Below are 57,671 nucleotides of genomic sequence, written 5' to 3'. Positions count from 1 at the left end.
TGGGTCCGCAGCTCGGACCGTTTGCATCAGCAATTCATCGAATCGGAAAAATACAAGCAATACATCGAAGAGCCTTTAGTGAAAAAGAACATCACGAACAAAGGATTGTTCCGGATGTTCGTGATGATGCTCTTTGTTTTTGCGATCCCTTTTGCGCTGACTGACCGCGCATTGTTACGCGTCGTGCTGATAAGCGTATACTTGGCCCACCTGATCGGATTGACCTGGCATTTGCGGTTCAGAAAATAACAATTTCACTCGTTTGACAAATAGGTGATCGCCTTGCGGTATTTTTCTGCCCGCTCCCTATCTTTTTGCGTGATCTTCACCAAGCGGCTCAAATCCGAATTGTGCTTCAGATCCGCCAACTTCACAGAAGTGGCCAATCCGTTCATTTTTACACCCGCCAAATAATCCGCATAGTCTTGGTCATGCTTTTTGGTCAATGCTTCCACAGCTTCGACAACCGCGACCGGTAGCCCTTTTGCCAACAACACACTGGCTGTCACATCCGTATCCTCGATTATGTCATGCAGAAGCGCGACAGCCTTCTCTTCATCCGTCGCCACCATCGCAGCCACTTGCAGCGGATGAAGGATATAATCAAGCCCGGCTTTATCCTTCTGTCCGGCATGCGCCTCTTTCGCAATTTCAAACGCCAATTCTTCCAACATGATTGCACCGCCTCTCACATCCATTATAATCGACTTTCCTGCAAAATAAACATTCGGATCAGCGTGAACTGATCCGAATGTTTATGTTTAGGCCTTTGATTCAATTTTTCGTCTGATGAGGATAACCAAGATACTCATTCCTGAGAATATAATAGCTCCCATCAGCGAATAGGCTGTACTAAAAGCGGTAATGAACATTCCACAAATGATTGGACCAAATGTCGTTCCAAGATTTGCGGCTGTTAAGAATAGACCATTTGAGAAATTCGGGGCTTCGGGACCAGCCTCAGAAATCACATATTGGTTAATATTCGCTATAATCCCAGCGATTATGCCTAAAATAGTTACAAGTAGTATTGTGACCATAGAAATGGAGCCTGTAAAAAACATCAAAACATAAGTAGCAATCAAGGCAAAAGGAATCGTAAAGATAGTTTTGTTTGCATTCGTAGTAAGCACTCTTCCCGCAATAATGTTACCTACAATATTCGTTAGTCCATAAATCAAGAGGACGAAACTGATCATGCGTGTTGATAAATGTGTTACGTTTTCTAAAAAATCCGATAAGTAACTGTAGAAACCGAATAGAGCTCCATTTAATAAGATTACTAACAAAATTGCGATTAACATCAGCGGTTTTTTCAAAACGCTGACTTGTTTACCATATGATAATACTTCTGTAACGGGCATTGAAGGGACAAATAACAATGTCGCAATAAGCATGATACCGTTAACCGCTGCGAAAAATAGCATAGCCATTGCAAAAGAGAACTCAGTCGCAATGAAGCTTGTTATTGGTACACCTAATACCATTCCTGCTGAGACGCCGATAAATACTTTTGCGACAGCTTTTGCTGATTCGTGTCGTTCAACGGATGTTCCAGCTACTGTTAATGCCATAGAAACATAGATGGGATGAAACGCAGCCGGGATGATTCTCGCTAAGAGTAAAGTAGTAAAGCTTGGAGCAAACATCGAAAAGATATTGCTTGCGGTAAAGATTCCTAACGCAAGAACCATAACTGTTTTTCGGTTTACCTTAGAAAACAACAACGGCATCGTCGGACCGGCAATCGCAACAACTAGAGCGAAACCACTCACAAGTAAGCTGGCAGTTGGGACCGTTACATCGAAATTTTGTGCAATTAAAGGAATAATCCCAATAATTCCCATCTCAGTATTCATGATACCAAATACACCAATGGTTAAGATTAATATTAATAAGTTTTTGTTGTTTTTCAAATATATCTCTCCCTTCGTTTGAATGAATATTACCTCTGAATCATAAGGTGAAGTCATGCCATTAGCAACTTTAATCAGTCTAGAGTAAATATGTAGAATGAATTTAATTTCTTCTCTATTCGTTTTTACAGTATATTTTTGTAGAGAAGATAATCCAGACAATCGATTGCCTTCTGATCCTCATGGATTTTATCCAACAAGCTGTTCCGGTGTTTCTTCAGCAAATCCATTTGCTTTGACTGATCGTTCGTTTGGCGGTACTGCAGAAAAGCAGCGATTGTTTTATCATCGCAGCCGGCATCCTTCAGATTTGTGATAAGCATTTCCTTAGTTATGTCCACTCGTCTCACTCCTCTTAAGAATAGAATACAGCGCATCAGCAGGAACATCAAATACCTATATCAGATAGCTTGATATACTTGCAAGGCATAGCAAGAAGCATTAAAATGATGTCAAAGGAGTTGGGATTATGGAATTCAGGGTACTGCAATATTTTTTGACGATTGCAAGGGAAGAAAGCATATCGGGTGCCGCGGAATTTCTGCATATCACCCAACCGACATTGTCGCGGCAGATGAAAGAACTGGAGGAAGAGCTCGGCAAGCAGCTTTTCATCAGAGGGAACCGCAAGATCACTTTGACGGATGACGGCATGCTGCTCAGAAAACGGGCTGAGGAAATCATTCAGCTCGTGGAGAAAACCGAGTCGGAAATGAACGCGGATGATACTGAATTCAGCGGGGACATCTATATCGGCGGTGGCGAATCCGAAGGCATGCGGATCATTGCGCGCGCAATCAGCAGAGCCCAATCGGAGCACCCGCTGCTCAAATTCCATCTGTTCAGCGGCAATGCCGAGGATGTCACGGATCGGTTGGACAAAGGCTTGCTCGATTTCGGCGTATTTGTGGAGCCGACGAACATGACTAAATATGATTTCATCAAGTTGCCGACAAAGGATATCTGGGGCATCCTGATGAGGAAAGACAGTCCACTGGCAGCATTGGAAAGGATCACACCGAAAGACCTGCGTGGCAAACCGGTCATTTGCTCGAATCAGCTGTTGGTCAAAAATGAACTCGCAGGTTGGCTCGGCGGAAATGAGCGCAGCCTGAACATCGTCACGACTTATAATCTGCTGTACAATGCTTCCCTGCTCGTCGAAGAAAACCAGCATTATGCGCTGTGTTTGGATGGCATCATCCATACCGGCGAGGGCAGCGATTTGTGCTTCCGTCCGTTGGAACCCCGGCTTGAGGTCGGACTTCATTTCGTATGGAAGAAATATCAGGTGTTTTCGAAAGCCGCTGACTATTTCCTGGGACTCGTGCAGGAAGAGGCAAAATCCCAAAGCAAGCACTGAAAAAAACAAATGAAATTTTCGAAATCCCTGTTAAACGGCTGCGCGATAGCGAAAAAGAAGCATTACACCCTCACTTTTGGACGTAATGCTTCTTTTATTTACAAACATTCATTTTGTAACCTTCGTATGCGAGCGGATATTTGCGATGATTTGGATGATGAACAAGCCCAACAGAATTGTGCCTTGCAACTTCGAATGTTTCCACGCCATTACGATGAAGCCGTAGTTCATTGACCAATACAGCATCAAATAAGGCGTCAATAACTTCCAATTTTCACGGAAAGGTACCTTCAGAACGAAGTCATAGATGCCTTCCAGCAAAAGGAACGCCAGGAAAATGCTCAGGAATATCGTGTATTGGATCGGCTTCTGCTGCTGTTGCGCCAGGACGATTCCGATGACTGCGGGAACCGCCAGTGCCAAATAAACTTTCCCAACGACCGCTACCTGCGCTGCTTTGGCATACCTTACAAGCAAAAAGATGGTGATCATAAGCAAACTGTTTACTATCCCGAGCAAAAAATAATAATTCTCGAACATGCGCATTCCTCCTCTCTGATTGTGCCGCACTGGAAGCCACTTTGCTTATTTGATGATTTTCTTAGTTTCCGGCTTCGCCTTTGCCTTATAAAAATAATACTTGGCGATTTCCGTGACAATTACGTACAAGGCTAAAATGACGAATAAAGCAAGCAGCAGCAAAGGTTTGATGGGCTCGATACCTAGATATTGATGGAACGGCAGATACGGAATCAGCAAGGTGAAGATACCGACCGCGATGGATGAGTACAGCAATATCGGGGCGGGTTTGCTCTTATAGAAACGTTTCTGTGTCCGCATGACCAACAACACCAACAATTCCGTCAAAACTGAAATAGTGAACCAGCTGCTCTGGAATATCCCGTGTTTTGCATTGAAGCCGAAGAACAGGACAGCAAAGGTAAGGTAATCGAAAATCGAACTGACCAAACCGAAAACAAACATAAAATCACGGATGAAATGGATATCCCATCTGAGCGGCCTTGCCACAGTATCCTTGTCCACGCTGTCGTTGGCAATGGTTATCGCAGGAAAATCGCTCAAAAAATTGATCAAGAGAATTTGTTTGGGGAGCAACGGCAGGAACGGCAGGAATAAGGACGCCCCCGCCATACTGAACATATTGCCGAAATTGGCGCTGGTAGTGACCTGGATGTATTTGAGCGTGTTGGCAAAGGTTGTCCTTCCCATCACAATACCGCGGCTCAGCACTTCCAGGTTTTTTTCCATCAATACGAAATCAGCGGATTCCTTTGCCACATCAACGGCGTTATCCACTGATAGGCTTACGTCTGCCGCGTGCAGCGCCGGAACATCGTTGATGCCATCGCCCATATAGCCCACGACATGGTTTTTCTTTTTCAGGGCGAGGATAATCCGCTCCTTCTGGTTGGGATCCACTTCTGCAAATACCGTAGTGGCTTCGATTTTAGCCCACAAGGCTTCATCGCTCAGCTTCATCAGTTCCGAGCCGGTAAGAACCCCAGTAACTTTCAGACCTACCGCTTCGGCTGTGTGCAAGGCAATCAACTTATTGTCCCCAGTGATGATACGCAGACTGACCCCTTTACGCGCCAAGTCTAAAATGGTCTGCGAAACGTCCTCTTTGGGATGGTCAAACAGCAGCAGAAAGCCCATCAGAACCATTTCCTTTTCATCTTCAACTGCATATTTCGCTTGCAAGTCCACTGTCTTTTTGGCGACCGCGATGATGCGTATGCCTTGGCCGCTCCATTCTTCATAGTGCTGTTGGATGTTGAAGAGGATCTGCTCATCCATGGCCTTTTCGGAACCAGCGATTTCAACCCGAGTGCAGATGGCGAGAACGCTGTTCAAAGCCCCCTTCACGATCATCGTGCACTCGCCATCCTCCTGAACAACGACACTGAGGCGTTCACGGTTGAAATCAAAAGGGATTTCTCCTTGCTTTTTGATGGCGCTGATATCCATATCTTTAGATGCACTGATTGCCTCGTCCAACGTATTTGCCATCCCGGTTTGAAGGCTTGCATTCAAATATGCCAGCCAGAACACTTCATCGGAGGGCTGTCCTGCAATATCGGCTGCCCCATCGAGACGGATTGCCCCCTCCGTCAAGGTTCCAGTTTTATCGGTGCAAAGGATGTCCATGCTGCCGAAGTTTTCGATTGCGGTCAGGCGGCGGACGATGACTCCTTCCTTCGCCATGATGCGGGATCCTTTCGAAAGAGTGATGCTGATGATTGCCGGCAGAAGTTGCGGCGTAATCCCAACAGCAAGCGCAACCGAAAAAAGCAAGGCTTCAATGGCTGGCCGGTTCATGATGACGTTGATCGCGAAAACGACTAGGGTAAGGATAAGCATAATTTCAGTCAATAAATAACCGAATCGCCGCACGCCGCGCTCAAATTCCGTTTCCGGAGGGCGCAAAGAAAGTTTATCGGCGATTTTCCCAAATTCTGTGCTTGCTCCGGTTTCCACCACCAGCATTGTTGCGTTTCCGCTTTGTACACTAGTGCCGGTGTAGACGCAATTGGTGCGTTCTTCCAGGCTGGCATCTTCACTGACTTTATCCGGTTTCTTTTCGGACGGCTGGGATTCCCCCGTGAGTATGGACTGGTTGACGAACAGATTTGTACTTTCCAGAATCACCCCGTCCGCAACAATGAGGCTGCCGGTTGATAGTTTGATGATATCGCCAGGCACTACCTCTTTTGATGCAATCTCAATCGGCTTGCCATCGCGAAGGACGGCGGATTTGGCCTGCACTTTCGCCCGGAGCTCCGCTATGACATTGCCCGCGGTATATTCCTGATAAAAACTGAGTGTCGCACTCGCCAAGATGATGGCCAGGATGATCATCGCATCGATCCATTCCCCTGTTGCAGCCGAAATTCCCGTCGCAACAATCAACATGAGGATAATCGGATTTTTGAACTGGTTGAGGAAGGCCTTAAGCTGCGTATTTTTTTTCTGTTCCTTTAGCGTATTTTGACCGTGCTGTTTCAATCTTACCGCCGCTTCCTCAGCAGACAGACCGTTTGCGTTGGAATGGACAGCTAGAAGCACCTCTTCTGGAGTCTCACTCCAATATTGTATGCCCTCTTTTTCTTGCATAAAAAGTCCTTCTTTCCCGAACCGGAACATCGCAATTACTATCCTCAGCCGCACCCAGACTCTAAGCAATAAACACTTTTCTTTAACCTTATTATAACGTAACACTTGCTGAATATTGAAAGATTATCCGCGCTTGCATCGTATGTCAAATTGAATTTGATGAAGGAATACGACTGACTAAGGTGACATGAATCTTATAGTCTGAGGGGCGGAGGTAAACACCTCTTAATATAAAAATTTGGCTGATGAGGGGCCGGTTCAACTCGGAGAACTCATCAGCCAATTAGCCATTTAATCAGAATATCGAACAAAAATCAGCTTTACCTATTTCCCCATCAACACTTCAATATCGTGCACTTTCCCATCGTTAACCAATTCCAAAAGGTTGCCTTCCCGTATTTCACTCCCTTCGCCTATCGTCTTCACTCCTTTGTTGAGGCCCTCAGGATTTTTGACTTTTATGTTATAGGTGGAATCAATATATTTGTACCTTATCGTGTATTCTGGCCATTTCTGAGGGATGCAAGGATCTATCAACAGCGTATTCCCGTGTTTTTGGAATCCCAATATAGACTCTAATCCAGCTTTATACATCCATCCTGCCGATCCGGTATACCACGTCCAACCGCCTCGCCCCGAATGAGGGGGAACAGCATAAACATCAGCAGCCATCACATATGGCTCAACTTTATACGTATAACACTCCCGCTGGTTCCTTGAATTATTTATGGGGTTAATGAGCTCAAATAGCTCATTAGCCTTGTCTCCATCGCCAAGTTCAGCAAATGCAATAATCACCCATGCAGCTGCGTGCGTATATTGCCCGCCGTTTTCACGGACTCCCGGACTGTATCCCTTAATATACCCGGGCTCCATTTCGCTAGTGTCAAAGGGTGGAGCAAGAAGTTTAATCACCCCATCTTCTCTGGTGACGAGATAATTTTCAACCGATTTCATTGCCTGCCTTACTCTTTCCGGATTCCCCGCTTCGGAAATGACCGCCCAGGTTTGAGCAATTGAATCAATCTTACATTCGCTGTTTTCTGACGAACCCAGAGGCATTCCGTTGTCAAAGTAGGCCCTGATATACCAGCTGCCATCCCAAGCGGACCTCTCGATAGATTCCGTAATCAGATTCATTATATTGACGTATTTTTCCGAAAGTTCAGATTCCCCCATTTCCATGCATGCTGGAATGATTTTTTTAAGCACTGCTACCAGAAACCATCCCAGCCACACACTTTCTCCCGACCCTTTATTACCGACTGTATTCATACTGTCGTTCCAATCGCCGGAGCCCATTAATGGCAGTCCATGATTTCCAAATTTCAAACTCTTCTCTATGGCTGCGATACAATGTCCATATAAAGTCGCAGACCTATTCGAAATGGAAGGAATCCCATATTTCTCCTGTTCTCCATTTTCAAGCAAGTCACCTTCCAAGTATGCCAATTCGGATTTTAATATTCCCTTATCACCCGTTATGTTCACATATTCCATGGTGACATAAGGAAGCCAAAGAAGATCATCACTGAATCGGGTACGAACACCTTTCCCGCTGGGTTCATGCCACCAGTGTTGTACGTCCCCTTCTACAAATTGATGCGCTGCATGAAGCAGCAGCTGTTTCCTCGCAATTTCAGGGCTGCTATGAACTACCGCCAAAGAATCTTGAAGCTGATCTCTGAATCCATACGCACCGCTGGACTGATAAAATGCTGAACGTGCCCAAAGACGGCAGGAGATGGTCTGGTACTGAAGCCACCCATTCAGCATAAGATTCATTGAAAGATCCGGGGTCGTAACCTGAATCCCTTCAAGTTTTTCTTCCCAAAACGCTTTTACAATAGTCAGTGCTTGGTACGCTTCCTGAACATTCCTATATTTATTCGTAAGTTGATCCACCTCATCAATTGTTTCAGCTGCACCAAAAGTGAACACGATATCCTTTTCTTCCATTGGATTCAGAGAAACAGTGACTTGCATACCCGCACACGGATCAAAACCAATTCCAACCGCTCCCGTAAGCTGTTCTTTTCTGAGGCATTCAGGATTAGCTAGACTCCCGGAGCCAACAAACTCTTTCCGGTTCCCTGTGACGCTCCTGTTTTCCAATGAACTGTCCATGAAACCAATTCCCGCTTTATATTCCTCATTATAAGGATTTTCCATCAACAGGACTCCGGTTGCGGCTAAGCTTGTTTTTATGTGCATCGCGGTAACCTGGTCTGTTATACCCATTACCGGTCTCACATAGTAGATTAAAGACAGGCTTCTCTGTTCGTTGGATGAATTGGAAAGTTTTAAAATGCTGATTTTAATGTTTTCATCTACAGGAACAAATTGGACCAATTTTTGCTTAATACCGTGGCTGACATGCCTAAATTCTGTATAACCAAACCCATGTCTAATTTCATAGGCTTCCTTTTCCCTGATAGGTGCCGATGTTGCTGTCCATGATTCACCCGTATCATCATCCCTGAGATACAAGGCTTCACTAGGATCATCACTGACCGGATCATTGGACCATGTGGATAGTTTATTTTCGCGGCTGTTTCTGTACCAGGTATACCCCGATCCTGCTTCAGAAACGGTAAAACCAAAATTAGGATTTGAAACCACATTAATCCATGGAGCAGGGGTAGATTTGTCTTTTTCAATTTGAATGACATACTCCCTGCCATCTTCAGTGAATCCGCCGAGTCCATTTGGATACAGGAGATCAGGTTTTTCAGAAGCATGACTTATATATTCGCTGCTTGATTTGGAATATGCGATTTCTCTTTGCTTTTCCGAGTCTCTTCCACTTGTTTCTTCTGTCTGTTCACTTAAGTTTCCGCCACCGCCTCTTATTATCATTCTCGCCACGGCATACAGAAGGTAGATTTCTTCCGGACTCGTTTTGCTTTTGTCGATTATGTATACTCCCCCTGATTTCCCTATCATTTGATGAATATGACTTGAATTTAAGGTCTCGATGATAGATGCATGCAGCGGGAGGGCATAACTGTTAACTTCCTCACACAGTATGATCAGATCTACTTTTAACTTTTTGTACATCCAATACTCGTGGGCTTCTAAAAGTTGATCGAGTAACCTAATTTCATCGCTCTTCTTTATAACCAGCAATACAACAGGATCGTCTCCGGAAATGCCGAAGCGCCATAGTGAAGACTGCCCCAATGTATTCTTTCCGATTAATTCCTGGAATTTCCTTCTGGAAGGACTATTGAACAAGATGCTAGAAGTCATATTTTGATAGAGTTCCAGTTGAGAAGGCTCTATGTCCAGGTATGCTGCTTCAAGGTGGCCACTTGTGTGCGCTAGAGTGAACGCCCGATCAATGAATCCATTCTGGGAATATTTCTCTATTAAGAGCAACAAATCTTCCCTACTTTCGCTGACCGCGGTGATATAAGCTATCTGCAATGACTTCCCGGGTAATATTCTTCCCTTCAGCCTCAGACTCATGATCGGATCGAGCACAGTTCCCTCTGTTCCTGAAAGAAGTTTGTCATCATCCATAGCTTCCGGGGATGATAAATCACGGTTTCGTCCAATAAACTGCATCCTATCGGTTTCGAATTGCTTATCCCCTATGGTTTCACCGTCAACCACTGCAAAATTGGCAGTCCATATTTTTTTGTTGGCGGAAGACCTTGGTCGATTGGTGGTAATTATGCCATTCAGGCCTTTAATAATCTCTGTTTTCTTGAAAAGTTTATGAAATGCAGGGTGCGCTAGATCTTCATTTTGTGTGGTCATCACGGCTTCAAAGTAGCTTGTCACTTCGATATCACACGTGCTGTCTCCGGCATTTCCCAAAGTCATTTTTCTGATTTCAACATTTTCCTTTGGAACAACGATGACTTCTGTTTGCGTATGGATATCTCCATCAGTTCTTTTGAAAACGGCTTTGTCGTTTGTATAAATCACTTCATAATTTTCAGGAATTTTGTTTAGCGGTGCATAAGCGGAAGACCACACTTTATTTGTGGCTACGTTTTTGATGTAGAAAAACATTCCGCACTTATCTGCTGCATTGTCCTCTCTCCATCTTGTTATCGCCGTATCGTTGCATTTGCTGTAACCAGTCCCTCTATCCGTGATCATAACAGAGTAATTACCGTTTGAGAGAAGATGAACTTTCGGCAAAACGGGATCAGCAGTCCTGCAGGTCCTTGTTAGCCTGCTTTCTTTATACACTTTACTTTTGTCAATTTTAATTTTCTTAGGTTGCGCTTTCAAATTAAAATTATAAACAGCAGATGGAATCGGCTCTTGAATTAAAAATCGAGAAGCATACATCGCCGGGTTTTCGAAAAAACGTTTTTGCATGATAAAATCATGCAAAAAATTGTTGATAGCCATGAAACCCATACCTTGGTGGTGAGCCATGAATTCTCGGATGATGCTTCGCTCATCGTCCATCAGCAGCCTGTCGGGTGTGTAGTCAGCTGCTTCATAAAAACCATAGGCTCCTTCCAGCCCCTCCGCCTTAAGATACGCGATGTTTTGGGTAGCACTTTCGGGGTCTATCTGGAGTGCCAGCAATGTTGAATAGGGTGATACCACCGTATCCTCCATCAAGCCTCTTTTCAAACCAAGCCAAGGTACTCCAAATGCTTTATACTGATAGCTTAAATTTACATCTGTGTCATTAAAGCCGGATTCGGATATTCCCCAAGGTATATCATTCTGTTTGCCGTATTTTTTCTGGCTCCGAATGACAAAATGATAGGTTTCGTCCAGCATCGTATTTTTGTAGCTCTTCATGATCAAAACCGGCATAAGATATTCAAACATTGTCCCGGACCAAGATGCAAGTCCTTTGTATCCATCATCCACTGTTAAAGACCGGCTCAATTTGAGCCAATGTTCAGGAGGAATTTCATCTCTTGCAATGCTTATATAGCTTGCCTGGCGTGCCTCCGAAGCAAGAAGGTCGTAATAGGAGTCTGTCAGTTCGCCTACTTCCAGGTCAAAGCCAATAGAAAATAATTGTTTTTTCTCATTATACAGTGGTAAAAATTTCGTGTTTTCTGAGAGAGAATCAACTCTGCGAATCAACTCTTCATAATCCGATAAAAAGCTGCTTACAGCCGTAGCGGATGCAGCAAAACTATGCCGTAATTCAGAAAGGAAAATCAGATCATCTGGGTATTCTATATCAAGCTGTTCCCTGCCACCCATCATTCCCCCGATGATGGCTTCCGCATGAGCATAAACATCCGGTAATCTTTCTAAACTCGGATTTTGTTTCAAAAGAGCCGTAATCTCGTCAAAGTCATCTTTGTAATGCGAGAAGCAATCAGCGGACAGGCTCTCCGGAAGTTTTTCGATCAAATCAATGACTGGCATAAATTGCAGCCGCTCATTATTGAATGTCATTAACATTTCTTTTATTTTAATTTCCCAGGATTCATTTGTAATGCCATCAAATGTATCGCTCGTTGAAAGATCCCTCACAATCCTGTTCCATGAGAACATGTCCATGGATTGAATTTGTTCAAAGTCAAGCGATTGATAAATAGCCACTCCCTCTTCCTCACCATTGTACAGGGTATCCCTGATTCCCTTTAGAAATTGCAGATCAGTAAGCGGCTTTTTGAGATATTCCCTTAACCCTTCAGACAAAGTGATCAAGTATCCTACTAAATTACCGCTGTCAGCAGTGGAAATATATATAGGCAGTAAGGGCCGCAGTGTTTTCGTATCGTACCAGTTGTAGAGATGTCCATTCCATTTTTCCATTTTTTCAATCGAGGTTATCGTTTTTGAAACTTTTTCCAGCATTTCTTTTGTTCCGATATATCCAAAATCCCGGGCTGTAAGGATAGCCATCAATCCCAGACTGATGTTTGTTGGTGAGGTTCTGTGAGCGATGCCGTTAGGGGAATCTTCTTGATAGTTGTCTGGAGCAAGATAGTTGTTCTCAGCATTGGCAAATCCCTCAAAATAGCGCCAGGTTTTTCTTGCGATCCTGCTGATTTCGGATAGTTCTTCACTGGTGAGCGTGCATGGCTTTTCTGCCCTTTTTTGACTGATCAAATAGGCAATATAAGGGGCACTCAATGACAGGACAAAAAACAGGAAACTTAAACCAACAGCTTCCGATTTAAAAGATAAAGCTAACAAAAAAACAGCCAGCCCTATCCAGATTGAAGATTGCATTTCCTGTATATAGCTTTTTAGTGAGTTGTTGTTTTTTCTTTCCTCAGCCGCCGAAGTAACCCATTCAAGCAAATCTTTTTTAGTTATGAACACGCGCCAAAGCGTAACCAGTACTGCCCGTACTATCAAATAGGACTGGTAAGGCAAAAAAATGAGTTTCAATGCCGCCTGATAAAAGGTTGCTTTGATTCCACCAATTGTGGGCAGGTACTTTTTTGTCCTTATGCGGTGGCTATGCCGGTTCGACTTCATGTATCTTGTTGTGCTTCCCATTACATTGGAAATAAGGTACACCGCCAAGGTCAGCACATAAAAACCTATCCAGTATATTTTGCTCCCTGGAAGTACGGTCAACGCTAGGATAAGCAACGCCATCAGGCTTGGTGCTAACAGGCTTCTTCTCAGATTGTCCATCATTTTCCATCTTGATAGTGCCGAAAGGTGGTTTTTGCCGAAGATAAAAGGAAGCAACTGCCAGTCGCCTCTGACCCAACGGTACTCCCGCTTAACAAAGGAATTGTACGTTGCGGGAAATGAATCCACTAGCCTCACGTCCGAGACAAGTGCCGCCCTCAAATAAGAACCTTCCAGAAGATCATGGCTCAAGATGGCATTCTCAGGGAAAGTGTCTTTCAAAAGGGTTTGAAACACCTTCAAATCATAGATTCCTTTCCCTGTAAAAATACCTTCACCAAAGATATCCTGGTAGATGTCAAATTCAGCTTCAGCATACGGATCTGCATATTTTTGCCCAGTAAATATTTTTGAGAAAAAAGTGGCGTTTGTGCTTTCCATTTCTATATCAACTTTAGGCTGCAGAATGCCGTATCCCTCTGTTACTATCCCCTTCGCTTTATCAATTGTAGGTCTGTTCAATGGATGTGCCATTATGCCGATCATTTTTTTGGCAGCATCCATGGGCAATATGGTATCACTGTCCAGCGTTATCACATATTTAATGTTTTTAGAGATCGGGAAAGCAGGCGAAGCATAGACAATCGACGTTTCATTTGAGCCAAGGATCATGTCGTTAAACTCCAACAATGCGCCTCTTTTTCTTTCCCAACCAATCCATTTATTATTCTCTTTACTGAAGTGCCGCTTTCTATGGAAAAAATAAAACCTTTCAGTAATGGAATCACTGTATTTTAGGTTCAGCTCTTTTATGCCATTTATTGTCTTTTCAATTATTTTCGAATCATCAGCTTCAACAGGTGCGTCCCCATCTCTAAAACACCCCAGCAACGCAAAATATAAATGATTTTCCTTGTTTAACAAATAATGTCTTTCCAAATTTCCCAGCAGTTCTTCAACCCTTTTTTCATCAGGAAGAATTGCCGGTACAACGACAATCGTCTCCATATCTTCAGGTATGCCATCTTTCAGTTCCAGTTTGGGGAAAAATGCAGGTCCTAGCCGGCTGCCGAAGATATGATTTGCTGTACATAACGCTATTTCTGCAGAAGGTATCAAAACGGCCAAGCCAGCAATGACTGCAGTCAGAACTGTATTTTGTGATGCGTTTGAAACTGCATATCGAACTGCTGCTGAAATAATTATTACCAACATTAAACTCATTGTGCTGAAGTACAGCAGCCCTAGATTTTTCTTGACCATTTTCCTTAATTTGGGAATTATTTTGCTGCTTCCACCAAGCTTTTCGCCTAAAATTTCTGTCCCCTTGCCGACCAGATAGTAGCCTACATGATTGGTTCTCTGAAATCCGCTGCCCTCAGCATCTGAATCACTCAATTCTGAATAAGTATTTTTAGTAAGTTCAATCGCTTCTTTCGCCACATATGTTTCTGAAACACCATAAATGGCAGCAAGTTCTTCAACTTTTCCTTTATAATAATTTCTTGTGGCTATATCCATCAGTGGATAAATTTCTGCAGGATCCTCTTTCAGTATATTCCCAACAAAACTGATTTCCTCAAAAATAGTTGACCATTCCAAAGTTGAAAAATATTTGAGACTGGTTATATAATTTCCCATCGAAACTGTATTTGATGATTGGAACTCATTTTCCTTACGGATGGATTTTTCTATGGTTGTTTCCTGATTTTCTAGGGTCTCCTCAATGACATTTAAAAAATCGGTGTAATTTTTACCCGACTTTCTCAGATGGTATAACAAATGTTCTATGAACAAAAAATTGGTTTCATCAAATTCTTTTATGCTTAATTTGACTGAATCCCGTATTCCCCCCATGTCATCGCCGGTGATCCATCTATCAAATATCACTTCAGCTCTGTGTCGCTGGTTCTGCGTTGCTTGGATATCCTCGCTTATATGTCTTATGTTCTCAATCAGGGCCATTTTCATCACTACAGGTATTGCCCATATCTCCCTGTCATAGAGAACATTTTCCTCCTGATATACCCTCATATATTTCAATAAGTTTTCTTCATTTATTTTACCGTCCGTATGGTTCACCAGTTCCATGATCAGCGCAAAGATTCTAGGATAGTTTTTGAAGTCGCCACCTCTCAAATCCGGCAGTTTGGAAAATGTTTTTTTTGATAAACTTCTTTGTAATTCTTTCACCAGTTCTTCAACAAAATAAAAATTGTCAAGCAGCCATTCCGAAACTGGAGAAAACTGTTCATTTAGCTGTATGTCTGAACTCAAATCATTATAAACGGAAAGAATAAAATTATAGTTTTCAGCTAATCTTGGCACAGGCCAATTGGGAATATTGTTCGTTATGAAATTCGAATGCTCATCAGCCAAATCCTTAACATGCATCTCAATTTCTTGCTCATTGAGAGGTACCTTCTTCATCCGAAAGCTGTAAATATTCCTTAATTTTTTCAGTTCAAGTCGGAATACAATAATTGTAATCATCGCAAGTATAAAGACGACTAAAATTATAACTGTAGCGTAAGCATTTAGATGTATCTCCATTTATTGGCACCTCCCCCAAAATAAAAAAAATGAAATAACCAGAAAAACAAGCTTATTGTCTTATCCAGTCATCATTTTTTCTGAATTTACATTGCCCTATATGTTTTGCTTTAACTGTTGAGAATGCGCCTTGCTTTTCAAGATAAAGTCGATTTATCTCATCGGAGTTTACTTTATCCACAAACACCCGCCATATCCAAAAAAACAGAGCGCACAGCCCTTCACAAATAAACTCTGATGTCTTATAATTTTTTGCCACTAACCAACTGCATTAATACCACAATGACCGCAATCACCAAAAGAATGTGTATCAGCCCACCAGCCGCTGGCAGCAAGATGAAACCAAGCAACCATAAAACCAATATTACAACTGCAATTGTCCATAACATCTGTCTCACTCCCTTTCGTAAATTTGCTTTGATTATGTCAATTCTCTGCCACGCCTTCATATACTTAATTTACGGCGAGCTGAGAAGTTGTCCTCTGTACCAATTCCTCACCGCATTATACGCAAGCGGTTACATTTACTTCTAAAGGAATTATCCCCAAACTTTTTTTGATTACATCCTTTTTATAGCCTATGGTCATTTTACCACCATTTATTAATTCTGCATAAATTTAGTGTTTTTTTGAATCCGTCTCCGAGGAACTTGATTCGGCTTTCGAAAATCTGAATAGTTTGCTGACAAGCGGGCATGGCAGACACTAGAATTCTGCATTATCACTTGGTCGATTTAAATAAATAGTGCCCGGACCGTTGCGTATTTTGCATCGATTGGGGCACTGTTTTGTTTAGTTTTTCAAATAATGGTGGTATCAAAGCTGATGCTGGCTGGATTGATCAAGGTGTCGCCGACTGGGCAATGCGATTCCACAAATTCCACGAAATGGCTGATCTCCGCTTCGGTATTATCGGCTTTGATGCGGTAGGTAGCATGAATGTCAGTGAAGCCGATTTTGACATTCTCGTCGCCCAAGAATCCGTCCGTGTTCAGGTTTCCACTCACTTCAACCTCGAGTTCATGGAGTTTGATGCCGAGCTTTTCGGCAAACATTCTTCCGGCGATGGCTTTGCAGCTACCCAATCCGGCAAGCAATGCCTCCACCGGACTCAATCCGATGTCCGTACCTCCGAATGCTTCCGGTTCATCCAGCACGATGGACTTGCCTCTGGCTTTGTTGATCACCTGGTAGTTTTCGTTCAGACTGGTCGATGTAACTCTGAATAGTTGATTTGGCATAGCCGATCCCTCATTTCATATATGTTGTAAGGAGAGAATACCATCTACCTGCGCGTTTGGATAACACCTAAAAACGAACAATCGTGATAGACAAAAGCGATTACGGAACAAATCGTTGGAAGTTTTTGTTTCTTTTTGCCACTGAATCGGATATGATAACAACGGTAGGAACAAACGTTCTCGCTTATTTTATTTTTGAAAGGATTCATCATGACTGGAAAAACACATGTAGCGATAGGTACTGCTGCCAGCTTGCTGGTTACGCAACCCTCCACGCTGAAAGAACTATTTATCTGTTTGGGCGTTGCGATCGTCGGGTCTGTCATCAGCGACATCGATGTCAGCACCTCGGAATCCCATCAGACACTGGACTGGATTCTTGGTTTGATACTGGCGGTATCGGTCCTGTTGGCATTCGCGGAATCCAGATGGTCGCTCGGGATCTTCTCCGCCATCCTGAACGACAGCTCCTACTCCCGGATCTTTTTCGGAACCGTCATTTTTTTGGGCATCTGCATCTTCGGAAAGGAACAACCGCATCGGTCGTTTCTTCATTCCATACTCGGACTGGCCTTGCTGAGCATGGCTGTATATATTCTGTCACCGCTGTTAGTTCCTTATTTTGCGGTCGCGATGGCGTCGCATATCGCGATTGACATGCTGAACCATAAGCGCGTGAAGCTTTTTTATCCGCTGCCCGGCGGCATCCGCCTCGGTTTGTGTAGCGCGAACGGCATCGTGAACGACTGGTTGTTCAAAATCGGCGGTCTGGTGGTCATCATAGAAATGGTCCTGCTGATCGGCAGAATGGGATTGGCCTTTTTTTCATAGCAAAAAGCGCAAGTATCCTGGCACAATGCCAGGATGTTTGTGCTTTTTTAGTCGTCCTGTCAGGAATGCGCCCCGTCAGGCTGTTCTCCGGTGAGCGTATTCTTGGCCGGAGATGAGTCTACATTTGATTCGCTCAACTCCGGGGAAGCGGCCTTAGCCGGAGTTGAGCCCCATCCGGCTGCTCTGATCTCCGATGAGAGCGGCCTTCACCGGAGCTGCGCTCCGAGAAACGGTGATTGCGCCATTATCCGGTAGGCTAAACGCCTCTTTCGTTCGGATCCCAGATGATTTTGTGGAGCTGCACCTGCATATTGACGCCGTTCAGCTGGTTGTCCTTCATGAAATCGACAATGGTTTCCAGCTCGATTTCCCCGAAAATCGGGCTGATGAAGACGGCTGTTTTTTCTGTCAGCTTGTACCGATCAATCAATTCCCGGGCTTTCTCCAAGTCCTGCAGGCTTCCCGATACAAATTTGACCGTATCCTTTTCCGTCAGCTGATCGAAATTATCCAACGCCATCATCCGCTCCATCCCGCTGGAAGGAAGTTTGTAGTCCATCGTGAAGCTCGGTGGGTTTTCCAGACCCGAAAATCGGCTCAACAACACGCTGCCGTTCGTTTCGATTTCGACATAGAGCTCCGGATCCTGCGACAGCAACTCCAGAAGTCCCCCGATGTCCTGCTGCAGCAGCGGCTCTCCCCCAGTCAGGGTGACGTTCGTGACTTGCGTATCTTTGATGTAGGCGTAGACTTCCTCGGCCGTCATCGGATCGAACGCGACTTTTCTGTCGTTGGCCCAGGCGGTGTCGCAATAGCCGCAGTTCAGATTGCATCCCGCGAACCGGATGAAGGTCGCCAATTGCCCGCACCTGCGGCCTTCGCCGTTGATGCTGACGAACTTTTCAACTACTTGTAATACCATTTATCTTACCTCGCTTTCTTCATAAGCGGCGCTGTTTGTCGGTGTTTCATAGACAGTCGCCCGCTTCACGTCATAGCCCAAGACCTGCATCGTTCTGTAGAAATGCTCTGCGAAATTCTCGGCTGTCGGCCGGGATGGGATTTCGATGACGTTAAATCCGTCCTCCTTGATGCACTGCAGCGTTTGCGCCCGCATGGTACCCTGCTCGATGATCAGCGCGTGGTCAAAGTGATCCACGGCGGCCTTCAGATCCTTTTTCAGATCCCCGAAATCCACTACCATTCCGTCCAGTTGGCCGGATGCGATCAACTCTTCCGCTTGCACTTCGATTTCGACCCGCCATCTGTGGCCATGGATGTTTGCGCATTTGCCTTCATAACCTGCAAGGAAATGCGCGCTGTCGAAGCTGTGTTCTGTTTTTAAAATATACATTTATTTCTCCCCCTAAAGTTGTCCAGCAGCAGACGTCGCTACTCTGCTGGCGTTCTGCCGATCCGTCACTCCAGAACTTTCCTTGTCTTCAATGGCTTCGAAATATGCATATCATTTATATTTTTTGGCACAAAAAAAGGGCACACTATGCCCATCAACAAACGACCGCGTCAAATAATCAGCAGTCTGGTCCTAGTTTTGATTAGAGACAGGATGGTTTCGAACTGTCTTATTCTGTTTTTTTGATACCCATACAGACTACTACAGGGAAAATGGATAGTCAAGTTGTCCCGGAACAAAAAAACGCAGTCAGATTAAATCCGTTCGAATTGTCTGAACCATTTTCTTTTGTACGTCAGCCGCCCGTAATCGCCGATGACATACTTGCGGTATACCCCTCTGCCGACACGGAAAGTGATGCGTTCGCCGCCGTCCGCTTCGAACGTCAACACGTAGGTTGTTGTCGTCACTAAAGAATCACCGTTCATGTGGCTCGCGTTCTCCGTATCTTTCCCGATCAATCTGGCTTTTTCGGTAACCTCAACGGCAGTCAGATTCAAGATCCAATTAAAGACAAGATACCCAAACGCGGCGATAATTCCGATGCTTGCCAACAACATAATCAACTCAAGATTGTCACCCATGCTCCCTCACACTCCTTATAAATAGGATAGCACTTTTTGGTGGAAAATAATAACAAATCACCGCCTAATGGAAGATGCGAAATTGTCGAATATCGGATGAACATTCGACAAGTTCATTCCAGTTTTGGGCGAAATTGTCGAATGCTGTCTTGCATTCGACAATTTGACTCCTCTGCAGCCCGACATTGTTGAATACAGCACGCCTATTCGACAATTCACTACACAAAATCCACCACCACCACCACGAAAAAGCTCTCCCACCAATTGAATTTGTGGAAGAGCTTTTTTGTATTTTTGAATTATAGCTCGCTGCCGTTGGACGCGATCACCGATTTGTACCAGTAGAAGGAATCTTTCTTGATCCGGTCAAAAGTTCCTTTGCCGGCGTCATCGAGATCGACGTAGACAAAGCCGTAGCGTTTCTTCATCTCGCCTGTGCCTGCCGAAACGAGGTCGATGCAGCCCCATGGCATGTAGCCGATCAGCTCGACACCATCAACCGTGACGGCATCGCGCATCGCCGAAATGTGGTCGCGCAGATAAGCGATCCGGTAATCGTCATGGATTTTGCCGTTCTCGATCGTGTCGACATTGCCCATTCCGTTTTCGACGCACATCAATGGTTTCTGGTAGCGGTCATACAATTCGTTCAGGACAAAACGGAAACCTTTCGCGTCAATCGGCCAGCCCCACGGCGTTTTTTCAAGATACGGATTCGCTTGCCCTTGCTGGCCTCCGGTAGTTGTCTTGATGTCGGAATTTCTGTCGTATACCGTTGTGCGGTAGTAACTGAACGCAAGGTAGTCGGAGGGGTGATTTTTCAGGATTTCCTCGTCGCCTTCCTCCATCTTCAATTCAAAATCGTATTCATCAAAAATGCTCTTCGCATAGGCCGGATAATAGCCGCGCATCATCACATCCGAAAACAACAACGCTCTCCGTCTGAACAGATAGGCTCCGAAAACATCGTCCGGGTGGCACGTATTCGGGTAAATGCCGGACAGGGCCAGCATAGTTCCGATTTTGACGTCAGGGATCATCTCATGGGCCAGTTTGTTCGCATAACTGCTTGCCACCATCAGATGGTGCAAAGCCTGGTATTTGCCCGCAGCTTCATCCGGCAAATACTTGGCCGGAAGGATTGGCCCCTTCGTCTCCGTTTTCGCGTTATCTTTTTTATAGGTTCCCAACGTCCAGAACCCGCCCAAAACATTGATTTCGTTGACTGTGATCCAATATTTCACTTTGGCCTTGTATCGGGTGAAGAGCACTTCACTGTAACGGAGATAGAAATCGATCATTTTCCGGTTTGCCCAGCCGCCGTATTTTTTCGCCAGCCCCACCGGCATATCAAAGTGAAGGATGGTGACGATCGGCTCGATGCCATGCTTCAGGCACTCGTCGAACACATCATCATAAAATTGCAGCCCTTCTTCGTTCGGCTCCTCCTCGTCCCCGTTCGGAAAAATTCGTGTCCAGGAAATCGCCAGCCTGTAACTGTTGAACCCCATTTCCGCCATCAGCCCGATGTCTTCTTTGTAATGGTGGTAGAAATCGGTTGCGTTGTGGCTTGGGTAATATTCGCCTTCTTTCAAGATCGGCTCAGCCCCCAGAGGCAGCGATTCGCCTAAAGTAATGTGATCCGTTTTACCATTGGCATCTGTAAAGTAGATTTTTCTGGAAGAAGTATAGCTTCCCGCTGTGATGAGGTCCGAAGCGGCCAATCCTCTCCCACCTTCGGTATAACCGCCTTCGTATTGGTTCGCGGCGGTTGCGCCGCCCCATAAAAATGTTTCCGGAAATGCTTTGTTCACTGTCATTACCACCTTTGTCATTTGTGTCTGAACACTTATATCTGCTTCCATTATTGATTTAGGGTATAATTTGAGCATAAACAGTTACGGAGGTTTTATAAGTGAGGAAAAATATGGAATTTAATATTAACGATTTAAAATGGATAAGAGAACCTAAAAACTATAGTATTACTGAAAATAAAATAGAAATGATTACAGAGCCACATACTGATTTATGGCAAAGAACCTATTATAATTTTAGAAATGATAATGCCCCTGTTTTGCAAATGAATACCGATGAAAAATACTTTTCTTTTATAGTAAAAACTGAATTTGAAAGCAATCATCGTTTTGACCAATGTGGAGTTGTTATGTATTTAGATAGTGAGAATTGGTTTAAATGTTCTATTGAATATGAAAATGAAGATTTTCAACATTTAGGAAGTGTCGTTACGAATAATGGCTATTCTGATTGGGCTACTACAGTTATTGATGCATCTATCAAATCTATGTGGTATAGATTTAGTCGAAGAGAGGATGATTATTGTATAGAATCATCGATCGATGGAATTAATTATAGTCAGATGCGTATATTTCATATGTGGAAAGGAAATGGTACTATTCAATTTGGTATTTATGCTTGTAGTCCAGAAAATTCATCGTTTAAAGCAATATTTACAAATATGGAGACAACAGATTGTAAATGGCTAGCTCATGATGGGCAAGCTTCAGATGGAAATGTATAGGGATAAATTTCAATTTGATAATTAGATTATTTGGGGCAAAATGGGGGTGATATTTCTGAACATAATCAGCACCATGTCAGCCGAACTCCGACGAAGCCTCCGTTCGCCGGAGAAAGAGAATAAATTTGGAACTGAAGAACTATCCCACGGCAAAAAAGCAACCGGAACACTCTCCGATTGCTTTTTTTCATTTCACATTATGATTCGATAGTTTTATTCAGCGTGAAAGCTTCACCAGCAGCCAATACATGGATGCGTTCCGGATTGTCGACAACGCCCATCAAGTCCTCGGGATTGCCGTTGAAGACGTCCAAGGTCGGCGCATCGACCGTGCCCCAATGCTGCAGAATCAGGGCTGCCTTCGGATACGTATTGGCCAGCTTGACGGCATTGTCGAAGCCGATGTGCCAGCTATTGTCCGAAAAATCGAAAAAGATGACATCCGGTTGCGGCATCTCGAGTTGCTCCGGCAACAGTCTTGAATCCCCCGGAATCCAGATGGTGCCGTCTTCCGTTTCGATCCAAAAACCGCAAAAATCTTCGAATTTGAAGATGCGGTTATATTTTTTTCGCTCGTTCTGCCAAGCGTGGTCCGCAGGCGTCACTGTGACTTTTACTTTGCCGATGTTGAACGAGTCGTGGATATCATGCCCGACCGCCGGGATCCCCTCTTCCTCCAAAAGCTCCGCCACATAATGCGGCCCGTGGTAAGAAGCGCAGACGTCCGCCACTTTCTTCAGCGTGATCCTGCTGAAATGGTCGTTATCGGCATGTGTGATGAGCATCGCATCCAGATGCGGAACCTCCTCCGGTTTGATCGGCATGTCGATCAATAAAGGCATATCGAAGCCCTCCAGTACCGGATCGACCATGATCTGTGTCCCTCTGGTGTTGATGAACAAGCCAGAATTACCCAGCCAGCGTAAAGTTGTCCCCTCCGCTGCTCCGAAAGCCTCCGGTCCAAAACTGCGTGTTGCCGGCGGTGTTGCTTGAAATTGTTTTTCAGTCATCGCTAATCCCTCCAATTAGATAGTTTCAAAGCAGTCTTACAATTAGCCCAACTCCGAAAAATCATGTTCGATGATGCGCTCGAGAACAAATTTTTTATTTTCATACGTGTATTGGAAGATGCAACAGTTAGGGAATGACACCCGCAAGTCATCCTGATTCCCCTGCCAAAAAGATTGCAAAAAGTAAAAACAGGCCCCGTTATGTGAGACTGCCAACACATGCTGATGCTGATCCCTTTCCATGATAGCGGTCAGTCCGGACACCATTCTTTCCCGGACTTGCCAAGCGGCTTCGCCCCCATAATTTGCATAAAAACTCTCGAAATATTCAGGACCTTTCGGCTGCAAACGAGCATTTTCACCTTCAAAATGACCAAAATCCATTTCCTTCAGAGCCTTCAGCCGCTCATACGGCATTTCATTTCCGATAACAAACTCCAATGTATCGCATGCACGCTCTTGCGTAGAAGCATACGCATGGTCTATAACGATTTGCTGGTCAAGGAAATACTGGCCGGCGATTTTGGCCTGTTCGATTCCTCGAGGTGTCAGCGGTGAATCGCACGATCCTTGGACCTTCCCCAACACATTGAAGCGCGTCTCCCCATGGCGCATCAAATAAAGCGTTTTCTTCAATCGTTCCAGCCTCCTCGTGAAAATCGGATGATGTGGACGAACCCGTCTCCAAACATACCTTGTTTATAGATTAATCATACCACCAGCGTATTTGAAAGACCAATACTTGCACAGAATGCTGAAAAATGCCTTAAAAGCATGGTAAGAACAAACGACCTTCCCTGGTAACGCAAGCACGCCCATCCATGTGCTTTATCTGAGTGTTATTCCTTTATTCCAAAAAATCTCAGAATAGTGCATTATACCCGGTGAAGAGATTTTCATCGGGTATTTTTCTATATTTTATCATGTATTTCCCGGTGAAACTAAGTTCACCGGGAAATAGACTATTTTCTACTAGCTGCCTCCCGGTGAACGGACCCTCACCGGGAATTCCAGTCCAATTGTTTCGAATAAATCGGTGAGCCGAACGTGATCGTGGATTTTCATTTCTTTCCTTGTTGAACACCGTTTTACAATGAAAGCTACATACTAAAAACTTTAATTGAAATCGCCCCTTACAAAAACCGTCAAAATTTGGTATAATATATGTACAACGTGTTGTTTTGACAAAAGTAAGTCCTGTTGTCGAAATGTACACGCTTTTTGTTTGCAGCTTTTGGAAAAGATATGGAGGAAAAAATGTACAAAGTGAATGATTTGATAGTTTATGGTAACGAAGGGGTCTGCCGAGTCGAAGGGATCGAAGTTATGAATGTCACGGCTGTCGCAAATGATCGTCTATATTATGTTTTGAAGCCACTCTATCGGAACGGGACAGTATTCACACCCGTTGATACGAAAGTATTCATGCGCCCCGTCATTTCGGCTGATGATGCCCAAGAAATAATTGAACAGATTCCATCCATTGGAACGGATGTCCTATACAGCAGTGCGAATCTGCTTTCCGAACATTATGATAAAGCCATGGAACGACATGATTGCAAATACCTGATCCAAGTGATCAAAACGGTCTATCTGAAGAATCAGATCGCCGCCACCAAAAACAAAAAAGTCTCCGAAACAGACAGACGCTACATGAAAAAAGCCGAAGAAATGCTTTACGGTGAATTTGCGGTCGTGTTGGAGATGCCAAAAAATGATGTAAAAGCCTACGTTGAAGAAAAAGTTGCGGCAATTGAATCAAGCAAATAGACTTACATACAAACACAAAAACAGAAATCCTATTCATGCGGATTTCTGTTTTTGTGTTCCCATATTCAGGATTATTTCGTACTTTTATTGCTTATCGTAAATCTGAAGGGAATCTCGCTCGGCAATCGATTTTTATTTGTGCGCAACCAGCTCTTCATCCGCATTCAGCAACAACTGATACAGTGCACCCAACAGGTTCGCATCATTCAGGAAACGGCAACTGTCGATTTCGACTTCAGTCAATGTCGCAGCCAGGAAAGGCAGACTGGAGCGGATTGCACGGTATTGTTTCCGGATTTCTTCGGTGACGATTGCCTGGGCGCTGATGCCGCCGCCGATGACGATCTTCTCAAGATCGAGGATGGCTTGGACATTGCAGATCATATAGGCGATTTCTTTGGCATAGGATTCGAAAATCGGATAGATGCTCGGGTCCTTCTGGTTGATTGCTTCGAAGGCAGCTGCGCCGTCCTTGAGGTCCTCTGTGCCCAATACCCGATTCACATTTTTAATCAGCCCTACCGCCGAGCCAGTCTTACCGTACATATCATCGAAGGAAGTTTTGTCCGACTGCTTCACCATGAAACTCAGTTCCCCTGCTTGGAACTGCTTGCCTTGGTACAGCTTGCCGTCCAAAATCAAGCCACCACCGATGCCGGTACCCAGCACGATCGCCAACCCGTTGTCGATGCCAATCAGATTGCCGAGCCACAATTCGGATAAAGCCGCAGCTTTGCCGTCGTTGATGGTGGAAACAGGAACCTGGAATTTGGACTCGAATACCTCTTTGAAGGAGATGCCATTCAGGAACGGCAAAGCACCGCCGAAGGAAATCCTGCCCGTTTCCGTATCCACTTTTCCGGGGCAACAGAAGGAAATGCCGCGGATTTCGTCCTTCACCAACCTTATTTCCTCTTCAAGCGCCGCAAGGAAGGCCTCTAATTCATGCGGCGTGCGCACCTGTTTTTTGGACCGAATCTGCCCGGAATGGTCGATTATGGCCAGCTTGATGTTGGTGCCGCCGATATCGATGCTTAAATAGTTTTTCTTCATGGATGTACCGCCTTCAGCTATTGTTTGTAAATCAGATAAAATCGGTCAAGTGCGACAATCAGCGTGCGTTCACCCCAAAGCTGGTATCGCTCTCGATTTTTCGATTCGTTGATAATTTTATCACATTCTCTATCCACAATATACCGGAATCGGAAAACATTAGATTATTTGTTCAGGACATAACTCACTGTTCATTTTGGCGAGTAATCCCTTGTTATCGGACATTGATGAGCAAAAAAATTGAAAGTTGTCCGATTCATCAGATTAATCGGACAAGTATGTGCCATTAACTGTTGCGGTTTTTTAATACTATAGATTTATCGGACATTGGCGGCCCGTAATCACACTCGGTTGTCCGATATTTGATTCTTGTCGGACATTGATGAGCGAAAAATCTGATAGTTGTCCGATTCATCAGTTATATCGGACATCCGCAGCCTGAATTCACGCTGCGTGTCCGATTCTTGCTGTTTATCGGACAACCGGACTCCGTTAGCCCACGCAGTTGTCCGATAACCGCATGTTTTCGGACAATAAAAACGCGAAAAGGACCTGTCAGCCAAATCTTTGGCTGACAGGTCCTTTTCGTTGCAGTAGCTGGTATCTTTCCTTTTGGATGATACTAGTCACTCACAGTATTTTTGTCATGATGTGATCTATTTGCTTGTCGGCGCCCATATAGAAGGCGTGTTCACCTGTCCTTTCGAAACCCATCGTCTTGTAAAATGCGCGTGCAGGTGCATTATGTTCCCAGACGCCCAACCAGATGTTGCGTTTGCCCGCTTGTTGCGCCAGCCCGATTGCATGCTCGAGCAGATAACGACCGATGCCTTTCCTTTTGAAGCCGGGCCGGACATAGATCCGCTCGATTTCTAAGCTGTCCGTCCCGTTGTCTTCGGTCAGGGCCTCATCCGTGTTCACTTTCATGTAGCCGGCCAGATGCTCGTCCGCATAGACGAAAAAAAAGGTCGAACCATCCGTCACGAGCTCTTTCTCCATTTGCGGAAAAGCATAAGCCTTGTCCAGATAAGCCTGCAGATCCTCCGGCGTGTTCTGATCGGCGAAAGTATCGCTGAACGTTTCGATGCCGATTGTCTGCAGCAACGGAATATCGTCATGTGTGCATTTTCTGATTTCTAGTGTCATGATCTATCTCTCCTTGCTTGATTCAGTACGGGCGCTTGTGGCCTTTTTTCACCATTTCCCAATTGGTCTCGACATTTTCCCTGAGCTTGCGGATGAGCTGGAGCATCAAGGCAACCTCTTCTTCGGAAAGGCCGTTAAGCGCGACTGTGTTCGAATGTTCATTCTCCCTTTGTAGGAAAGGATAGATTGCCTTAACAGCCGGCGTCGGAAAAATATTTCTGTTCTTTTTATTGTGCGCATCGCTTGCCCGGTGAACGAAACCATGCTCCTCCAGCTTTTTGACGGCCCGCGCCACCGTCGTGCGGTCGACCAAGACGATTTCCGCCAACTTCTCCTAGATGATCCCCGGATACTCGCAGATGCGCATCAGATACAGGTATTGACCTTTCGTCAGGTTGTGCTCCCTGAATTCGATGTTGCTGATGGAATCCAAAGCCCGCGCAATCATTCCGATTTCCCTCAAAAATTCCATGGCGAAAACATGCCTCCTACTTGGTTTGTGAATCTAGGGTTCTTATCATACTCCATTTTGTTGCAAATGCAACATTATTTTCGTGCGTAATTTCTGTTGATCATTACCAAATATAAAAAAACTGTCCCGGTATGAGACAGCTTTGCAGACTAAATGTTCCATAAAATCAAAGAAAGAGAAACTTGCGGGGAAAACCCACCATCACAAATTTAGTTCAGCGCGGGAATAAAGCACCGCATGGCCGCTGAGCGTGGTGCGCGTGCCTTTGTATTCGCAATAAAGCGTTCCGCCGCGTTTCGACGCTTGGTAGGCCACGATCTCATTTTTGCCAAGTTTTTCGCTCCAGAGCGGGACGATGTTCTCCGGTGGGGGCTTGCGCCCACCGGAGACAAAGCTTGATGGTCATTTTCCCGAATGCTCTTCCTGCATTCGGGAAAACTGCCTTGAGCTTAGACAATTTCTCCGAATGGTCTTCTTGGATTCGGGGAAATCACTTTGAGTTGGCTTTGTATTCCCGAATGGTCTTTCTATATTCGGGAATACAAGCTCCCAAATGAAGTCAAATTACCGAGTAACACATCATAGAGAACTCCAAAATAAATCACGCAATCAGCCAATGGAATAATGCAGGCTAATTGCGCGATTTTTATGCATAATGACTGCTTGCGGGGCTTCGTCAAGAAAACATAGGCTGTCAATGATAATAGCGGCCGCTGTTCTTTCCTGTGGCTGTATATTCTTCCTTAAGAACCCGATAAACGCGATCCTTGTCTCCAGACCCGCACCATTCCATCATGCGGCTGGTAGTCATTTTTTCTTCCGGGAACAAAATGCGGAATTCCTCAATACTCGCTTTGATGCATCTTTTGACATTCATTCTCTGTCCACAGTTCAAGCAGGTTTGATGATGCCCTTTGAACGTACCCTCAAGCATACCGCAATTTGGGCAAGGTATTCCTTTGCGCAATTGGTCATAATGGTATTCTGGTATTTTACAAGGATAGTTGGGATCGTGGAGATTCACGAGTGCGCTTGCCAGCTTTTCTTGTTCGACTGTAAGTTTCGTCAATTTTTTCCGCAAGTTTCGAAGAAAGCCTGGTATCTGACTAGGAAGGATGTATCCCTCATCTTTTGGAGCGCCCAACAAGGTGAATTCTGGATTGATGAAAATCACGAAAGCTTCGACCTTCATTTGGCAGCCCAGTGTTGCAAGTAGGAACTCCAACCGTGTTTGTGTTTTTTTCACTTGCATTGATGGATTCTCCAAAGCGAGTCCAGACTGCTTCGTTAATTTCCGTTCTCCCCATTGATGGACGCCTTCATAGTTTTTTGTCTCAAGAAGGACAATCACATCAGAGCTGATCAGAAGCGTATCAATTTGAAAGGGAGCCAGTCTGAATTCCAATTGCAGATCATTCAGAACAAGCCAGTCAGGGCCGAGTTGCTCGGTTTGTTCATCCAGTCCGCATTCCCCTTCGAATCCTTTATCAAAATTAATATAGTAATTATAGTCCCTGTTTCCCAGATGCATACGCTTATGCAATATTTCGTAAATGCGCAACAGTTTAGGCTTTGTTCGTTCCTTGAATGCCATCGTAATCACCTCATAATAGTCGTCGTATAGAGTATTCGCAACTTCCTCTCGATTACGCGCTGCCTGATGAAAATAATCTGAGCCTGGCCGTCATTTGAAATGATATCTGTCATCCCGGTGAACCGGGACTTCAATTGGGGTCTATCGGTAATATCTGAATTCTCGAATAGGTGGCATGATTTCGAGAATTTCGCGTGGAGCTGGAGGCCGCATTCCCGAATGTTCATCTTGCATTCAGGTATATTCCTCTTAGTAATGGGATAGTTCCCGAATGCAGTAAAACATTCGGGAACTTCGCCCTGCGCTGGGACATAATCCCCCAATAATGACCACCTATTCGGGAATCTCCCCCCCTTCCACCCATGATTTAAAATAAATGCACCCGCAACACAAAAAGGCCAGGATTTCTCCTGGCCCCACATTTATGCTGTTATGCGTTTTCCGCGATGTACAATACCAATTCTTCGGTATCTGCCCAGCCCAAGCAAGGGTCGGTGATCGATTGTCCGAATACGGTTCCGTCATCTTCTTGACGGCCGCCTTCCAGGTAGCTTTCGATCATGAAGCCGCGCGCCAACTTCTTGATATCAGCATTCCAAGAACGGTTGAACATCGTTTCTTTGACGATGCGGATCTGTTCCATGTGTTTTTTGCCTGAGTTGTCGTGGTTCGTGTCGATCATGATGAACGGGTTTTTGTAGTCCCCGCATTCGTAGGCTTTCACTACTTTGACAAGGTCTTCGTAGTGGTAGTTCGGGATATTGTCGCCATACTCGTTCAAGCCGCCGCGCAATACGACGTGCGCCAAAGGATTGGAGCTGGATTCGACTTCGATGCCGTTGTGGATGAATTTTTGTTTTTGTTGGGCCGCGTAAACGGAATTGAACATGACTTTCAGGTTGCCGCTGGTCGGGTTTTTCATTCCGGCAGGGTTATCGATTCCGCTGGCTACGAAACGGTGCTGTTGGTCTTCAACCGAACGCGCGCCGACCGCATGGTAGCTGACAAGGTCATCGACGAAATCCAAGTTTTCCGGGTACAGCATTTCGTCCGCTGTCGTCAAGCCTGTTTCCGTGATGACGCGGTTGTGCAGGCTGCGCACAGCAGCGATTCCTTGGATCAGGTTGCTCTTGCCGGTAGGATCTTGTTTATGCAACAAGCCTTTGTAGCCGTCGCCGGTCGTACGCGGTTTGTTTGTGTAGATGCGAGGAACCATGAACACCTTGTCTTTGACTTTTTCCTGCAATTTCGCCAAGCGACGCACGTATTCCATTACTGCTTCTTCGTCATGGGCGGAACAAGGTCCGATGACCAAAAGGATGCGATCGTCCTTGCCTTCGATGATGTCGTGCAACTCTTTGTCGCGGGCTGCCTTCATCGCTGCCTGCTCAGGCGTCAGTTTGGATAATTCTTTGACCTCTTCGAAATTGATTTTTTCACTCAATGCTTTGAATCCCATATTTATCCCTCCATTTTCTTCAACAAAAAAAGCTTCGTCCATTCCAATTTTCATTGGAAAGGACGAAGCCATTATAGACTCGTGTTACCACCTTTGTTCGCAGACCACTCGCGCAAGTCTACCTCGACAGGTACATTATAATACCCTAGCGAAATAACGAACGCTATCACCCGTCGCAGCCTACTTGATTCAGTGCGAAGTTCAAAGATGAATTCGGCTATCTCGCATGTGTGCCTTGCATCGACCGGCACCTTTCTGGTCAGCTCAATAACTTACTACTTCTTATCATCACTTTTTATGTTGTTTCTCAGAATATACTCATTTTCCAAGGAAATGTCAAATGGTTTTTTGAAAAAAAGTGAATGATAGGGTTTTCTTAGCAAATTAGTCTATGCTTTTTGCGATTTCGTCTTTGACAGTTACGCCTTCCGCTTCCAAGCGTGCAATCGTTTCAGCGAATTGCGGCAAGTGTTTTTTGTGCGCGATGAACAATTCATCCATGATGCGTTTCGCAGTGTTGCCTGAACGGATCAATGGGTTGACTGTGAATGCTTGCAAAGCTGTACCATAGTCGCCTGTTACAGCCGCTTCGATAGTCAACAATTCCATCGCTTTCATCACTTGCAACCAGCCTCTTTCAGCAGTCGGTAATTCACCGAAAGCCACGTTGCGAGCGCCTTGTGCGCCGACGTAAGCTGTCACTTCGACTACGCAGTCAGCCGGCAGATCCGGAACAGCGCCATTGTTTTTAGTCGATACAACGATTTGCGTGTCTTTGTTAGCGTAGATGGCAGCGATCGTTTCGCAGGCAGCGTCTGAGTAGTAGGCTCCACCACGTTTTTGCAATTGTTCCGGCTTGTGATCCAAGTTAGGGTCTTTGTACAATTCGAACAATTCAGCTTCTGTCTGTTTCACTTGCTGTGCACGCGTGCCTATGCCGTTGTACTCTTCCAGACCGTGTTCCAGCATTTCTTCTTCACGGTAGTAGTAACGGTGGTAGCCGCATGGGATCATGCCCATTTGTTCCAATTGTTCTCTGTAGAAAGGAATGTCATGGATATTTTTCGGTAAGCCAGCATCTTTGTCGAACATGGCGTCGATCACTTTAGAAGTGACATCGTTGCCTTTGTCATCAGCGACTTTATGCCAGTGGAAGTGGTTCAAGCCGGCAAATTTGTAGATCAGGTCTTCTTTTTCAACGCCTAAAGCTTTCGGCTCAGTCATGGTTGCCATGACCGGTACGTTGCACAAGCCCATTACTCTGTCCCATTTGCCGTAGCGGACGACTGCTTCCGTCACCATGCCGCTTGGATTCGTGAAGTTGACCAACCATGCATTCGGGCACAATTCTTTCATGTCTTCAACGATCTGTAAAACGATAGGAATCGTCCGGAAAGCTTTAAACATCCCGCCGGCACCGTTTGTTTCTTGCCCAAGCATGCCATACGAGAACGGGATCCGCTCATCTTTGATACGTGCGTTCAGCAAACCGACACGGAATTGCGTCGTTACGAAATCAGCATCTTTCAACGCTTCTCTGCGATCCAAAGTCAAATGGATTTTCACATCATACGGGGATGCATCCCACATGCGTTGCGCCATTGCGCCAACGATTTCCAATTTTTCTTTCCCTGCTTCGATATCCACTAACCAGATTTCACGGATCGGCAGTTCATCATAACGTTTGATGAAACCTTCCATTAATTCAGGGGTGTAGCTGCTTCCTCCACCGATTGTTACAATTTTAACGCCTTTAGTCATTTGTATATTCCTCCTCGTTTCGTTTACAAGGTTATTATCCATCATGTAAATATCGATAACAAGGGTTCGGGGTACACTTAAAATCCTTTTTACAAAATTCAAGCAAATTCTGGCTAAAAATTCAAAAACTTTTCGCTTTTCGGCCTATTTTGAGCAAAATATCGTTTACATATCATTTACATTAAACTATAATTTTTGTAAATAGAAAGAAATGCTGAACGGGTTTGTTCAGCCTCAAATTCGAGAAAGCGAGGCATCCAAATAATGTTGATACGCGAAAAAATGGAAACCATCAAATTCTCTCCGGCCGAGAAGGAAGTCGTGGACTATCTGTTACGCTATCCGGAAGTGCTGGACGAAAGGACGATGCAGGAGATCGCGACAGAAACCTATACGCAGCCTTCCACGCTGATCCGCATTGCCAAGAAACTGGGCTTCGCCGGTTGGGTCGAATGCAAAAAGGCCTACCAGGAAGAGTACGACTATCTGACCCGCAATTTCGTCAATATCGATGCCAATCTACCTTTCGAAGCGAATGATTCCATCATGACGATCAGCAATAAGATGGCCTCGCTCGGCCAATCAACGATTGAAGATACACTCTCGCTCATCCACCACGATACGCTGCAGCAAGCGAAACAGATGCTACTGAGGGCTAAGCATATCCAAATCTTCGCCACCAACGCTAATATGCTCATCCCGCAGGACTTTGCCCTGAAGATGAACCGGATCAAACATCACACCGCTGTCTCCACCATTAAAGGTGAAGACGTCTACACAGCCTATACCTGTCCCGAAGGCACCTGCGCCATCTTGATTTCCTATACCGGCGAAAGCAACCCGATGATGCAAATCGCGAATATTTTGAAAGCTGAAGACATCCCCACGATCGGAATCACGAGTATCGGCGACAACTACCTTTCACGTGCGGTAGACTGCTATCTGCCGATTACGACACGCGAAAAGCTGTACTCCAAAATCGGCAATTTTACAGTCAATCTCTCTATTATCTATCTGCTCGACGTCCTCTACTCGGTCGTATTTGCCGAAAATTACGAGGAAAACCTGTCCCATATCATCCGCATAGGCAAGATCGCCGACAAACGCAAAACCAGCTCGGATATCATGCAGGAGGATACTGGCGGGGAAAAGGCATAGCATGGAGTGCCCTCTTAGGACGAACCTGCAGTGATAGCAATCCACTCACAAAATGAATTGAAATGAATGCTAATTACTTTAAAGGGAACAATTGAAGCAGCTTGGTTTCAATTGTTTTTTATTTTTCCGATAAATCATTTTGACGCTCTCTCCCGTCGATCACTAAAGCAATATCCAAAGCCCTGGATATTTTTAATAGTGTATCAGTTCGTGGGCTTGTCAACCCAGCCTCTATTCTTCCGATAGTTGATTTAGGCACTTCAATCAATTTTGCCAAATCAGCTTGCGACATCTTTTTTTCTTTGCGCCTGCTTTTGATTTGACCGATGAGTTCCCCTTCCCGCAAAATGTCGCTGACTTTGTCCTGTCCCACTATTTGAGTATATTTCTCAAAAAAATTTGCCATATTCAATGCCCCCTTCAGTCTTTTCGTTATATTATGTTAACAATAAAGATAGCATAAATGCCATCGAATTGAAAGGTGCACAGAAGCAACTACATGATTATTCAGATATAGTATCGCCCGTTGTCGCTCCCCATGGGTTGGTAGTATTCCTTCAGCACTCGATAAACCCGATCCGGATCTGCTAATCCGCACCATTCTGTTATGCGTTTGCTGGTGATTTTTTCTTCCGGGAACAAAAAGCGGAACTCTTCAATGCTGTTTATGATGGCTTTTCTAACCGAAGTTTTATTTCCGCATTTATCGCATATTTGATGATGACCCTTGATTGTTTTCGCGAGCGTGCCGCAGGATACACACGACATCCCTTTTTCTAATTGTCCGTAGTTGTAGGCCGATAGTTTTGTCGGATAGTTGGGATCGTGGAGATCGGTGAGTTGTTTCGCTAATTTACGTTGCTGCTCGTTAGTCGGCTCAGTCATCTGCAGAGTCCGAAAATGACCGGGAATCTCTGTGGGCAGTATGAAATTCCCGTCAGTCGGCGCTCCCAACAAAGTGAATTCCGGATTGATGAAGACGACATAAGCTTCCACTTGCATTTGGTATCCCAAACTCTGAAGAAGCAGCTCCAACCGAACTTTCGTTTTGCTCAGCTGCATGGACGGATTTTCCAAAGCCGCTCCGGAAGGCTTCGTAAACTTTTCTTTGCCCCATATATGCACGCCTTCATAATTTTTGATTTCGTACAGCAAAATTCTGTCAAAGCAAATGAGCAGCGCGTCAACCTGAAAAGGTGCGCGTTTGATCTCCAACTGCAGATCGTTCAAAATAAGACAATACTTTTCGAATTGTTCGGTATATTCGTCAAATCGGCATTCGCCATTGAAACCCTTCTTCAGATTGAGATAATAGTAGTAATCACCGATTTCCAGTTTCATGCGCGCGTTCAATATTTCGAGGATGCGCAGATGCCGTGGTTTCGTCCGTTCTTTGTACGCGATAGAAATCCCTCCCGTTGTGTTCTCAATATTAAGAATACGCGGTGGCTTCCATAATGCTTTTAGAACAAACAAAAAAATGCTATCCTGGGATTTGGATTTTTATGCTTGCGTTGCCGTCGGGATTTTGCGCGTTTTCTGTGTCCGAAATACCGACATATCGGGCTGCCGTCGGGATTTGAACTGTTTTCTCTGTCCGAAATCCCGACGCATCGGGCTGCTGTCGGGATTTGAACTGTCTTCTCTATCCGAAATCCCGACACATCGGGCTGCCGTCGGGATTTGAACTGTTTTCTCTGTCCGAAATCCCGACACATCGGACTGCCGTCGGGATTTGAACTGTCTTCTCTGTCCGAAATCCCGACGCATCGGGCTACCGTCGGGATTTGAACTGTCTTCTCTATCCGAAATCCCGACGCATCGGGCTACCGTCGGGATTTTGATAAACTATTCTTTCCAAAATTCCGAAGGCTTGGTCCGCATCCATCAAATTGCCACATTCCACAAATATAACAACACAAAAAGCTGCCTCAAAAGGCAGCTCCTGGTCCTGCATATATTAGTTTTTTCTGCATCTCATCAGTTCCGCTTGGTTGCTTCGGGTCAATGCCCGAGAATCAGCAATTGTGTGATCAGCTACAGAAATTTCAGCTGACCGGTAACTATTGAATCGAATCACAACCGCACAGGCTTTCCATTTTTTCTGTCATTTCTTCCGACATTACGTTGCTGACGAACGCACCGTAATAATTTTTCTTCATTTCCATTTCAACTTTCAAATGTTCACATTCTTGTAACGTCATATCATTCATATTTGTATAATTTTTCATATTGAGTTCCTCCTTGTTGGAAACTTATGTAATGTAACGGGCTGATTGGCCGAAGCAGCATCAACAGACAGACTGCTGATGAGATGTACTCAATTTATACCTTGATATGGACTCTAAGTCAAGAATACTGCTCAGCCAATATTGTTCCAACAACCTCTTTTTGGGCCATATAATACAAAAAACAGGAAGACAGCCCTATATCTGATAGGATTGTCTTCCTGCTGTTTCAGTTGTTTTTTTTGTGCATTTTCGAGCAAACTTAAGCTATTCAGACTCCGCTTCGGCCAAAAGGGCTTCAGTCGATGACTTCCAAAATTTCGTCCAATGACTGTCGCTTCTTCGGAGTGATCGGTTCGTTCCGGTATCCCAAGCCAAGCATATAGGAAACGCCGAACTTGTCCAGATCGACCAAGCCTTTCTCGGACAGATAAGCTTCGACCTTCGCCTTGTTGAAGCCTTCGATCGGGCAGCTGTCGATGCCCAGCAGCGCGGCGGTGGTCATCATGTTGGCCATCGCGATGTAGGTCTGCTTCGAGGCCCAATCGTACAGGGCCCGGTCATCCGTCAATTGTTGGCTGTGCTTTTGGAAGTTGTCGAAGTAAAGGCTGCGCGGTGAATCAACCGCAAACTCCGCCCCGAGGACATCCTCCACGATATGCCGGACATAATCGCTTTTGATCGTCACATTTTTCCTGGCCAAAGCGATGACAAAGTGGCTGGCGCCATTGATGCTGTTGATGGCACCACCGGCAAACTCCTTCAGCCCTTCCTTGATTTCTTCATTGTTGACCAATAGGAATTTCCAGGGCTCGTAGCCGAACGAACTCGGCGACAGGCGCGCCGATTCGATAATCGTCAGCCAATCCTCCTCAGCGATCTTTTTGGTCGGATCGAATGCTTTGGTGGCGTAACGGCTCGTGTGGGCTTGCATGATTTGTTCTCTCAATTCCGATTTTAACATTATGATAGCACCTCGCTTACAATTTTTGATTCAGAAATGTTGTACTGTAAAAAATATATCATATTGTTGGATGACATGTAAATTTTCATTAACAAAGCTATGGCAGCCTTGTAATGATCAACGCTCTTCTCTGTTAGGCCTAAAAAACGGTTCCCAATGCTTCCTCGGCATCGTTAGATTCGCCAAGAGCCACCAAGAATCGCAGGGCACCCGATTTTTGGTGGCTCTTAAAATTAATCTGCAGCAACAATTTCCACTGCTTCCGCAGGTTCTGCTACAGTTCCGTTAGTGTTTTTTCTTTCGTTGATGGCTTTTTGAATGGTTTCCATTGTTTCCTTATCCAGACTGTAAAAGCGCATCATGCCCAATACACAAGCAAGTACCGCTACCGGTATCAAGACAAATCCAATCAAGGTCCCTTTGAACAATTCAGAATTGAAAGTGTCTGTTGCTGCTGGGTAAGCATTATTGTAGCCTATGGTGATTGCAATCCACCCCACAATAATAGGTGTCAGTGAAGACGAAAGCGAGTCAATGAACGAGAAAATTGTTCCGATCAATCCTGAGACATAGCGGCCTGATTTTGCTGTTTCGTAATCGGAAACGTCCGCAGCCATCGTCAAGACCTGTGAATTCGGGAAACCCGTGAAAATTTTAATGGAAATGAATAAACCAATGATCGCCATCGATTTCCATCCGCCGGCAGTAAAGATTTCCGTCGGATTGTCGGCAGTCAACAAGACTGCTCCAAAAGCAAGATAGCTGCGTACTGGAACAAATGATTATCTTCTAGTTTCCCACTTTTCGCACCATACATTTTCATTAAAGTGAGTTCCTTTGAATTCAGCTTCTCCCATGATTTTTTGTATTGTTTGACGGATTACCTCTCTTGTATCCTTATAAGCATTGATATAAGTTTTAACCATAGGGACATCCGTTAAGTGAGTAGTGAAGTTTAAAGATACAAAGACAGTTGGTATTTCATAAACAAACCAAGGGACATCTGTCGATTGGGCACATTTCCATCTTATACGGTAGTTATTCTCTGCAGCATAACCCACGATATCCGCAAATATGAATACAGCATCAAAATCATTCTCCAGATCTGCTACTTTGCCTTTATTTCTTGTGGTACCGTCATTTATAGTGACTTCAAATCCAGCTTTTTCAAGTTCTTCAATAATTATTTTTTCCGACTCGTTGGTTGCACCCATAAGCCCGCCGATTTCACCATACAATGTATGCAGTCTGATCCGCTTATGTGTGTTCGGCTTTATAGGTAGCTGGTTCAAAGTATCTTTAACTAATGAAATCCCCCTATCCGCAGCTTCTGCAGCCATATCCAAATGTTCTTCACAACCCACAATTTTGAGACCTTCTTTCGATGGTATCAGAGTACCTTCTTGTTGCTTTTCATGCAGTTTTAGAGCAGCTTTTAATCCCAATATTCTTCGCAAAGCATCTTGAAGGCGCTCTTCTGTGATGACTCCATTTTCATACCCTTCTAACATGTAGGTAAAATCTTCTTCCTGATCATTAAAGAATAAGAACATATCACATCCGGAAGCAATCGTTCTTGGTACAGCATCTTTTCTTCTCATAGCTGCCGCTATCCCTGTCATATGAGAGGCATCGGTTACGACTAATCCATTGAACCCCAACTTTTCTTTTAATAATCCATTAATTAATTCCGGGGATAATGTTGCCGGTAAAATATCTTCATATTTTAGATTCGGATTTAATTTATATTGGTATTCTGGTAATGCAATATGTCCAGCCATTATGGTAGGGACACCTTCATCAATCAGATGCTTGTATACCCTCCCAAAAGTGGCATCCCATTCTTCGCAGCTCGACTCATTCACGCCTAACACTAAGTGCTGGTCGCGTTCCTCAGTACCATCACCCGGGAAGTGTTTAGCACACGCTGCGATATTGCTTTGATTCAGTCCGTCTATATAAGCACTCGTGTATTTGATTACGTTTTCTGGATTGGTACCATATGCCCTTGTGTTAACGATTGTATTTCTCCAGTTGTATAAAATATCTGCTATGGGATTGAACGTCCAGTTGCATCCTATTGCACTGGCTTCCCTTCCGCTTACATATCCCGCATTATAAGCTAACTTTTCGTCACCGGACGCTTCACATTGTGCAGCTGTAGCGATGTAGGTGCCATCCTTCATAGCGCCATCAGCACCATTGTCACAGTTTGCTGCTATGAGCAATGGAATCTTGCTATTTTTTTGTAAACCCGACAAAAGATTGTAAACTTTATCCGAATCGGCACTTATGTATCTGGCTCCGCCAAGATGATATTTTTCAATGATTTTTTTTCCATTGTCTGGGTTCAGATCATGAAATAAATTTATGAATAACTGACCTATTTTTTCTTTTGTTGTCATCTCTGCAATAGTATTTTCTACCCAGGCTATATCCTTCTCGTTTAAATAATAAGGTTTTGATTTTAAATCTACTGATTTCATATTTGAATTCCTCCATGTCTACGTTTCAAATGCATATTATCGCTAGGCTAGTATTTTCCCTTCAGGAAAGGCTTTCCTGAATACAAAACGGATAATTGGGCCTGCTGCGATTAATTGTAATGGCATCGCAAAAAGTAAATTTGCAATAATATTATTTAACCAAATCACCAACAAATTATTCCATTCCCCTGATCTCAGAGCTAATTCGACCGCTCCAAACATGGACATAAGAATTGCCATCGGGATTACCATGCAGCAAGAAATTGTGATGACTTTTCTCATCTCAGAACTATTCGGTGTAAGTAAATAGTGAAATGCAAACTTTTTAGCCAGACCTGAGACTATAAACCAGTCACAAATAAAACCAACCAAATAAGCAATAGGCATCCCTATCCATGCAATTTTTACTGATTCCAAAGATATAGCGCCCATTTCACGACTAACATTATAGATACTCATCCAAATTATCATAAAAAAACACATTAACACTGTATAAATCAGACTCTCTCTTCGATTCTGTGGCATTGAAAAACTCCTTTTATTTTTGATTAACTTATCACCCTGAGTAATTGAAACTGTTCCAATTCCAGACCAAATTACCTTTTGCAGAGGTATGAATTATTCAGGTATAACTATACTTTACATATTTCAGCCAGAAGCTTCTCCTCCTATCTTGCTGTTATGTATAATATATTGCGTTAAATGTGCAATTCTGCTATTATAAGAAAAAATATGAACTAAATGCTGGGAGGTGTTCTTATGTATCCAAAAGATAAAAAAATAAATAAAAATCATTTTGATATTTGTTCTTCCATTCATAATTTGGCAAAGTTGAATGTTGAATATTTTGAAAACAACCAACAGTCGTCCTTTCAATTATTTAATTCTCCTATCCCCTTACTCGGTCAAACCTCTAAATATGCAACAAATCAATATCTGACTGAATTATTGAGAGATACCTCCCAAAACACTTACATCCTTCATACTGATAATTTCCAATTCAGTTATTTAGGAGTTGGTTTGTGGGAAAAGGAAAGCTATATTGGTGCAATAATTGTTGGCCCTTTTCTATCTAATCTTCCAGATGAAACATTCATTTCATATGTTATGGATAAAAATAATTTATCCCTAGGCAAAAAACACCAGCTTGACCACTATTATAAAAGTCTTAAGGTACTCAGTTCACCTGAATATTCAAGTTTGGGTTCTTTAATTGTTACTTTAGCTGCAAATCCTTTCATTAATGCAAATTCATTATCTTCTGTGAACACCAATGTCATTATTAATGACAATAGAACAACCGAATTAGATAACGAACAAGTCTATTCAAAAATAGAGTTAAGATATTCACTGGAGAGGAAACTTATGAATGCTGTTGAGAAGGGGCTAGAGGAAGAATCTTTTAATATTTTAAAAAGCTATCCTATAGGCATCTATGAAGGCTCTTCTCGTAATAGTCTAAGATCAAGAAAAAATATTGCATTTGGTTTGAATACCGTGCTCAAATTATCAGCGGAACGTGGAGGTGTATCTCCTATTTATATACACAATGTATTTGACAAATTCTCAATATTAATTGAAAAACTGGCGACAGTAAATGCGATTGATGCGCTTCAAAAAACAATGATTTCTGAATATTGCGATTTGGTCAGAAAACTATCCAGCGATGGCCATAGTCCTACTATTCGTAAGGCAATTGATTACATAAATTTAAACTTCTCCACCGAACTGGCATTGAATACCATAGCTGATAAAATTCAGATAAGTCCTTTTTACCTTTCAAGACAGTTTAAAAAAGAAACGAATCTTTCCATTGTGGAATACATTAATAGAAAACGGATAGAAGAATCTAAATTTTTGATTAAACAAAATAATCATTCGATCACGGATATCGCATTGATGGTGGGATTCCAAAACCATAATTATTTTTGCAAGGTTTTCAAGAAAATGACCACCTTAACTCCTAAAGAATATTTGAATCATAAATAATTTGAACTTAATGGCAAATACCCCCGAAATTCGGATTTATGATCCGAATTTCGGGGGTATTCTGTGTCGTATGGATTTTGTTGTTACAACCCGGAAAGCGAAAGCTGATACCAGAATCAGAAATGCGTTTCATCGATATCAAGCGCATCCAAAGCAGCATTGATCTCCTGCAATTCCTGCTTACTCAACTCGATCGCAGCGCCTCCCAAATTCTCCTCCAGACGATGCAGTTTCGTCGTACCGGGGATCGGAACAACCCATGGTCTTTGCGCAAGTTCCCAAGCCAACACGATCTGGGCGCTCGTCGCATTCTTGCTGTCGGCGATTTCCTTCAGCAGATCCAGCAGCGCTTGATTTTTCTGCATGACCTCTGGGCTAAAACGGCCCATTTTGTTGCGGAAATCCCCTTCCGGATACTGCGTGTCCGCATCATATTTCCCGCTCAGGAAACCATTTCCGAGCGGCGAATAGGCGACGAAGCCGATGCCCAACTCTTCACATACCTGAAAGATTTCCTTTTCCGGTTCCCTGAAAACCATCGAATATTGATTCTCGATGCACGTCACCGGGCAAACGGCGTGGGCTCTCCGCAAGTAATCCAAGGGCGCATTCGATAAGCCCCAATGCTTGATCTTGCCTTCCGCCATCAGCTCCTTCATCACGCTGGCAACAACCTCCGGCTCAACCTCCGGGTCCACACGGTGCTGATAATACAGATCGATGTAGTCGACACCCAGCCGATTCAAGGATCCTTCCAGTTGTTCCCTGATGGAATCCGGTTTGCTGTTCAGCAGATTCTCAGGCTTGCCATCGACCAGCACCTGACCGTAGATGCCGAATTTGGTGGCGATGATGACGTCTTCCCGGTTGAAGACTTCCAGCGCTTTGCCCAACAACACTTCATTCGCCTCGCCGTAAACAACCGCAGTATCAAAGAAATTGCAGCCCAATTCGACTGCACGCCGGATCAGCTTGACCATTTCTTCCCTGTCGGCCGGAGCCCCGTAGGCATGATCCATCCCCATGCAGCCAAGCCCGATTGCCGATACTTCCAAATCTTGTCCCAACACTCTTGTTTTCATTTCGCTTCCCCCTTTTTCACTTTACCTCTCCAGTATAAAGAAAAAGAGACTCTTCAGAAGTCTCTGTTGGCTCATGAGTTGCAACCCAAACGTTAGGACTGCATCGCGTAAATGTTGCCGATGATCTCCAAAAATTCTTCGACATCAGCGGACGGCTTGTCCGAGTGCAGAATCCCCATCGGAATCGTATGCCCCCAGCTGATCGGAATGATTTTCAGCAAAGGATGGACATTTTTCCATTCGTCCACCGCAATCAGAACCGCATTGTCGTTTTCACATTTGTTGAAGACGTTCACATCGAAAAATGAAAAATCTTCAATCTGGATCCGCGGATAGTTTTCTGCCAGATCATTTCTCACTTCGTCAAAAGCACGCATATAGCCTCGTTGAATCAGCATGACTTTTTCATCGAACAGATCCGCTAGCGTTATTTCATCGTTTGCTGCCAGGCGATGCTGGAGCGAAACCGCGGCGCACAAAGGGGTGTCGTACAGTTTCAATGCCGCGCAATGGCGCTCGCTCAACATGTTCTCGCTGTAGATGCCGGCGACCAGATCAATATTCCTCCCGAAATGATTCATGATTTCCCGCGCATTCTCGGGGGTATTCTCAAAAGAAACCAGCTCAAATTTCAGATCCGGATTGTGCTGCCGGATCTGCGGCCAGAGACTCACCAGGAATTGCACAGGTGTCGTCAACGAGGTGCCGATCCGCAAGACATGCTTCGGTTCCGCCACCATCTTCTCGGCTCGAACGATGGAATCCTTGGCATACTGAATGAGATACTTCGCATCACGGTAGAAGGATTCGCCGGCCGGAGTCAAACGGACGCCCCGATGCGTTCGGACGAACAACTCAAATCCGAGACTACTTTCCAGCAGATTGATCTGCTTCATGACAGCATTCGGCGAAACGTACAGCTCTTCCGAGGCTTTGTTGAAACTGCCCGAATCGGCAACCATTATGAATGTATTCAACTGATGATTGTACAAGTGATCACACCTCCCGACTGTATCCTATCAAAATACTACAGACCAAATCGCTGCTCGGTCGTGCTCAAAAATTTCTCCAGCGCTTCCTCGCCATCGATGTCCATCCGATCCGCCAACACCATAAGCCACCACATGCATTCGCCGATTTTATGCTCCAAACCGGCATCCTCCGATTCCCCGACCGGCCAACGCCCCTGCTGCGCCATGGTCAAACGCCCCACCAGACCCGCATCCGTCAGAAACGCCAACGCATCCTCTTCCACCGACCATTCACTGCCATGATGCTTCCTTTCCAACGAGTGGTAGTGATCGCGGATTTTATTGGATCTTTCTGCTGCTTGTTTGATAGTCAATTCGCTCATTAAGCGCCTCCTAAGTAGATAATCTAAATCTTCTGTGTGCTTATTCCAGTGGTGTTATTGTGTAGGGAGACGTAACTATTATCACCTGTCTATCTTCACAGCTCAGTATATTTCCCCTTGTTCCCTCTGCTCTTGTCGACCGGGTACTTGAGCGCGTTCTTCTTCAACTTGTCCGCGATGATTTCATCTATGTCCAGTCCCAGATTGCTCGCCATCATATGGGAATAGATCAAAACGTCGGCAAGTTCTTCCTTGATTCGTTCCAGACCGTTCGCTGTTGCTTCCTCCGGCGTCTTCCATTGGAACAGTTCCAGCAGTTCGGCGGCCTCCAGTGAAATCGAGATCGCCAAATCCTTTTCGTTATGGAATTGGCGCCAGTCGCGTTCATCGCGGAATTTGTTGATTTTGTCCATTGTATCCATCAGTCGTTCCTCCTTTTCCGGCGGCCAACAATGCCTGTTGTAGTTCTTCGTCCACCGCGTATATGTACAAACCGTTGACGCCTCTTGTCAAAAGGACGTTCAGCTCGTTCTTGAGAAGGGTATCCGAAAAGTACTCCTTGCTTCCGTCCTTCAGGCTTCGCTTTTGTGTAGCCTTTTTGTTTCTGCTTGCATCCCGATCAAAAATTATTTTGCCGTTCCGGTATTTTACGGATGGCCCGATGATGACGCCGGCATAGTTCAGATCGAAGCCTTGGACCGTAAAAGTAGAGCCGACTTCATCGATGGTCTGCTCCTGTTCCGCCCAAGACAACTGCCGGTTCTTGACCTGCTGCTCCTTCGAAGCGACCGGCAACTGCAGATTCCATGGCAATTTCCAGTTCCCGATTTTCACGCACCAGTAGTCTTCTTTTTCGGGTTTGCGTTTGTCGACATATTCCCAATCGAATGTCGCGGTGAGCCTTGAGATGCCCGAAGACTGATTCTGAGCCTTTTCCTTGATGGCGGCATGCAGCTCATCCGGACTTTCGAAAACGCGGATATCGTAGCCTTTGGAATCGGCAGGGATTGGCTTGATTTCCTGCTCATCAATCAGCGAACGAATCCAGTCCACCGTTTGCTTGTCAGAGTGGATGCGCATCTGATTCGACAGATACAGCATGTTCCCTTCCAAAGCCACTTCGTGCTGGAGCTTCATCAATTCCTCGTATTCCCAGTATTGCTGGGTTGTCAGCATCTGGTTCTGGTCGAAGACCGCCACCACAACTTTGGCGCGTTCCAACAAATCGTACAGTTGGTTCTTCCCTCTGTAGGACTGCTTCCCCTGCGTCCAGAGCAAATGCGCCTCATCGACAATCACAACGTCAACTTTTTCGTCCACTCCGCGGTTGTTGATGAACGGGGTCGGCTTGGAAACTGAATCAGTCTTATTTTTTGAATAAATCCCCAACTTCGCAGCAATCTGTTGGTACACCTTTAATTGCTGTTCATGGTTCACCAAGAGATAACTTTTCATATCCTTGAAGATCGGGTTTTCCGGGTCTTCCTTGGACAATTGGTTCATTTCATAAAATAGGCTGCTCATCAAGACAGTCTTGCCCGAACCTGCTTCCCCCGTCACAAGGATAAGCTGGCCGGTCTTCCCTCTGGTCAGAGCTTCCATGATCCGGAGCTGGATGAAGTCCTTGGTGCGGATCTGCTCATCGGTAAGTTTGTGGAAAGGGGATGCCTTGAATACGGCGGAATCCCGGATGATCTGCTCGAGGGGGAACAGGTCCTTGTTTTTCTTCCGCAGTCCCCGCCAGACCAGCGAAAAGATCGTATCCAGTTCATGCGAAGTATAATATTCATTTTGTTGGTTCGCCCGGCGGTTATAGATCGTTTCCACATTTCCGATGCTCGACATATAGAGCATCAAACGGTTCTCAATATCCAAGGTCAACGATTTGTTGAAATGGTCATGACCGATCACGTACATCTTCGAGGAATCCGAATTCCCCAAACTTTCCCAGTCGGCCCTTGATTTCGGATCGACCATCAGATGCTGCAAGGTCCTTTTCTTGATGTCGGACGTTTCCCCGATATAGACCGAATACTGCTTCGCCTTATTCTCATCGTTCACTATGTAAACGGTAGGATAATGCAATAAATATTTCGCATCCTTGCCGACTGTTTCCTGCACTTTATTTTCTAAGTGCCCGATCGCCTCACTGCTGTAATCCATTTCATAAATAATCGGTGCCGAAATCTCTGCCAATACCCTCACCTCCTAGATGTTGTGCTCTTACAACAATCATACAGTTAAGATGATATCTTTACTAGATATTTTTATAGGAGGAATAAAACCATTAGTAAGATATGATTGCTCCTGAATAATTCAAAAAAGTATTCGTTATAGAAGGAGCACTTGCCTTCTATAACGAATACCTGATATTTCTATAAAAATTAAATCTTAACATAGAAGAGGTTCTTAAAGTCATCACTTTCTATGAAACAATCAACTGGAATGTTTTCTCTCTGATTCTTCAAAACTTCTTATCATAGCAATTTGCCCTTTATCTTGTCTGATACAGCTCAAACAACTCATTTTGTCTTATTTCAATCCCAATGGTGTACAACTGTGATTGAAATTTCTTGTAAAGCTGATCAATCAAGCGCTCCCGTTCAATATTCACACCGTAATGAATACAACTATGGCAGACGGGGCAAAGACACGCTATATTCTCAACTTCATCAATTCCATGTTCAAAGAGCCCTTGATAAGCAATCGGAATTAAATGATGTGCCTCAACGTAGTTTTTGTTAGTTCTTCTGGAAAGAAAAAATTTATGGACAGAGTCAACCTGGCATTCGTAATTAGCTAATGCAATTGATTCAGCTCCTACTTTTGCATCTCGCGCATAACGGACTGTACTTCCTTCTATTAGTTTTGCACGTGGCCGAGGAGCACCATTATATTCAGTTTTTTTATGAGGATGTAAACTAGCAAGAGTTTCCTCTACCCTAAATTCATAACGTTTATCTTCTATCGTATTTGTTAAATCTGCCGATTCAGATTTATATTTAATGTAGTTACTGACAGCAGCTGAATACATTCTTCTAGGATCCTTTTCCATCAATTTTTCCAGCTCGCGAACATCTTTTAATAACTGGCTCAATGCTTCTAAAGAGTCAAGTTCATAAAAACTGATACCCAAATCCTTAAGAATCCGATTGTGGGATTGATTAGCATACTTACTTAATGAGCTTGGAGAAAGTCCACGTTTCCGAAGCCAGTGTTGGAATCCATCATGATTATCGTTATATATCATCTGTGCCACCTCTTCATTTCAGAATAGCAGCTTTAAATAAATATGCAAGCACAATACATAGCTATTATTTTGCAATGATTTACGGAGCCGCAGGAGTAAGCACAATGTTCGTCAATCGGGATAAGCGCTTATAATGCAGAGGTTTGTTGAATAGATAAAAAATCAGCACAAACGTTTTGGGCGTTTGTGCTGGTTTTTGATAAATTATCTTAACATGAATGTCAGAGCGTTATAAAACCCATTCTCATCATTCGTATCCGTTACATAATCTGCCGCTTGTTTCACTTCATCCGGAGCGTTGCCCATTGCGATTCCTTTACCTGCATGTTTTATCATCGGCATATCGTTGAAATTGTCACCGATTGCTAAAGTATTCTCCAATGCAATGCCGTATTTTTCGCATAAAAAGTCAAGGGCTCCTAGTTTTGAAACTTGGTTATTTACAATTTCCATATAGGTGTCTTTTGATCGATAGTAGGAAATGCTTGCAAGGTTTGCAGCTTCCAACTCATCCTCCAGTTTTTGGATATCATCCGGATTTCCCATGCACAGTATTTTGTGGACAGGGAACTGCTCGTTCAGGAAACCGTCCATCGAGATGGATTCCGGCTCCATTTTGGTGATTGCCGCTTCCTGCTTTACCCACGCATCTTCGTGTTCGACGTACCAGCGATCGCCGGAATAGATGTTGAAGCTTATTTCCGGAAATTTTGTTGATACGGTTTGGTAGATCTGTACAGTGTCCGGTCGCTCCAAAGTCAGGCTATACAGATCATCGAATGATCCGTCTCTATATTGCGTGATCAACGCGCCGTTGAAGCAAACCAGCGGGGAGGATAATTGAACTTCATCGGCAATGGAGATCATTGCGCCTGGCGGTCTGGCGGAGGCGAGAATGATTTTCGTGTCTTGCTTAACCAGGTCCTGAATGATTTGGATTGCTTCGGGTGAAACCTGATGCTTCGAATTCAACAAGGTGCCATCTATATCGCTGAATACCAACGCAATTTTTGTCATATCGATTCCTCCTCAAAGATGATTTCGGTTTGATCTTCGAAATAAGCCTGCTGCTTTGCGGTCAAAACTTTATCGGTGATGAAGCAATCGATGTCCTGGTAATCAGCACCTTTGAACTGCGCTTCTTTGCTGAATTTCTGGTTTTCAGCAACCAATACTACTCGCCGGCTTTGCTTTACAACTTTTTGCTTGATCAAGGCATTGTTCGCTTCCTTAAAGAGGATGCCCTCTTCCTCCAAACTCGCCGCTCCGATGAAACAAACGTCAAATTTTATCGCATCCAGTTCCTCCAAACTGCGGACCGAAAAGAAAAACCTGTCTTCGTGGTTCAACTCCCCACCCAAAAGCTGCACCTTGATTTTGGGATTCATTCCTAGGGCGAAGGCGTTGTCCAGCGAATGCGTATAAACCGTACATTTTTTGTTTAATTTTTGTGCTACCAATAACAGCGTAGTCGATACATCCAAAAATAACGTGCTGTTTTCTGCAGTTTCTTCTAAAACGGCGGCTGCCATCCGTTCTTTTTCAGGCTTTAATAGGCCTGCCCGCTCCCCAAAAGTTAGGATCCTCGAGCTGTCTTCAGACAGCATAATGCCGCCATGCGTACGGACAGCCATCCCGATTTTCAAGAATTCCAGAATATCCCGACGCGCAGTGTCAGACGAAATCTGGAAGGATGCCATTATTTCTTTTTTGGAAAGTCTTTTTTTCTGTTCCAACAGCTTTTGCATCTGTTGAATACGCTCTTCTTGGTACATCAGCCCACCACCTTTTCGTTTTTATTATATAAGCACTTAAAAGCATTTGCAAGTATTTATAAGTTATAATTGAAAAGTAGGGAAAAAATAAGCACAAACGATTCTAGGCGTTTGTGCTGGTTTCTCGTTTAATCATAATTCATTTTATGCTGTTCTTTATTTGTCTAGCCCAACTTGTTTCCGTTGCCTTCTGTTAGACTCATCCGCGACATACTTCAATACTGTGTGAAATTCCTTACGCGTTGCTTTTTCAGAAAAGGTAGCATAGTCTCGGTCATATTTATCAAGAATTTTTTGGGCCGTTTCTTTATCAATCATTCCTTCACCCACTCAGTCAATTGTTTGCACTTTACATAGTAGTATACCTTATTCGCAAGACAAAAATAAGCACAAACGTTTTTGGCGTTTGTGCTGGTTTATTCTTAGATATTCAGATTAGGGATTTTATTTTTGAACGAAGCGTTACTTTTCAAAATGACTTTTTCTTCGAGTCCGCGGATGAGTCTGCCTTCACTGTCATAGACATGGGCTCGGGCTTTATTGATGTCGGCCATCGCAAGGATGAGCCTGTCGCGGATCGGTTCGGGTAATTCGTCGAACAAGAACGATTCTTTATTGAGATTGTATTTCCCACGTAGTGATTCCACTTCTCCGGCTTTCTTCAGTCGGTACGTTCGTTTGGGCAAGGCACCTTCGATTGTGCGTTTCTCGATCCGATAGACATAGTTTTTGTCGTCGTAAACGATTTCGAGGGCTCCGCTGTTGGTGCGGTTATACTGCACATGCTTGTGATTTTCCTTATGCAGTTCCCACCAGGCTTTGATTCCCGCAATCGCCTCTTCCTCAGTTTTATAGCTGCCGTGTTCCTTCCGAATGTTGCCGATGCGATTCTGCCAATAGTTGGTATACACTGTTTGACTCATACAATCCGCCCTTTCGTTAATGGTGTAATCGCTATCATTGTATGACTAATCCGGCAATTTTGCAAGGGAAGGCTCTCGAAAAAAACAGTCCGTCGCTCTGCACACACTAAATCAGCCAGTTATCCTCAATTCGCCCACTTCTCCAGCGCGTAGGCAACTCCGTCCTCGTCGTTGGATTTTGTGACGAAATCAGCTGTCGCTTTCGCTTTTTCGGAACCATTCCCCATCGCGACGCTGACGCCTGCATAAGCAAGCATGGACACGTCATTGTCGTTGTCGCCGATCGCCATGACCTCTTCCGGAAGAATTCCGAGTCTATTCGCGACCACATTCAATGCGGTCCCTTTATTCGCCCGCTTGTCCAAGAATTCAAAAAAGCAATCCAGACTTTTCATCAGATTATATTTCCTGCGGAAGTAATCGGGCACCTCAGCAATTTTTTGCTCCAACTTAGCTGGTTCTGAGACAAACAGCACTTTGTTGATGGAAGTGCTGTGCAGATCCTCAAGCTTCCTCACATTAATGCGCGATTTGTTCAGCCAGCTGTCGAAGGCGGTATGCACATTGATGTCGTGTTTTGTGGTGAAGATGCCGGCTGTGCTCTGGATGTGGTAATCCACGCCAATCTTCTGGCTAAGCCGGTCTATTTCCAACAAATCCTGAAAAGGCAGTGGCCGGTTGTGGACGATTTCGTTGCTGGCCAAATCATGGATCACCGAGCCGTTGAAACTGATGGCATAGCCCTGTCCTTCCAACCCCAACGTTTCGATGATGGCTGTGATGCCGATAAACGGTCTGCCGGTGCAAAGCACGAATCTGCAGCCGCGTTTCTTGTAGGTACGTATCATTTGTTTGTTCGCTTCCGATATCCCATGGTCCGAATCCAGGAGCGTGCCATCCAGGTCCAATGCGATCAATTTTATCATGCCGTTCACCTGATCCTTCTTAACGCTCGTTTGGATGCTGTTGTGCCGTCAAGTACGCATACACAGCGCCATAAATGCCGGCATCGTTGCCGAGTTCCGCCTTTTTCACAGCGTAATTGCCCCTGATTTCCGGAAACACATGCCGATCGATGACCGCCTTCAATGGTTCCAACAATAAGTCGCCCGCTTCGGAAAGCCCGCCGCCGACAACAATCTCTTCCACATCGATGGTGTTCATGATTCCTGCCAAGGCAAAGCCCAAATGCGTGACTGTTTTTTGGACAGCCTGTTCAGCCAATGCATTGCCTTCTTTGAGCCAGTCGAAAATATCGATGGTCGTGAAGCCATCCTTCGTCAGCTGCTTCTTTTCATCGAGCAGGCTCATCGTCTTCAGCAGTCCGGTTGCGGATGAATAGGTCTCCAGGCAGTTGATGTTGCCGCATCCGCAAACCCGCTGTTCTTCCGATTGGACAGGGATATGCCCGATTTCCCCGCCGGATGAATGGGTTCCGTTCAGGACCTCGCCGTTCAGGATGATGCCGCCTCCGACTCCGGTTCCCAAAGTCACAAACACCAGATTCGCTTTTCCTCTGGCCGCCCCCTTCCACATTTCACCCAAAGCCGCCGCATTGGCATCGTTGAGCAGAATGACCGGCAGCTGCAGTTCCTTCTCGATCACCAATTTCAATGGCATGTCCGACCATCCCAGATTGACGGCCTTCACGACCAATTCCCCGTTCTGAGAAATCGGACCCGGAACGCCGATGCCGATCCCGATGATGTCTTCCGTGCCGTCCGCTCCGTTCAAAATCTCTTCGTTGATGGCACGGATGATGGCATTCGGGATATGGTTGCCGTTGTCAGCCGCATCCGTTTTGATTTTCCATTTTTTTGAAATGTTTCCGTACACATCGATCAGGGCGAACTTGATTTCCGTTCCGCCGATGTCGATCCCGATCATTTTTTTTGCCATTTTATGTTCTCCTTTTAAAAAAAGGATGCGAAATACCCCCTGAATCCGAGTATTCCACATCACCTTTTTATTTTATTGGTTGTTCAGGGTTTCAAATCAAGCAAACAGGCTTACTGGACAAAATTCCTCAAATAGTGCGCGCTTTGTCGGACGGATGTCTTCACTGCGGCATAATCCTTCTCGAATGCCTTATCCTCGACTTCGATGCAGGTGTAGCCGGCATAGCCGATGTCCGTCAGAGCAGAGACATACTTGCCCCAATCGACGTCACCCAAGCCAGGCAATTTCGGGCTCATGTACTGCAAAGGGGTCGCCATGATGCCGACATCCGCCAATTTTTCCGGATAAACCTTGATGTCCTTGTAGTGGACATGGAATAATTTGTCCTTGAATTCGTAGAGCGGTTTGATGTAATCCATCTGCTGCCATACAAAGTGGGAAGGATCGAAGTTCAAGCCGATATGATCGCTTTCAAGCAGCTCGAATACTTTCCGGAACAATGCTGGAGTCGTCATGAGATTCTGTCCGCCCGGCCACTCGTCTTCCGTGAACAGCATCGGGCAATTCTCGATCGCAATTTTGACGTTCTTTTGCTCCGCATACTTCACGATCGGTGTCCAGACTTTTGCGACTTCCGCCAAGTTTTCGCTGACGGTCTTTGAAGGCATGCGCCCGATGAAGGTCGTGACCATGTTGACTTCCAGCAACGCAGCCGCATCGATGACCGAATAGAGATGATCGATGGTCTGTTGCCTTTTTTCGGGATTTTCGTCCAATGGGTTCGGATAGTAGGCCAAAGCAGAAATTTCCACACCTTTGCTGGAAGCATAAGCGTTCAATTCATCGGCCTTTTCTTGGGTGAGGCTTTCGGTATCGATATGGGATACCCCGGCATAGCGGCGCTCCGCTTTGCCTGCGGGCCAGCAAGCGACTTCTACGCAATCCAGCCCGTTTTCAGCAACAATATCGATCATTTCCTTGAAATCACTTTGATCAAGGATCGAGGTAACCAGTCCTAGTTTCATACTTTTTCCTTCTTTCGACGATTTATCAATGTTTATTCGAATGATACGGATCTGTGCTCTTTCGCGGATACGCGGATGGCATCAAGCAGGCTCATCAAGCGCAGAATCTGCGCCGGTTGCACAACCAATGCTTCTTCACCGTTCACATATTTGTTGTAGTGCTCGAAAAACATGTCATGATTGACAGTGACTTCCGGAAGCGGCTCCGAAACCAATCTGCCTTCCGGTGCGGGACCGAACGAACGTGTCGGGCCGGCAGCGGTCATCGTGATTTTTCCGGGAACGTTCTTCAGCAACTCTGATGTCCGGACGATTTTGCCTTCCGGATGGAATCCATCGACATAAGCGCTGCCTTTGTTGCCTCCGACAAACCAGTGGCGTTCGAACCAAGTTTCCTTATCGGTCAGGTAATAAGTTCCCAGCTCGACTTGTCCGCTGATGCCGCTGTCAAAATGCAGCTGGATATTGAAGTAATCATCGACTTCTTTGTTGATCACATTGCGGACATCCGCATATACAGTCGTCAACTTGCCGGGAATCATCCAGAGCATCTGATCCAGCAGATGTACGCCCCAATCATAGAGCATGCCGCCACCGAACTCCGGATAAATATGCCAATCGTGCATATTGCCGTTGAAGCCGTACAAAGCATTCTTGATCGTGTAGACATCTCCGAGCGTACCGCTGTCGACCACTTCCTTGATCAGGCGATAGTCTTTGTCCCAGCGGCGCTGATGATGGACCGTGAAACGCACTTTGGCGGCTTCCGTTACGGCAATCATTTCCTTGAATTCTTCCGCATTCATCGCGGCCGGTTTCTCCACGATGATGTCTTTTCCTGCTTGCGCAGCTTTTTTGACCATTTCCAGGTGCAGATGGTTCGGGACCGCGATGATGACTGTGTTGATTTCGTCATTCGCCAACAGCTCATCCGCCATCAGGTGCGTTTCCACACCTTCCGCTGCATGTCCGAGTTGATCCTTGTTGATGTCGCAGACTGCGATCAATTCCGCGAAATCAAATTTATTGATGGTTTCGGCATGGGTTTGACCCATGAACCCGAAACCGATGATGCCAAATTTCAACATATCTATTTCCCCTATCTTTCATGATCGTCATCGATCCTGTATTTTGCTTATATCGTGACTGTGCGCTCTTTCATTCCGACCAACGGCACCGGGATATAGGCCGTTCTTGTGGCGATCGTCAGAGCCACATCATGGTTGCCTTTCGCCAATCCGCCCTCTTTCATCACGCGGATATACAAGGGTTCGCCGTATTCCCATTTATAGGAAGAGACTGTCGCAGCTTCCTTCAGAGTGAACCAATCTTCCTCATCGATCGAAATCTGGATTGCAGTTGGTTCTTCCTCTACGCCATCGACAGCGACTTTCACGAATTCCACCATCGACAAAGGAATTCCACGGTAGTAAGTGATCAGCGTCTGCAGTTCGTACCCTATAACTGTCCCGTTTTCTTCGATATTTTTGCAGGTATCTTTTTTGAATACATTATTATCAAACATCTCTTCTTCCCCCTACTCTTGGATTTCTTTCAAGCAAGCTTGCAGATATTGCTGATTGGCGATGACTTGCTGGATTTCCTGCATCGGCTCACCCGGCAAGATGAAACGGTTGCCTTCGTATTCAGTCGCTACATAGCCATCGTACTGGTGCTCATGGAGATACTCCAATAAGCCTTTGTAATCCATCGAGTATTCAGGTCCCTCAGGAGTCATTTCAAACATTTTGATATGGAAATGCTTGATGTACGGCATGTATTCATCCATCACTGAGAATGGATAGTTTTCATAACCATCGCACAGCGGCGCAAACATGTGGTCCTCTTTCGTTTTGATGACTTGTTTGAATTCATCCGGACGAGTGCCGCCATTCTCTTTGACAACGCGGTGCAGATCCGTACCCTTTTCGAACAAGCTATCAAGGTAATCGAACATTTCCGGGCTGGCACCATTGTTGACCTCGTAGGCTCGGACAACGCGTGGGAATTTGTTGCAGAAGATACCGGTATCGATGACCAGTCCGATGTAAGGAGAGTCCAAACGTTTCATTTCCTCGATGAACGCAAGCGTTTCTGGGCCATCGAAAGCCATCCCTGCATGGATTTCCAGGGCAATGGCAACGTCGTACTCTTTGCAGTAAGGCAGCAATGGTTCGCAGACCCAGTAAGGGACCATCGAAACCAAGCGGATCATTTTCATGCCCAAGCGGTTTGCCTGCTTGATTTCTTGAATCAGCAAATCGATGCATTCTTTTTTCGTCAGCATGCGGTTGTTGTAGAGGTTGGAGTTCAAGAAGACATCGGCTATGACCGGTTTCACACCGGTTTGGTCTAGCAGCGCGTGCCAGTGATCAACTTCCTCCTGGGATGGATGAGGCGCATTTTTGATCATCTGATCCGGCAACATTTCCACGCCTTCGACGCCATGATCTTTCAGTAAGGTCATCAGGTCTTCCAAGTTCATTCTTTTGTTCAGATATTCGTCCTGCAGGCTGTACAGACTGACAGCAGTTTTGATTCTTGCCATTGTTGTTTCCTCCTAGATGTTAGTGGTTAGTGGTTAATGGTTACAGGCTTGCTGTTTGCGGCAAGCTAAAATCAAACGGATCATTACGAAACTAACAGCAATTTCCTTTTATGATTCCCATAACTCAGTACTTCGTCCATATTAGGGGGCATATATGACGAACTGAATCTGTGATCGATTTCAATATCGTGATATCCTGTTGTTAAGCCGCCTAAGACATTTACATGGATGGAAGCTGGCTCCAAAACATTCCATTGGATATCCCCAATTTCCTTCAATTCATCTTGTTTGTATAGCTTTCCGTTTATTTCCCAGGAAATGTCCTCTAATCGGACTGCTTCTCCGTCAACCTTTATATGGATGGGTCTAAGCTGGGATAGCCATAATCCTCTATAATACATCAGGCGAATATCAAAATGAAAACCAATCACTTCCTGATCCACTACCGTATTTTTAAACCCTCTGGATTGAATGCATTCTTTTTCCAGCATATGCTATCCCTCACTTCCCTAATAAGTTTTTCAACATGATTTGATGCCGTTTAACCTGATCAGACGCATGCCCTGTCACTTCTGCTTTTGCACCTTCATACTCACTGATCAAGTAGCCTTCCCAGTTATGCTTAATGAGTGTTTGTATGATCTCTTCATATGGAATAACAACCTCACGAAAATTCTCATCCATCCTTAGAAATTTTGCATGACAGCAATACACATACTTCAAAAGCGGTACCAGCTCTTCAACTTTGCTGTGTTCGCATGGAGGGCCCACAAAATCATTTTCACCGAATCCTACTAAAGCATTATCTCCTGTCTGAAAAATACCGAAGTCAATATTCAATCCAAAAAATTCAGTATTCTCTTTTTCGATGAATTCCACATAATCGTGAATCATTCTCGAATCTAAAATAGTTGGACTATGGATTTCAGGACACATGCGGACATCATATTTTTCTGCCAATCCCAGTGCACCTTTGATGAATTCACGCCAGTTGGATACAGGGGTAAGGGTATCATCAATAACGCCTAATTTTGTTCTTAAAACCTTAAATCCTAGCTTGTTTGCAATTTTGAAATCTCGCTCAAGCATAGCGATGCTTTCTTTAGTAGTGAGTTCCCTGCCTTTATATAACCTGGATTCAACCCAGTGACCATATTCCGCTGGTTCCAATTTAAAGTGATTCAATTTTTGGTGCCAGTCATCAATCCAAGCATCAGTAACATCAGGATATTTGACGATATGAGAATTTGCCAAGATCTCAATTCCAGTAGCTCCCGTGTCGCAGATGTCTTGCATAATGTCGTCAAGATCCATTGAGACTCCGAACACTTTGTTATAGCTATATGCAGAAACGCCACGCTTAATGTTATGCTCCATTACTGTTCCTCCCAAGCTTAATCAAATTCAACGACTTGTCCTGTCTCAGCTGATTTGTAGATGGCTTCCAGGATTTGGGTCACGACGATTGCCTGTTCAGGCATCACCATTGGGTCCGTGTCATTCAGGATTGCGTCCACCCACTGTTTCGCTTCAGCGTCGCGCTGTTCCAAGGTAGCACCTTCGAATCCGAACACACCGCCGGCATCGGATGGTTGCGTCTGCTCCAATTGGTTATGGGCTGCTTTATTGAAAACGACATAGCCCTGATCAATGAAAGCTTTTCCGAACATCTCTGCTCCGCCTTCGGTTCCGCAAAGCGTAACCTGGGCTTCTTTCGGGTTGATCATGTTGAGCGCCCAAGCAGCCTCCAGGAAGATGGTCGCGCCGTTTTCCATTTTGATCAGTCCGAATGCGGAGTCTTCCGTTTCGAAAGTATCCGGATTCCAAGGGCCGAACATGTTCGCCATCGGATTGTCCTTCAGTTTTTGATAAGTTGATCCTAGTACTGTTTTTGGTTTATAGTTGTTCATGTACCAAAGCGTCAAGTCCAAGGCATGCGTGCCGATATCGATCAACGGGCCACCGCCTTGTTTTGATTTGTCCGGGAAGACTCCCCAGGTAGGAACACCTTTGCGGCGGATGGCATGCGCTTTTGCGAAATAAATATCGCCCAATTCGCCTTTGCTGCAGGCATCGTAAGTAGCTAAGGAATCGGCACGGAAGCGGTTCTGGTAGCCGATCGTCAATTTTTTACCGGTGCGTTTAGCAGCATCCAGCATTTCTTTTGCCTCTGCATAGTTGATTGCCATCGGTTTTTCGCACATGACGTGTTTTCCCGACTCCAAGGCATCAACCGTGATGTATGAATGGGAAACATTTGGCGTCAATACATGGATGACATCAATGTCTTCCCTAGCCAGTAGTGCTTTGTAATCTTCCGTCACTAAAGCATCCGCTGTACCATATTCCTTGGCCGCTTTTTCAGCCCGTTCAATGACCGTGTCACAGAAAGCCACGATTTCCACTTTATCTGATAATTTAGCCAATGCCGGGAAATGCTTCCCGTTGGCGATTCCTCCGCAGCCGATGATGCCGAATTTTAATTTATTCATGTTATTTCCTCCTTTTGGTTATCGCTTACAAGATTATTCTATTATGAATTGCGCTTTTGCTCTCAACTTTATGAATAAAACTAAAACACACAATTTTATCACAAAAAGGATTAAGTTGGCATCTGATTA

The 57,671-nt window shown here is 44.7% G+C and carries 52 protein-coding genes, 1 pseudogene and 1 other annotated feature (1 of these 54 only partly in view); of the genes and pseudogenes, 7 read left to right on the top strand and 46 right to left on the bottom strand.

Features of this window, described 5'->3' with window-relative positions; genetic code table 11:
* Window positions 1-249: the 3' portion of a YbaN family protein gene (locus C8U37_RS09655; protein ID WP_108033027.1), read on the top strand. It extends 114 nt beyond the left edge of the window; the window shows 249 of its 363 coding nt (coding positions 115-363); its start codon lies beyond the left edge, outside the window; the stop codon is at window positions 247-249.
* 5 nt (window positions 250-254) lie between these two features.
* Here the strand turns inward: C8U37_RS09655 and C8U37_RS09650 are convergent, their stop codons facing one another.
* The 3 genes from C8U37_RS09650 to C8U37_RS09640 all read right to left on the bottom strand — a co-directional run bounded on the left by C8U37_RS09650 (window position 255) and on the right by C8U37_RS09640 (window position 2,257).
* Window positions 255-698 (bottom strand): HD domain-containing protein, encoded by a 444-nt coding sequence (locus C8U37_RS09650; RefSeq protein WP_211306166.1) that lies wholly within the window; start codon window positions 696-698, stop codon window positions 255-257.
* A 63-nt stretch (window positions 699-761) separates the two neighbouring features.
* The gene (locus C8U37_RS09645; RefSeq protein ID WP_245879808.1) at window positions 762-2,078 is read right to left on the bottom strand and encodes an MFS transporter; all 1,317 of its coding nucleotides are present in this window, start codon (window positions 2,076-2,078) and stop codon (window positions 762-764) included.
* Window positions 2,042-2,257 (bottom strand): MerR family transcriptional regulator, encoded by a 216-nt coding sequence (locus C8U37_RS09640; protein WP_211306165.1) that lies wholly within the window; start codon window positions 2,255-2,257, stop codon window positions 2,042-2,044. The genes C8U37_RS09645 and C8U37_RS09640 overlap by 37 nt, the downstream gene beginning before the upstream one ends.
* A 128-nt stretch (window positions 2,258-2,385) precedes the next feature.
* Between C8U37_RS09640 and C8U37_RS09635 the strand changes: the two genes are divergently transcribed.
* On the top strand, window positions 2,386-3,279 hold the full coding sequence (locus C8U37_RS09635) for a LysR family transcriptional regulator (RefSeq protein WP_108033026.1): 894 nt from the start codon (window positions 2,386-2,388) through the stop codon (window positions 3,277-3,279).
* 108 nt (window positions 3,280-3,387) lie between these two features.
* On the opposite strand, the gene C8U37_RS09630 is transcribed toward C8U37_RS09635, so the two are convergent.
* The 5 genes from C8U37_RS09630 to C8U37_RS09610 form a co-directional block, all read right to left on the bottom strand.
* Window positions 3,388-3,819, bottom strand: coding sequence for a hypothetical protein (locus C8U37_RS09630; RefSeq protein ID WP_108033025.1), 432 nt, complete (start codon window positions 3,817-3,819; stop codon window positions 3,388-3,390).
* Between the two features lie 45 nt (window positions 3,820-3,864).
* Window positions 3,865-6,414 (bottom strand): magnesium-translocating P-type ATPase, encoded by a 2,550-nt coding sequence (gene mgtA, locus C8U37_RS09625; protein ID WP_108033024.1) that lies wholly within the window; start codon window positions 6,412-6,414, stop codon window positions 3,865-3,867.
* Between the two features lie 324 nt (window positions 6,415-6,738).
* Window positions 6,739-15,495 (bottom strand): glycoside hydrolase family 94 protein, encoded by an 8,757-nt coding sequence (locus C8U37_RS09620; RefSeq protein ID WP_108033023.1) that lies wholly within the window; start codon window positions 15,493-15,495, stop codon window positions 6,739-6,741.
* 242 nt (window positions 15,496-15,737) lie between these two features.
* Entirely contained in the window at window positions 15,738-15,884 is a 147-nt protein-coding gene (locus tag C8U37_RS09615; protein ID WP_108033047.1) for a lmo0937 family membrane protein, read from the bottom strand.
* A gap of 411 nt (window positions 15,885-16,295) precedes the next feature.
* A complete protein-coding gene (locus C8U37_RS09610; RefSeq protein ID WP_108033022.1) occupies window positions 16,296-16,736 on the bottom strand; it encodes an OsmC family protein in 441 nt (146 codons plus the stop codon).
* A 210-nt stretch (window positions 16,737-16,946) separates the two neighbouring features.
* Here C8U37_RS09610 and C8U37_RS09605 point away from each other — a divergent pair, with 210 nt between their 5' ends.
* On the top strand, window positions 16,947-17,567 hold the full coding sequence (locus C8U37_RS09605) for a metal-dependent hydrolase (RefSeq protein ID WP_108033021.1): 621 nt from the start codon (window positions 16,947-16,949) through the stop codon (window positions 17,565-17,567).
* Between the two features lie 256 nt (window positions 17,568-17,823).
* Here C8U37_RS09605 and queE read toward each other — a convergent pair whose 3' ends face one another.
* The 4 genes from queE to C8U37_RS09585 all read right to left on the bottom strand — a co-directional run bounded on the left by queE (window position 17,824) and on the right by C8U37_RS09585 (window position 21,385).
* A complete protein-coding gene (gene queE, locus C8U37_RS09600; RefSeq protein ID WP_108033020.1) occupies window positions 17,824-18,489 on the bottom strand; it encodes a putative 7-carboxy-7-deazaguanine synthase QueE in 666 nt (221 codons plus the stop codon).
* Entirely contained in the window at window positions 18,490-18,921 is a 432-nt protein-coding gene (gene queD / locus C8U37_RS09595; protein WP_108033019.1) for a 6-carboxytetrahydropterin synthase QueD, read from the bottom strand. It lies immediately after the preceding gene.
* A 314-nt stretch (window positions 18,922-19,235) separates the two neighbouring features.
* Complete coding sequence (locus C8U37_RS09590; RefSeq protein ID WP_108033018.1) at window positions 19,236-19,565, bottom strand: DUF2500 family protein; 330 nt, start codon at window positions 19,563-19,565, stop codon at window positions 19,236-19,238.
* Between the two features lie 299 nt (window positions 19,566-19,864).
* Window positions 19,865-21,385: a glycoside hydrolase family 1 protein gene (locus C8U37_RS09585; protein ID WP_108033046.1), complete on the bottom strand. Its 1,521-nt coding sequence runs from the start codon at window positions 21,383-21,385 to the stop codon at window positions 19,865-19,867.
* Window positions 21,386-21,492: 107 nt separating this feature from the next.
* On the opposite strand from C8U37_RS09585, the gene C8U37_RS09580 reads away from it, so the two are divergent.
* Window positions 21,493-22,104: a DUF1349 domain-containing protein gene (locus C8U37_RS09580; protein WP_108033045.1), complete on the top strand. Its 612-nt coding sequence runs from the start codon at window positions 21,493-21,495 to the stop codon at window positions 22,102-22,104.
* Between the two features lie 197 nt (window positions 22,105-22,301).
* Here C8U37_RS09580 and C8U37_RS09575 read toward each other — a convergent pair whose 3' ends face one another.
* Window positions 22,302-23,114, bottom strand: coding sequence for an MBL fold metallo-hydrolase (locus C8U37_RS09575; protein WP_108033017.1), 813 nt, complete (start codon window positions 23,112-23,114; stop codon window positions 22,302-22,304).
* Window positions 23,115-23,156: 42 nt separating this feature from the next.
* A complete protein-coding gene (locus C8U37_RS09570; protein ID WP_211306171.1) occupies window positions 23,157-23,729 on the bottom strand; it encodes a histidine phosphatase family protein in 573 nt (190 codons plus the stop codon).
* Window positions 23,730-24,371: 642 nt separating this feature from the next.
* Here C8U37_RS09570 and C8U37_RS09565 point away from each other — a divergent pair.
* A complete protein-coding gene (locus tag C8U37_RS09565; RefSeq protein ID WP_170100246.1) occupies window positions 24,372-24,884 on the top strand; it encodes a CarD family transcriptional regulator in 513 nt (170 codons plus the stop codon).
* A gap of 132 nt (window positions 24,885-25,016) precedes the next feature.
* Here the strand turns inward: C8U37_RS09565 and C8U37_RS09560 are convergent, their stop codons facing one another.
* The 6 genes and pseudogenes from C8U37_RS09560 to C8U37_RS09530 form a co-directional block, all read right to left on the bottom strand.
* Entirely contained in the window at window positions 25,017-25,937 is a 921-nt protein-coding gene (locus tag C8U37_RS09560; protein WP_108033014.1) for an ROK family protein, read from the bottom strand.
* 630 nt (window positions 25,938-26,567) lie between these two features.
* Entirely contained in the window at window positions 26,568-27,083 is a 516-nt protein-coding gene (locus tag C8U37_RS09555; protein ID WP_108033013.1) for a GNAT family N-acetyltransferase, read from the bottom strand.
* Window positions 27,084-27,105: 22 nt separating this feature from the next.
* Window positions 27,106-27,555, bottom strand: a pseudogene (locus tag C8U37_RS09550) (MarR family winged helix-turn-helix transcriptional regulator).
* Window positions 27,556-28,249: 694 nt separating this feature from the next.
* Window positions 28,250-29,149: a nuclease-related domain-containing protein gene (locus tag C8U37_RS09545; protein ID WP_108033012.1), complete on the bottom strand. Its 900-nt coding sequence runs from the start codon at window positions 29,147-29,149 to the stop codon at window positions 28,250-28,252.
* A gap of 430 nt (window positions 29,150-29,579) precedes the next feature.
* Window positions 29,580-30,608, bottom strand: coding sequence for a 3-deoxy-7-phosphoheptulonate synthase (locus C8U37_RS09535; protein ID WP_108033044.1), 1,029 nt, complete (start codon window positions 30,606-30,608; stop codon window positions 29,580-29,582).
* A 55-nt stretch (window positions 30,609-30,663) separates the two neighbouring features.
* Window positions 30,664-30,906: a binding site (T-box leader), on the bottom strand.
* A gap of 86 nt (window positions 30,907-30,992) precedes the next feature.
* A complete protein-coding gene (locus tag C8U37_RS09530) occupies window positions 30,993-32,369 on the bottom strand; it encodes a 6-phospho-beta-glucosidase (RefSeq protein WP_108033010.1) in 1,377 nt (458 codons plus the stop codon).
* 264 nt (window positions 32,370-32,633) lie between these two features.
* Between C8U37_RS09530 and C8U37_RS09525 the strand changes: the two genes are divergently transcribed.
* A complete protein-coding gene (locus C8U37_RS09525) occupies window positions 32,634-33,527 on the top strand; it encodes a MurR/RpiR family transcriptional regulator (RefSeq protein WP_108033009.1) in 894 nt (297 codons plus the stop codon).
* Window positions 33,528-33,645: 118 nt separating this feature from the next.
* Here the strand turns inward: C8U37_RS09525 and C8U37_RS09520 are convergent, their stop codons facing one another.
* The 7 genes from C8U37_RS09520 to C8U37_RS09495 all read right to left on the bottom strand — a co-directional run bounded on the left by C8U37_RS09520 (window position 33,646) and on the right by C8U37_RS09495 (window position 39,730).
* The gene (locus C8U37_RS09520; protein ID WP_108033008.1) at window positions 33,646-33,933 is read right to left on the bottom strand and encodes a helix-turn-helix transcriptional regulator; all 288 of its coding nucleotides are present in this window, start codon (window positions 33,931-33,933) and stop codon (window positions 33,646-33,648) included.
* A gap of 101 nt (window positions 33,934-34,034) precedes the next feature.
* On the bottom strand, window positions 34,035-35,003 hold the full coding sequence (locus C8U37_RS09515) for a nuclease-related domain-containing protein (protein ID WP_108033007.1): 969 nt from the start codon (window positions 35,001-35,003) through the stop codon (window positions 34,035-34,037).
* A 587-nt stretch (window positions 35,004-35,590) separates the two neighbouring features.
* Window positions 35,591-35,758 (bottom strand): hypothetical protein, encoded by a 168-nt coding sequence (locus tag C8U37_RS14480; RefSeq protein ID WP_170100245.1) that lies wholly within the window; start codon window positions 35,756-35,758, stop codon window positions 35,591-35,593.
* 295 nt (window positions 35,759-36,053) lie between these two features.
* Entirely contained in the window at window positions 36,054-36,719 is a 666-nt protein-coding gene (locus C8U37_RS09510) for an NAD(P)H-dependent oxidoreductase (RefSeq protein WP_108033006.1), read from the bottom strand.
* A gap of 233 nt (window positions 36,720-36,952) precedes the next feature.
* On the bottom strand, window positions 36,953-37,456 hold the full coding sequence (locus C8U37_RS09505) for an MFS transporter (RefSeq protein WP_170100244.1): 504 nt from the start codon (window positions 37,454-37,456) through the stop codon (window positions 36,953-36,955).
* Between the two features lie 45 nt (window positions 37,457-37,501).
* Window positions 37,502-39,205 carry a glycoside hydrolase family 3 protein gene (locus C8U37_RS09500; RefSeq protein WP_108033004.1) on the bottom strand — a complete coding sequence of 568 codons (1,704 nt, stop codon included), beginning with the start codon at window positions 39,203-39,205 and terminating at the stop codon, window positions 37,502-37,504.
* Between the two features lie 42 nt (window positions 39,206-39,247).
* Window positions 39,248-39,730, bottom strand: coding sequence for a DUF2798 domain-containing protein (locus tag C8U37_RS09495; protein ID WP_108033003.1), 483 nt, complete (start codon window positions 39,728-39,730; stop codon window positions 39,248-39,250).
* A gap of 234 nt (window positions 39,731-39,964) precedes the next feature.
* On the opposite strand from C8U37_RS09495, the gene C8U37_RS09490 reads away from it, so the two are divergent.
* Window positions 39,965-41,194, top strand: a complete 1,230-nt coding sequence (locus tag C8U37_RS09490) for a helix-turn-helix domain-containing protein (protein WP_170100243.1) — start codon at window positions 39,965-39,967, stop codon at window positions 41,192-41,194.
* 116 nt (window positions 41,195-41,310) lie between these two features.
* Here C8U37_RS09490 and C8U37_RS09485 read toward each other — a convergent pair whose 3' ends face one another.
* From C8U37_RS09485 to C8U37_RS09400, 19 genes are all read right to left on the bottom strand, one after another.
* Entirely contained in the window at window positions 41,311-42,276 is a 966-nt protein-coding gene (locus tag C8U37_RS09485) for an aldo/keto reductase (RefSeq protein WP_108033001.1), read from the bottom strand.
* Window positions 42,277-42,368: 92 nt separating this feature from the next.
* Window positions 42,369-43,268 carry a LysR family transcriptional regulator gene (locus C8U37_RS09480; RefSeq protein WP_108033000.1) on the bottom strand — a complete coding sequence of 300 codons (900 nt, stop codon included), beginning with the start codon at window positions 43,266-43,268 and terminating at the stop codon, window positions 42,369-42,371.
* A gap of 35 nt (window positions 43,269-43,303) precedes the next feature.
* Window positions 43,304-43,630 (bottom strand): nucleoside triphosphate pyrophosphohydrolase family protein, encoded by a 327-nt coding sequence (locus C8U37_RS09475; protein ID WP_108032999.1) that lies wholly within the window; start codon window positions 43,628-43,630, stop codon window positions 43,304-43,306.
* Window positions 43,631-43,725: 95 nt separating this feature from the next.
* A complete protein-coding gene (locus tag C8U37_RS09470; protein ID WP_108032998.1) occupies window positions 43,726-44,052 on the bottom strand; it encodes a nucleotide pyrophosphohydrolase in 327 nt (108 codons plus the stop codon).
* Entirely contained in the window at window positions 44,015-45,826 is a 1,812-nt protein-coding gene (locus C8U37_RS09465; RefSeq protein WP_245879807.1) for a DUF2075 domain-containing protein, read from the bottom strand. The genes C8U37_RS09470 and C8U37_RS09465 overlap by 38 nt, the downstream gene beginning before the upstream one ends.
* Window positions 45,827-46,124: 298 nt before the next feature.
* Window positions 46,125-46,880, bottom strand: a complete 756-nt coding sequence (locus C8U37_RS14475) for an HNH endonuclease (protein ID WP_170100242.1) — start codon at window positions 46,878-46,880, stop codon at window positions 46,125-46,127.
* 204 nt (window positions 46,881-47,084) lie between these two features.
* Window positions 47,085-47,897: a Cof-type HAD-IIB family hydrolase gene (locus C8U37_RS09455; RefSeq protein ID WP_108032997.1), complete on the bottom strand. Its 813-nt coding sequence runs from the start codon at window positions 47,895-47,897 to the stop codon at window positions 47,085-47,087.
* On the bottom strand, window positions 47,894-48,655 hold the full coding sequence (locus C8U37_RS09450; RefSeq protein ID WP_108032996.1) for a DeoR/GlpR family DNA-binding transcription regulator: 762 nt from the start codon (window positions 48,653-48,655) through the stop codon (window positions 47,894-47,896). The genes C8U37_RS09455 and C8U37_RS09450 overlap by 4 nt, the downstream gene beginning before the upstream one ends.
* 156 nt (window positions 48,656-48,811) lie before the next feature.
* Window positions 48,812-48,973, bottom strand: coding sequence for a hypothetical protein (locus C8U37_RS14470; RefSeq protein ID WP_086988780.1), 162 nt, complete (start codon window positions 48,971-48,973; stop codon window positions 48,812-48,814).
* A 104-nt stretch (window positions 48,974-49,077) separates the two neighbouring features.
* Entirely contained in the window at window positions 49,078-49,578 is a 501-nt protein-coding gene (locus C8U37_RS09445; RefSeq protein ID WP_108032995.1) for a hypothetical protein, read from the bottom strand.
* A gap of 125 nt (window positions 49,579-49,703) precedes the next feature.
* A complete protein-coding gene (locus tag C8U37_RS09440) occupies window positions 49,704-50,504 on the bottom strand; it encodes a Cof-type HAD-IIB family hydrolase (RefSeq protein WP_245879812.1) in 801 nt (266 codons plus the stop codon).
* A 19-nt stretch (window positions 50,505-50,523) separates the two neighbouring features.
* Window positions 50,524-51,477, bottom strand: a complete 954-nt coding sequence (locus C8U37_RS09435) for an ROK family protein (RefSeq protein ID WP_108032993.1) — start codon at window positions 51,475-51,477, stop codon at window positions 50,524-50,526.
* 110 nt (window positions 51,478-51,587) lie between these two features.
* Window positions 51,588-52,502, bottom strand: a complete 915-nt coding sequence (locus tag C8U37_RS09430) for a sugar phosphate isomerase/epimerase family protein (RefSeq protein WP_108032992.1) — start codon at window positions 52,500-52,502, stop codon at window positions 51,588-51,590.
* 32 nt (window positions 52,503-52,534) lie between these two features.
* Entirely contained in the window at window positions 52,535-53,590 is a 1,056-nt protein-coding gene (locus tag C8U37_RS09425) for a Gfo/Idh/MocA family protein (RefSeq protein WP_108032991.1), read from the bottom strand.
* A 47-nt stretch (window positions 53,591-53,637) separates the two neighbouring features.
* Window positions 53,638-54,027 (bottom strand): C-glycoside deglycosidase beta subunit domain-containing protein, encoded by a 390-nt coding sequence (locus tag C8U37_RS09420; RefSeq protein WP_108032990.1) that lies wholly within the window; start codon window positions 54,025-54,027, stop codon window positions 53,638-53,640.
* 12 nt (window positions 54,028-54,039) lie between these two features.
* Window positions 54,040-55,050, bottom strand: a complete 1,011-nt coding sequence (locus C8U37_RS09415) for a sugar phosphate isomerase/epimerase family protein (protein ID WP_108032989.1) — start codon at window positions 55,048-55,050, stop codon at window positions 54,040-54,042.
* A gap of 83 nt (window positions 55,051-55,133) precedes the next feature.
* Window positions 55,134-55,541 (bottom strand): C-glycoside deglycosidase beta subunit domain-containing protein, encoded by a 408-nt coding sequence (locus C8U37_RS09410; protein ID WP_108032988.1) that lies wholly within the window; start codon window positions 55,539-55,541, stop codon window positions 55,134-55,136.
* Window positions 55,542-55,551: 10 nt separating this feature from the next.
* The gene (locus tag C8U37_RS09405) at window positions 55,552-56,427 is read right to left on the bottom strand and encodes a sugar phosphate isomerase/epimerase family protein (protein ID WP_108032987.1); all 876 of its coding nucleotides are present in this window, start codon (window positions 56,425-56,427) and stop codon (window positions 55,552-55,554) included.
* Between the two features lie 17 nt (window positions 56,428-56,444).
* Window positions 56,445-57,542 (bottom strand): Gfo/Idh/MocA family protein, encoded by a 1,098-nt coding sequence (locus tag C8U37_RS09400; RefSeq protein WP_108032986.1) that lies wholly within the window; start codon window positions 57,540-57,542, stop codon window positions 56,445-56,447.
* Window positions 57,543-57,671 lie beyond the last annotated feature (129 nt).

The organism is Trichococcus patagoniensis, assembly GCF_003051085.1.
Classification (GTDB): domain Bacteria; phylum Bacillota; class Bacilli; order Lactobacillales; family Aerococcaceae; genus Trichococcus; species Trichococcus patagoniensis.
This window is presented reverse-complemented; position numbering and strand designations above follow the sequence as displayed.

What these genes read in the sequence shown, in the direction of transcription:
- C8U37_RS09530 (WP_108033010.1), bottom strand. Translation starts at nt 32,369, where the DNA reads ATGACTAAAGGCGTTAAAATTGTAACAATCGGTGGAGGAAGCAGCTAC.
- C8U37_RS09425 (WP_108032991.1), bottom strand. Translation starts at nt 53,590, where the DNA reads ATGTTGAAATTTGGCATCATCGGTTTCGGGTTCATGGGTCAAACCCAT.
- C8U37_RS09630 (WP_108033025.1), bottom strand. Translation starts at nt 3,819, where the DNA reads ATGTTCGAGAATTATTATTTTTTGCTCGGGATAGTAAACAGTTTGCTT.
- C8U37_RS09495 (WP_108033003.1), bottom strand. Translation starts at nt 39,730, where the DNA reads ATGCCACAGAATCGAAGAGAGAGTCTGATTTATACAGTGTTAATGTGT.
- C8U37_RS09410 (WP_108032988.1), bottom strand. Translation starts at nt 55,541, where the DNA reads ATGCTGGAAAAAGAATGCATTCAATCCAGAGGGTTTAAAAATACGGTA.
- C8U37_RS09510 (WP_108033006.1), bottom strand. Translation starts at nt 36,719, where the DNA reads ATGTTAAAATCGGAATTGAGAGAACAAATCATGCAAGCCCACACGAGC.
- C8U37_RS09635 (WP_108033026.1), top strand. Translation starts at nt 2,386, where the DNA reads ATGGAATTCAGGGTACTGCAATATTTTTTGACGATTGCAAGGGAAGAA.
- C8U37_RS09420 (WP_108032990.1), bottom strand. Translation starts at nt 54,027, where the DNA reads ATGTTTGATAATAATGTATTCAAAAAAGATACCTGCAAAAATATCGAA.
- C8U37_RS09650 (WP_211306166.1), bottom strand. Translation starts at nt 698, where the DNA reads ATGGATGTGAGAGGCGGTGCAATCATGTTGGAAGAATTGGCGTTTGAA.
- C8U37_RS09610 (WP_108033022.1), bottom strand. Translation starts at nt 16,736, where the DNA reads ATGCCAAATCAACTATTCAGAGTTACATCGACCAGTCTGAACGAAAAC.
- C8U37_RS09490 (WP_170100243.1), top strand. Translation starts at nt 39,965, where the DNA reads ATGTATCCAAAAGATAAAAAAATAAATAAAAATCATTTTGATATTTGT.
- C8U37_RS09455 (WP_108032997.1), bottom strand. Translation starts at nt 47,897, where the DNA reads ATGACAAAAATTGCGTTGGTATTCAGCGATATAGATGGCACCTTGTTG.
- C8U37_RS09450 (WP_108032996.1), bottom strand. Translation starts at nt 48,655, where the DNA reads ATGTACCAAGAAGAGCGTATTCAACAGATGCAAAAGCTGTTGGAACAG.
- C8U37_RS14470 (WP_086988780.1), bottom strand. Translation starts at nt 48,973, where the DNA reads ATGATTGATAAAGAAACGGCCCAAAAAATTCTTGATAAATATGACCGA.
- queD (WP_108033019.1), bottom strand. Translation starts at nt 18,921, where the DNA reads ATGTATATTTTAAAAACAGAACACAGCTTCGACAGCGCGCATTTCCTT.
- C8U37_RS14475 (WP_170100242.1), bottom strand. Translation starts at nt 46,880, where the DNA reads ATGATATATAACGATAATCATGATGGATTCCAACACTGGCTTCGGAAA.
- C8U37_RS09400 (WP_108032986.1), bottom strand. Translation starts at nt 57,542, where the DNA reads ATGAATAAATTAAAATTCGGCATCATCGGCTGCGGAGGAATCGCCAAC.
- C8U37_RS09435 (WP_108032993.1), bottom strand. Translation starts at nt 51,477, where the DNA reads ATGGCAAAAAAAATGATCGGGATCGACATCGGCGGAACGGAAATCAAG.
- queE (WP_108033020.1), bottom strand. Translation starts at nt 18,489, where the DNA reads ATGGTATTACAAGTAGTTGAAAAGTTCGTCAGCATCAACGGCGAAGGC.
- C8U37_RS09615 (WP_108033047.1), bottom strand. Translation starts at nt 15,884, where the DNA reads ATGTTATGGACAATTGCAGTTGTAATATTGGTTTTATGGTTGCTTGGT.
- C8U37_RS09570 (WP_211306171.1), bottom strand. Translation starts at nt 23,729, where the DNA reads ATGCGCCATGGGGAGACGCGCTTCAATGTGTTGGGGAAGGTCCAAGGA.
- C8U37_RS09575 (WP_108033017.1), bottom strand. Translation starts at nt 23,114, where the DNA reads ATGACTGAAAAACAATTTCAAGCAACACCGCCGGCAACACGCAGTTTT.
- C8U37_RS09520 (WP_108033008.1), bottom strand. Translation starts at nt 33,933, where the DNA reads ATGGCAAATTTTTTTGAGAAATATACTCAAATAGTGGGACAGGACAAA.
- C8U37_RS09545 (WP_108033012.1), bottom strand. Translation starts at nt 29,149, where the DNA reads ATGGCATTCAAGGAACGAACAAAGCCTAAACTGTTGCGCATTTACGAA.
- C8U37_RS09405 (WP_108032987.1), bottom strand. Translation starts at nt 56,427, where the DNA reads ATGGAGCATAACATTAAGCGTGGCGTTTCTGCATATAGCTATAACAAA.
- C8U37_RS09560 (WP_108033014.1), bottom strand. Translation starts at nt 25,937, where the DNA reads ATGAAGAAAAACTATTTAAGCATCGATATCGGCGGCACCAACATCAAG.
- C8U37_RS09525 (WP_108033009.1), top strand. Translation starts at nt 32,634, where the DNA reads ATGTTGATACGCGAAAAAATGGAAACCATCAAATTCTCTCCGGCCGAG.
- C8U37_RS09605 (WP_108033021.1), top strand. Translation starts at nt 16,947, where the DNA reads ATGACTGGAAAAACACATGTAGCGATAGGTACTGCTGCCAGCTTGCTG.
- C8U37_RS09440 (WP_245879812.1), bottom strand. Translation starts at nt 50,504, where the DNA reads ATGATAAAATTGATCGCATTGGACCTGGATGGCACGCTCCTGGATTCG.
- C8U37_RS09475 (WP_108032999.1), bottom strand. Translation starts at nt 43,630, where the DNA reads ATGAGCGAATTGACTATCAAACAAGCAGCAGAAAGATCCAATAAAATC.
- C8U37_RS09445 (WP_108032995.1), bottom strand. Translation starts at nt 49,578, where the DNA reads ATGAGTCAAACAGTGTATACCAACTATTGGCAGAATCGCATCGGCAAC.
- C8U37_RS09555 (WP_108033013.1), bottom strand. Translation starts at nt 27,083, where the DNA reads ATGACACTAGAAATCAGAAAATGCACACATGACGATATTCCGTTGCTG.
- C8U37_RS09430 (WP_108032992.1), bottom strand. Translation starts at nt 52,502, where the DNA reads ATGAAACTAGGACTGGTTACCTCGATCCTTGATCAAAGTGATTTCAAG.
- C8U37_RS09535 (WP_108033044.1), bottom strand. Translation starts at nt 30,608, where the DNA reads ATGGGATTCAAAGCATTGAGTGAAAAAATCAATTTCGAAGAGGTCAAA.
- C8U37_RS14480 (WP_170100245.1), bottom strand. Translation starts at nt 35,758, where the DNA reads ATGAAAAATTATACAAATATGAATGATATGACGTTACAAGAATGTGAA.
- C8U37_RS09485 (WP_108033001.1), bottom strand. Translation starts at nt 42,276, where the DNA reads ATGAAAACAAGAGTGTTGGGACAAGATTTGGAAGTATCGGCAATCGGG.
- C8U37_RS09585 (WP_108033046.1), bottom strand. Translation starts at nt 21,385, where the DNA reads ATGACAGTGAACAAAGCATTTCCGGAAACATTTTTATGGGGCGGCGCA.
- C8U37_RS09565 (WP_170100246.1), top strand. Translation starts at nt 24,372, where the DNA reads ATGTACAAAGTGAATGATTTGATAGTTTATGGTAACGAAGGGGTCTGC.
- mgtA (WP_108033024.1), bottom strand. Translation starts at nt 6,414, where the DNA reads ATGCAAGAAAAAGAGGGCATACAATATTGGAGTGAGACTCCAGAAGAG.
- C8U37_RS09620 (WP_108033023.1), bottom strand. Translation starts at nt 15,495, where the DNA reads ATGGAGATACATCTAAATGCTTACGCTACAGTTATAATTTTAGTCGTC.
- C8U37_RS09580 (WP_108033045.1), top strand. Translation starts at nt 21,493, where the DNA reads ATGGAATTTAATATTAACGATTTAAAATGGATAAGAGAACCTAAAAAC.
- C8U37_RS09590 (WP_108033018.1), bottom strand. Translation starts at nt 19,565, where the DNA reads ATGGGTGACAATCTTGAGTTGATTATGTTGTTGGCAAGCATCGGAATT.
- C8U37_RS09470 (WP_108032998.1), bottom strand. Translation starts at nt 44,052, where the DNA reads ATGGATACAATGGACAAAATCAACAAATTCCGCGATGAACGCGACTGG.
- C8U37_RS09415 (WP_108032989.1), bottom strand. Translation starts at nt 55,050, where the DNA reads ATGGCAAGAATCAAAACTGCTGTCAGTCTGTACAGCCTGCAGGACGAA.
- C8U37_RS09500 (WP_108033004.1), bottom strand. Translation starts at nt 39,205, where the DNA reads ATGAAATCAGTAGATTTAAAATCAAAACCTTATTATTTAAACGAGAAG.